55 protein-coding genes and 2 pseudogenes (1 of these 57 running past the window's edge) are annotated in these 56,269 nt (G+C 59.7%); 28 read left to right on the plus strand and 29 right to left on the minus strand.

Annotated features, from left to right (window positions below):
* Nucleotides 1-353: 353 nt before the first annotated feature.
* Together QMK51_RS26875 and QMK51_RS26880 are read right to left on the minus strand one after the other, a co-directional pair.
* Complete coding sequence (locus QMK51_RS26875) at nucleotides 354-1,031, minus strand: RES family NAD+ phosphorylase (protein WP_320392551.1); 678 nt, start codon at nucleotides 1,029-1,031, stop codon at nucleotides 354-356.
* Nucleotides 1,031-1,441, minus strand: coding sequence for an MbcA/ParS/Xre antitoxin family protein (locus QMK51_RS26880; protein WP_320392552.1), 411 nt, complete (start codon nucleotides 1,439-1,441; stop codon nucleotides 1,031-1,033). The genes QMK51_RS26875 and QMK51_RS26880 overlap by 1 nt, the downstream gene beginning before the upstream one ends.
* 636 nt (nucleotides 1,442-2,077) lie before the next feature.
* Between QMK51_RS26880 and QMK51_RS26885 the strand changes: the two genes are divergently transcribed.
* Entirely contained in the window at nucleotides 2,078-3,004 is a 927-nt protein-coding gene (locus QMK51_RS26885) for a LysR family transcriptional regulator (RefSeq protein ID WP_320392553.1), read from the plus strand.
* Here QMK51_RS26885 and QMK51_RS26890 read toward each other — a convergent pair.
* From QMK51_RS26890 to QMK51_RS26935, 10 genes are all read right to left on the minus strand, one after another.
* Entirely contained in the window at nucleotides 2,921-3,238 is a 318-nt protein-coding gene (locus tag QMK51_RS26890) for an AzlD domain-containing protein (RefSeq protein ID WP_258698020.1), read from the minus strand. The genes QMK51_RS26885 and QMK51_RS26890 overlap by 84 nt on opposite strands.
* Entirely contained in the window at nucleotides 3,217-3,933 is a 717-nt protein-coding gene (locus QMK51_RS26895) for an AzlC family ABC transporter permease (protein ID WP_258698021.1), read from the minus strand. The genes QMK51_RS26890 and QMK51_RS26895 overlap by 22 nt, the downstream gene beginning before the upstream one ends.
* Complete coding sequence (locus QMK51_RS26900; RefSeq protein ID WP_258700806.1) at nucleotides 3,930-4,343, minus strand: GNAT family N-acetyltransferase; 414 nt, start codon at nucleotides 4,341-4,343, stop codon at nucleotides 3,930-3,932. Before QMK51_RS26900 ends, QMK51_RS26895 begins: the two co-directional genes overlap by 4 nt.
* 46 nt (nucleotides 4,344-4,389) lie before the next feature.
* Nucleotides 4,390-5,136, minus strand: a complete 747-nt coding sequence (locus QMK51_RS26905) for a 2OG-Fe dioxygenase family protein (protein WP_258698022.1) — start codon at nucleotides 5,134-5,136, stop codon at nucleotides 4,390-4,392.
* A 302-nt stretch (nucleotides 5,137-5,438) separates the two neighbouring features.
* Nucleotides 5,439-5,834, minus strand: coding sequence for a nuclear transport factor 2 family protein (locus QMK51_RS26910; RefSeq protein WP_258698023.1), 396 nt, complete (start codon nucleotides 5,832-5,834; stop codon nucleotides 5,439-5,441).
* Between the two features lie 17 nt (nucleotides 5,835-5,851).
* Nucleotides 5,852-6,523 carry a DsbA family protein gene (locus QMK51_RS26915; RefSeq protein ID WP_258698024.1) on the minus strand — a complete coding sequence of 224 codons (672 nt, stop codon included), beginning with the start codon at nucleotides 6,521-6,523 and terminating at the stop codon, nucleotides 5,852-5,854.
* A 359-nt stretch (nucleotides 6,524-6,882) separates the two neighbouring features.
* Complete coding sequence (locus tag QMK51_RS26920; RefSeq protein ID WP_030129326.1) at nucleotides 6,883-7,095, minus strand: hypothetical protein; 213 nt, start codon at nucleotides 7,093-7,095, stop codon at nucleotides 6,883-6,885.
* Nucleotides 7,096-7,340: 245 nt separating this feature from the next.
* Nucleotides 7,341-8,447 carry an agmatine deiminase gene (gene aguA, locus QMK51_RS26925; RefSeq protein ID WP_320392554.1) on the minus strand — a complete coding sequence of 369 codons (1,107 nt, stop codon included), beginning with the start codon at nucleotides 8,445-8,447 and terminating at the stop codon, nucleotides 7,341-7,343.
* Nucleotides 8,448-8,450: 3 nt separating this feature from the next.
* Nucleotides 8,451-9,329, minus strand: coding sequence for an N-carbamoylputrescine amidase (gene aguB / locus QMK51_RS26930; RefSeq protein WP_320392555.1), 879 nt, complete (start codon nucleotides 9,327-9,329; stop codon nucleotides 8,451-8,453).
* Nucleotides 9,330-9,571: 242 nt separating this feature from the next.
* A complete protein-coding gene (locus tag QMK51_RS26935) occupies nucleotides 9,572-12,484 on the minus strand; it encodes an aminotransferase (RefSeq protein ID WP_320392556.1) in 2,913 nt (970 codons plus the stop codon).
* A 221-nt stretch (nucleotides 12,485-12,705) separates the two neighbouring features.
* On the opposite strand from QMK51_RS26935, the gene QMK51_RS26940 reads away from it, so the two are divergent.
* The 5 genes from QMK51_RS26940 (at nucleotide 12,706) to QMK51_RS26960 (ending at nucleotide 17,718) form a co-directional block, all read left to right on the plus strand.
* Nucleotides 12,706-13,230, plus strand: coding sequence for a DUF3916 domain-containing protein (locus QMK51_RS26940; RefSeq protein ID WP_320392557.1), 525 nt, complete (start codon nucleotides 12,706-12,708; stop codon nucleotides 13,228-13,230).
* Between the two features lie 140 nt (nucleotides 13,231-13,370).
* A complete protein-coding gene (rfbC, locus tag QMK51_RS26945; RefSeq protein WP_320392558.1) occupies nucleotides 13,371-13,916 on the plus strand; it encodes a dTDP-4-dehydrorhamnose 3,5-epimerase in 546 nt (181 codons plus the stop codon).
* A 106-nt stretch (nucleotides 13,917-14,022) separates the two neighbouring features.
* A complete protein-coding gene (locus QMK51_RS26950; RefSeq protein WP_320392559.1) occupies nucleotides 14,023-15,831 on the plus strand; it encodes a sensor histidine kinase in 1,809 nt (602 codons plus the stop codon).
* Nucleotides 15,828-17,222, plus strand: a complete 1,395-nt coding sequence (locus QMK51_RS26955) for a sigma-54 dependent transcriptional regulator (protein ID WP_320392560.1) — start codon at nucleotides 15,828-15,830, stop codon at nucleotides 17,220-17,222. The genes QMK51_RS26950 and QMK51_RS26955 overlap by 4 nt, the downstream gene beginning before the upstream one ends.
* A 40-nt stretch (nucleotides 17,223-17,262) precedes the next feature.
* Nucleotides 17,263-17,718 (plus strand): thioesterase domain-containing protein, encoded by a 456-nt coding sequence (locus tag QMK51_RS26960; protein WP_320392561.1) that lies wholly within the window; start codon nucleotides 17,263-17,265, stop codon nucleotides 17,716-17,718.
* Between the two features lie 104 nt (nucleotides 17,719-17,822).
* Here QMK51_RS26960 and cysQ read toward each other — a convergent pair whose 3' ends face one another.
* Together cysQ and nudE are read right to left on the minus strand one after the other, a co-directional pair.
* Nucleotides 17,823-18,656: a 3'(2'),5'-bisphosphate nucleotidase CysQ gene (gene cysQ / locus QMK51_RS26965; protein ID WP_320392562.1), complete on the minus strand. Its 834-nt coding sequence runs from the start codon at nucleotides 18,654-18,656 to the stop codon at nucleotides 17,823-17,825.
* Nucleotides 18,653-19,219 (minus strand): ADP compounds hydrolase NudE, encoded by a 567-nt coding sequence (gene nudE, locus QMK51_RS26970; protein ID WP_258698033.1) that lies wholly within the window; start codon nucleotides 19,217-19,219, stop codon nucleotides 18,653-18,655. The genes cysQ and nudE overlap by 4 nt, the downstream gene beginning before the upstream one ends.
* 211 nt (nucleotides 19,220-19,430) lie before the next feature.
* Between nudE and yrfG the strand changes: the two genes are divergently transcribed.
* On the plus strand, nucleotides 19,431-20,093 hold the full coding sequence (gene yrfG / locus QMK51_RS26975; RefSeq protein WP_320392563.1) for a GMP/IMP nucleotidase: 663 nt from the start codon (nucleotides 19,431-19,433) through the stop codon (nucleotides 20,091-20,093).
* A 119-nt stretch (nucleotides 20,094-20,212) separates the two neighbouring features.
* Here yrfG and lysM read toward each other — a convergent pair whose 3' ends face one another.
* Nucleotides 20,213-20,653, minus strand: coding sequence for a peptidoglycan-binding protein LysM (lysM, locus tag QMK51_RS26980; protein ID WP_320392564.1), 441 nt, complete (start codon nucleotides 20,651-20,653; stop codon nucleotides 20,213-20,215).
* Nucleotides 20,654-20,790: 137 nt separating this feature from the next.
* Here lysM and QMK51_RS26985 point away from each other — a divergent pair, with 137 nt between their 5' ends.
* The 4 genes from QMK51_RS26985 to QMK51_RS27000 all read left to right on the plus strand — a co-directional run bounded on the left by QMK51_RS26985 (nucleotide 20,791) and on the right by QMK51_RS27000 (nucleotide 25,711).
* Nucleotides 20,791-21,678 carry a LysR family transcriptional regulator gene (locus QMK51_RS26985; protein WP_258698036.1) on the plus strand — a complete coding sequence of 296 codons (888 nt, stop codon included), beginning with the start codon at nucleotides 20,791-20,793 and terminating at the stop codon, nucleotides 21,676-21,678.
* 94 nt (nucleotides 21,679-21,772) lie between these two features.
* Nucleotides 21,773-22,612: a formate dehydrogenase accessory sulfurtransferase FdhD gene (gene fdhD / locus QMK51_RS26990; protein WP_320392565.1), complete on the plus strand. Its 840-nt coding sequence runs from the start codon at nucleotides 21,773-21,775 to the stop codon at nucleotides 22,610-22,612.
* Nucleotides 22,609-24,957: an FdhF/YdeP family oxidoreductase gene (locus QMK51_RS26995; RefSeq protein ID WP_320392566.1), complete on the plus strand. Its 2,349-nt coding sequence runs from the start codon at nucleotides 22,609-22,611 to the stop codon at nucleotides 24,955-24,957. Before fdhD ends, QMK51_RS26995 begins: the two co-directional genes overlap by 4 nt.
* A 265-nt stretch (nucleotides 24,958-25,222) precedes the next feature.
* Nucleotides 25,223-25,711, plus strand: a complete 489-nt coding sequence (locus tag QMK51_RS27000; RefSeq protein WP_258698039.1) for a glycine zipper domain-containing protein — start codon at nucleotides 25,223-25,225, stop codon at nucleotides 25,709-25,711.
* 68 nt (nucleotides 25,712-25,779) lie between these two features.
* Here the strand turns inward: QMK51_RS27000 and QMK51_RS27005 are convergent, their stop codons facing one another.
* The 4 genes from QMK51_RS27005 to QMK51_RS27020 form a co-directional block, all read right to left on the minus strand.
* Nucleotides 25,780-26,211: a thioesterase family protein gene (locus tag QMK51_RS27005; protein ID WP_320392567.1), complete on the minus strand. Its 432-nt coding sequence runs from the start codon at nucleotides 26,209-26,211 to the stop codon at nucleotides 25,780-25,782.
* 175 nt (nucleotides 26,212-26,386) lie between these two features.
* Nucleotides 26,387-27,613 (minus strand): 3-hydroxyacyl-CoA dehydrogenase, encoded by a 1,227-nt coding sequence (locus QMK51_RS27010; protein ID WP_320392568.1) that lies wholly within the window; start codon nucleotides 27,611-27,613, stop codon nucleotides 26,387-26,389.
* Between the two features lie 144 nt (nucleotides 27,614-27,757).
* Nucleotides 27,758-29,692 carry an ATP-dependent DNA helicase RecQ gene (locus QMK51_RS27015; protein ID WP_320392569.1) on the minus strand — a complete coding sequence of 645 codons (1,935 nt, stop codon included), beginning with the start codon at nucleotides 29,690-29,692 and terminating at the stop codon, nucleotides 27,758-27,760.
* A gap of 191 nt (nucleotides 29,693-29,883) precedes the next feature.
* Nucleotides 29,884-30,387: a polysaccharide deacetylase gene (locus tag QMK51_RS27020; protein ID WP_320392570.1), complete on the minus strand. Its 504-nt coding sequence runs from the start codon at nucleotides 30,385-30,387 to the stop codon at nucleotides 29,884-29,886.
* A 307-nt stretch (nucleotides 30,388-30,694) separates the two neighbouring features.
* Here QMK51_RS27020 and QMK51_RS27025 point away from each other — a divergent pair, with 307 nt between their 5' ends.
* On the plus strand, nucleotides 30,695-30,988 hold the full coding sequence (locus QMK51_RS27025; protein ID WP_320392571.1) for a hypothetical protein: 294 nt from the start codon (nucleotides 30,695-30,697) through the stop codon (nucleotides 30,986-30,988).
* A 66-nt stretch (nucleotides 30,989-31,054) separates the two neighbouring features.
* Here QMK51_RS27025 and QMK51_RS27030 read toward each other — a convergent pair whose 3' ends face one another.
* The gene (locus QMK51_RS27030; RefSeq protein ID WP_320390752.1) at nucleotides 31,055-32,002 is read right to left on the minus strand and encodes an IS110 family transposase; all 948 of its coding nucleotides are present in this window, start codon (nucleotides 32,000-32,002) and stop codon (nucleotides 31,055-31,057) included.
* Between the two features lie 244 nt (nucleotides 32,003-32,246).
* Here QMK51_RS27030 and QMK51_RS27035 point away from each other — a divergent pair, with 244 nt between their 5' ends.
* From QMK51_RS27035 to QMK51_RS27045, 3 genes are all read left to right on the plus strand, one after another.
* A complete protein-coding gene (locus QMK51_RS27035; RefSeq protein WP_320392572.1) occupies nucleotides 32,247-32,414 on the plus strand; it encodes a hypothetical protein in 168 nt (55 codons plus the stop codon).
* 333 nt (nucleotides 32,415-32,747) lie between these two features.
* On the plus strand, nucleotides 32,748-33,047 hold the full coding sequence (locus QMK51_RS27040; RefSeq protein ID WP_258698045.1) for a hypothetical protein: 300 nt from the start codon (nucleotides 32,748-32,750) through the stop codon (nucleotides 33,045-33,047).
* Nucleotides 33,048-33,116: 69 nt separating this feature from the next.
* Complete coding sequence (locus tag QMK51_RS27045) at nucleotides 33,117-33,470, plus strand: DUF1493 family protein (RefSeq protein WP_320392573.1); 354 nt, start codon at nucleotides 33,117-33,119, stop codon at nucleotides 33,468-33,470.
* Between the two features lie 147 nt (nucleotides 33,471-33,617).
* On the opposite strand, the gene QMK51_RS27050 is transcribed toward QMK51_RS27045, so the two are convergent.
* Both QMK51_RS27050 and hslO read right to left on the minus strand, forming a co-directional pair.
* Nucleotides 33,618-35,159 carry a phosphoenolpyruvate carboxykinase gene (locus QMK51_RS27050; protein ID WP_258698048.1) on the minus strand — a complete coding sequence of 514 codons (1,542 nt, stop codon included), beginning with the start codon at nucleotides 35,157-35,159 and terminating at the stop codon, nucleotides 33,618-33,620.
* Nucleotides 35,160-35,338: 179 nt separating this feature from the next.
* The gene (hslO, locus tag QMK51_RS27055) at nucleotides 35,339-36,241 is read right to left on the minus strand and encodes an Hsp33 family molecular chaperone HslO (RefSeq protein ID WP_258698049.1); all 903 of its coding nucleotides are present in this window, start codon (nucleotides 36,239-36,241) and stop codon (nucleotides 35,339-35,341) included.
* 102 nt (nucleotides 36,242-36,343) lie between these two features.
* On the opposite strand from hslO, the pseudogene QMK51_RS27060 reads away from it, so the two are divergent.
* Nucleotides 36,344-36,476, plus strand: a pseudogene (locus tag QMK51_RS27060) (phosphoesterase); the annotation flags it as partial.
* A gap of 10 nt (nucleotides 36,477-36,486) precedes the next feature.
* Here the strand turns inward: QMK51_RS27060 and QMK51_RS27065 are convergent.
* Nucleotides 36,487-36,894: an RNA-binding S4 domain-containing protein gene (locus QMK51_RS27065; RefSeq protein WP_258698050.1), complete on the minus strand. Its 408-nt coding sequence runs from the start codon at nucleotides 36,892-36,894 to the stop codon at nucleotides 36,487-36,489.
* A 231-nt stretch (nucleotides 36,895-37,125) separates the two neighbouring features.
* Here QMK51_RS27065 and QMK51_RS27070 point away from each other — a divergent pair, with 231 nt between their 5' ends.
* A complete protein-coding gene (locus QMK51_RS27070; protein ID WP_172901254.1) occupies nucleotides 37,126-37,587 on the plus strand; it encodes an ATP-dependent zinc protease in 462 nt (153 codons plus the stop codon).
* A complete protein-coding gene (gene rimK, locus QMK51_RS27075; protein ID WP_008005189.1) occupies nucleotides 37,584-38,489 on the plus strand; it encodes a 30S ribosomal protein S6--L-glutamate ligase in 906 nt (301 codons plus the stop codon). Before QMK51_RS27070 ends, rimK begins: the two co-directional genes overlap by 4 nt.
* Nucleotides 38,490-38,654: 165 nt before the next feature.
* Here rimK and QMK51_RS27080 read toward each other — a convergent pair whose 3' ends face one another.
* Nucleotides 38,655-39,968, minus strand: coding sequence for an ATP-binding protein (locus QMK51_RS27080; RefSeq protein ID WP_258698051.1), 1,314 nt, complete (start codon nucleotides 39,966-39,968; stop codon nucleotides 38,655-38,657).
* 115 nt (nucleotides 39,969-40,083) lie between these two features.
* Entirely contained in the window at nucleotides 40,084-40,824 is a 741-nt protein-coding gene (ompR, locus tag QMK51_RS27085) for a two-component system response regulator OmpR (protein ID WP_258698052.1), read from the minus strand.
* A 359-nt stretch (nucleotides 40,825-41,183) separates the two neighbouring features.
* Between ompR and QMK51_RS27090 the strand changes: the two genes are divergently transcribed.
* From QMK51_RS27090 to tauD, 7 genes are all read left to right on the plus strand, one after another.
* Entirely contained in the window at nucleotides 41,184-43,508 is a 2,325-nt protein-coding gene (locus QMK51_RS27090; RefSeq protein WP_258698053.1) for a Tex family protein, read from the plus strand.
* Entirely contained in the window at nucleotides 43,508-43,891 is a 384-nt protein-coding gene (locus QMK51_RS27095) for a PaaI family thioesterase (RefSeq protein WP_258698054.1), read from the plus strand. The genes QMK51_RS27090 and QMK51_RS27095 overlap by 1 nt, the downstream gene beginning before the upstream one ends.
* Nucleotides 43,892-44,147: 256 nt before the next feature.
* The gene (gene gshA / locus QMK51_RS27100) at nucleotides 44,148-45,731 is read left to right on the plus strand and encodes a glutamate--cysteine ligase (RefSeq protein ID WP_320392574.1); all 1,584 of its coding nucleotides are present in this window, start codon (nucleotides 44,148-44,150) and stop codon (nucleotides 45,729-45,731) included.
* 277 nt (nucleotides 45,732-46,008) lie between these two features.
* Entirely contained in the window at nucleotides 46,009-46,986 is a 978-nt protein-coding gene (tauA, locus tag QMK51_RS27105) for a taurine ABC transporter substrate-binding protein (protein WP_320392575.1), read from the plus strand.
* Nucleotides 46,987-47,002: 16 nt separating this feature from the next.
* Nucleotides 47,003-47,797, plus strand: a complete 795-nt coding sequence (gene tauB, locus QMK51_RS27110; protein ID WP_320392576.1) for a taurine ABC transporter ATP-binding subunit — start codon at nucleotides 47,003-47,005, stop codon at nucleotides 47,795-47,797.
* Complete coding sequence (tauC, locus tag QMK51_RS27115) at nucleotides 47,794-48,642, plus strand: taurine ABC transporter permease TauC (protein ID WP_258698058.1); 849 nt, start codon at nucleotides 47,794-47,796, stop codon at nucleotides 48,640-48,642. The genes tauB and tauC overlap by 4 nt, the downstream gene beginning before the upstream one ends.
* Nucleotides 48,643-48,786: 144 nt before the next feature.
* Nucleotides 48,787-49,629, plus strand: coding sequence for a taurine dioxygenase (tauD, locus tag QMK51_RS27120; RefSeq protein WP_320392577.1), 843 nt, complete (start codon nucleotides 48,787-48,789; stop codon nucleotides 49,627-49,629).
* A 123-nt stretch (nucleotides 49,630-49,752) separates the two neighbouring features.
* Here tauD and mgrA read toward each other — a convergent pair whose 3' ends face one another.
* Together mgrA and QMK51_RS27130 are read right to left on the minus strand one after the other, a co-directional pair.
* Nucleotides 49,753-50,790 carry an L-glyceraldehyde 3-phosphate reductase gene (mgrA, locus tag QMK51_RS27125; RefSeq protein ID WP_320392578.1) on the minus strand — a complete coding sequence of 346 codons (1,038 nt, stop codon included), beginning with the start codon at nucleotides 50,788-50,790 and terminating at the stop codon, nucleotides 49,753-49,755.
* 165 nt (nucleotides 50,791-50,955) lie between these two features.
* Nucleotides 50,956-51,132, minus strand: a pseudogene (locus QMK51_RS27130) (type II toxin-antitoxin system HicB family antitoxin); the annotation flags it as partial.
* A gap of 17 nt (nucleotides 51,133-51,149) precedes the next feature.
* Here QMK51_RS27130 and QMK51_RS27135 point away from each other — a divergent pair.
* Nucleotides 51,150-51,302 (plus strand): hypothetical protein, encoded by a 153-nt coding sequence (locus QMK51_RS27135; RefSeq protein WP_320392579.1) that lies wholly within the window; start codon nucleotides 51,150-51,152, stop codon nucleotides 51,300-51,302.
* A gap of 27 nt (nucleotides 51,303-51,329) precedes the next feature.
* Here QMK51_RS27135 and betT read toward each other — a convergent pair whose 3' ends face one another.
* The gene (gene betT / locus QMK51_RS27140; RefSeq protein WP_320394570.1) at nucleotides 51,330-53,285 is read right to left on the minus strand and encodes a choline transporter BetT; all 1,956 of its coding nucleotides are present in this window, start codon (nucleotides 53,283-53,285) and stop codon (nucleotides 51,330-51,332) included.
* 424 nt (nucleotides 53,286-53,709) lie between these two features.
* Nucleotides 53,710-54,636, minus strand: coding sequence for a serine O-acetyltransferase EpsC (gene epsC, locus QMK51_RS27145; RefSeq protein WP_320392580.1), 927 nt, complete (start codon nucleotides 54,634-54,636; stop codon nucleotides 53,710-53,712).
* A gap of 191 nt (nucleotides 54,637-54,827) precedes the next feature.
* Between epsC and QMK51_RS27150 the strand changes: the two genes are divergently transcribed.
* Both QMK51_RS27150 and tcyJ read left to right on the plus strand, forming a co-directional pair.
* Entirely contained in the window at nucleotides 54,828-55,820 is a 993-nt protein-coding gene (locus QMK51_RS27150; protein ID WP_320392581.1) for a D-cysteine desulfhydrase, read from the plus strand.
* Between the two features lie 314 nt (nucleotides 55,821-56,134).
* Nucleotides 56,135-56,269: the 5' portion of a cystine ABC transporter substrate-binding protein gene (gene tcyJ / locus QMK51_RS27155; RefSeq protein ID WP_258698064.1), read on the plus strand. The gene runs 660 nt beyond the window's last position; only the first 135 of its 795 coding nucleotides appear in the window; it begins with the start codon at nucleotides 56,135-56,137; its stop codon lies off the right edge, out of view.

A 56,269-nucleotide genomic window follows, 5' to 3' on the forward strand; every position in this document is an offset into this window, starting at 1 on the left:
AAAGGTGGGGGCGGGAACATCATTAGTTACTTGGTGTAATGACTACGTCGATATTGATTGGAGACGCCACCGGAAAATATGGCCTAACCGTAAGGTTCATCACCAGCGATCAAAACGGCTTCAATCCGTGCTGACAAACCTCATCGTATTTTCGAGGAACTTGTGGCGAGGGAGCTTGCTCCCGCTTGAGTGCGTAGCACTCACAAATATCGGCAATGGTTGTCAGATTTTTGGGGCCGCTACGCAGCCCAGCGCGAGCAAGCTCGCTCGCCACAAAGGTAAGCATGACTGAAGAGTCTCGCCTAAATGAACAGCATTACGAGTCAATCGGGGCTTCTTGTACTTCGTTGAGCTCACATCTCGCTGACTTCAAACACAAACGAAATCTTCCGGCTGCTCGCACTCCACACGTACCGAATGTGCTTCCCTTGCCTCGGAATGGACACGGCCGGCGGTCGAAACGCGGCAACACATTCATGACCAGGCAGACGAACGCTGTTGTAGAGCAATCCCCATGAGAGGGTTTCGCGCAGTTGTCGGGCAAAGGCCTGGGCCGGACCGTAGGCGTTGGGATCCGGGTCGTGCAGGTGCGGGTAGTCGCCTCGGATGTCGTGCAAGGGTTTGACCACCCGGTTGACGTAGGTACGCATGGTCAACTCAAGATCCGGTTCGTTGGTCGCGGCGAGGAAGCGTTCCTGGTGATAGCTCGTCTCGGCGATGGCGGCGGCCTGGCTGCTGGCGGCGTAGTAGACGCCGAAGGTGCCATCGGTGAAGCGGCTGGTTTTGCCGATGTGGGTGAACGCGGCCATCACCGGTGTGGAGCCCGGGCCGGAGATGCGGTCTTCGGGGCGCACGCGGGAGAGTACACCGGCTTCTTCCATCAACCGATCATTGGTCAGGGCTTCCAGGGCGTAGGCGGTGGACAGGTCTTCGGGGTCGAGCACGTCTTCGAACAACGAGATCGGCGGGAAGCAGCTGTTGACGATCCGGTAGGCCCGCGGCCATTGCGGGTCGGCCAGCTCCGGCGCCATCAACCGCGCACTCCGTCGAGGTAGCGGCGCACGTCAGCGATGTCGACCACGCGGCCGGCCAGCATGTAGGACAGCGCCGACTGGCCATTGAACGGCGCGGCGGTGTTGGGGCTGCTGACCCAGGTGTAGGCTCGCTCGCGGCTGTTGCTGAAGATGATGCTCAGGGCTTTGTGGATGCCCATCAAATACGAGATGCGCTCCAGGGTGTCGTGGGGCAGGCGCACGTTGGGCGGCAGGTGTTTGTACTTGTAGAAGGTGGTATTGCCGACTTTGCCCAGGAGCGTGCGTTGCTGCTCGGCAGTGCAGCCCCAACGCTCCATGAGGTTGAAGAAAAACTTCAGCGCGACTCGACCGGCTTCGGGGGTATCGAGTTGTTGCTGTGGGCTTAAGGCAGTGGATGAGGCAGGCATGGGGATGGCCTCCTTGGGTTTACGATGTCGTGATTTCAGACTAGTACAGATACGAACAATAATGAAATTTTAATTCGCATACGTATTTATCTGTCCCCTCTTCGAAAAGAGCTTTCACGCCGGATTTTCCGCAGCCTGAAAAGATGCCGACACACGGTCCAACACGCACGTTGACACCCCCACAATAGGGGCAGAGAATTAAATCGAGAGCGCGAAACCGACTGCCTCCAAGTGGCAATAGTCGGCGTAGGAACCTCGTTGATGACTTGGAAATCGGCGCCTGGTGAGACCTCTTCTCCCCTGCTTGAGGGAGCACAATATCAAGCACCTTTTCATGAAAGCAGCCTGATCCAGGCTGCTTTTTTTTGCCTTGGGAAAAGGTTTCTTGATCAACCAACACTCAAAAAACGCCCACACCTCCCCCATCCGGGCCGTTTTTTTGACCCCGATCAGCCGCCCCCCCCGCCAAAAAACCCGATCCTGTGTAAGCCTCCAGCCATCGGACGCGGAGTCATTTCGCTACTAAACTCGGGACAAGCATGCTCAGCTGCAGGATCATAGCCAGCACGCGACCGACGCCCACCGGGCGGCAAGGTACACAACAATAGCCAGCCCACTTTAGAGGGCATTACCCAAATGGATAGCAGAACCTTACGCAACCTCATGCGCATCGTGCAGACCGGCTCATTGTCGGCGGCGGCAGAGCATTCCTGTTTGAGCGTGCAGGCATTGGCTGCGCAGTTGAACAAGGTCGAAGAGCAGTTCGGTTTTCGGTTGTTTCGTCGCTCCAACAAGGGGCTGACTCTAACAACGCAGGGCACGGAGCTCACGCCCTACATGGACAAGGTATTGGTCGCCACACGGCAACTGGAAGAGAAAGTCGCCACGCTCAAAGTGCCTGGGCAGCGCACGCTCAAAGTTGCACTTAACACCACGCTCTCGGCCGACTTCAACCGGCGCATGATCGGACGCCTCATTGAGGTGTTTCCCGACTATCAACTGGAGTTCAGCTACGCCGAGTCGATGGAAAACCTCAGCAAGTTGAAGAATGAGGACTTCGACCTGGCCGTGCTGATCGGGCCGCAACAACCGGGGTTACCCAGCATCGCCCTGCCCTATGTGCAGGTGCAGGTGGTCGGCGCTCATTGCGGTCAGGAAAACGACCCGCTGGTGCTGCTCGGCAACAAGTTTCAGGTTCGGCCGGCCGACGATTGTCCGTATTCCCACAGTTTCTTGCGCTTTCTCGACGCGGGCCTTGGCAATTACGAGTCAGGCAAACGGATGATCTATTCCTGCAGCGAGACCCTGACCCTGTCATTGATCACGCAAATGGACGGCCTGGGCATGGTTTCCCGTGAGGCGGCCCTGCGTAACGGCTTGACCATTTTCCCGGGTTTCGAGGACTCCCTCGAAGTGCGGCTCGCGATCAATAACCCAGAGTTGTCGGGCCAGGCCTTGAATGACGTGGTAGCTCTGCCGCTACATGAACGATCCGAGCGCGATGTACGCAACCGTTCCCACCGCTACGCTGAGAAAGAGGTTTTTGCTGAAATACGCACATAACAACGTCGGAATGGCTGCATAGAATTCCGGGCGATCGAGCTGCACATGCTGATCCTTGATCAACAGGGGCGTAAGGCTGATTGCAGCGACGATCGCCACCGGCAGAAACTCCAGCGCCCGGGCGACCAGGGGTGGCCAATGATCAGTGTTCACCTGCAGTGGCAACGCACGCGGCAGGAAGGTCACGGCCATCATCAGTGCGACGACCAGGATCAGGAACGTTTGGTCAGGCATACACCCACCCCGCAGCCCACGAATGTGGCGATGAAGACGTTGAAGGGTGAGTTGCCGATCAGGCTCAGAACGCCCATGCAGGCGACCGCTGCCAGTGCGGCGATCAATTTTTTACGGGTGTTGCAGAGCGATACCAACACGTAGAGCATCATCGCCGTCAGCGCATAATCGAGCTGGTACTTGATCAGGTGCGCCGCGTACTGGGCGCAAATCGCCCCCAGCAAACCGCCGATCACCCACGACGTATGGCAATACAGATTGAAGCCGATCAGGTAACGCACATTGACCGGTGCACCCTTGCCCAGTTTGACGCTGTGGAAAGCGAACGATTCATCGGTCAGCCCGCCGGCATAACACCAGCGCTCAAGGCGACTGAGCCCCAGCGCTTGCAGGGCCTTGGCCATGTAGACCGACATCAGCATATGCCGCGCATTGATCAGAAACGTGGTGAGGATGATGGTGGTCAGCGACGCACCACTGGAGATCAGCGCCAGGGCGGCGAACTGCGAGGCACCGGCGTAGACGAACAGGCACATCGCGACCGGCAGCCACACGGGCAACCCGGCATTGACGGCCATCAAACCAAACACAAACGACACCGTGAAGTAACCCGCCACTACCGGGCTGGCTTCAGCAAAGGTGCGCGAGGGCAGGGGCTCGACCATCAGCGGCTGGCTGCTGGACGTCTCATTCATAGGTCCCTCTCAAAGGTAGTTTCGCCGCGCGGCTCACAAAAGCCCTGGGCACTCCAAAAGCGTTTGCCGGCCAGATTAGCATCGTCGACGAACAGGAACATCCGCAGTACACCCACCCGTTTCATGTCTGCCGATGCCGCTTCCACCAGGCGTTGACCGACGCCCTGGCTGCGATACAACGGGCTCACCGCCAGGTGATTGATGGTGCCACGGCTGCCGAGCATGCCGCCCAACACCGCGCCGACCACTTCGCCACGGACATCGAGCGCGAGGAACGCGGTGGTGGTTTGCTGCACCAACACACCGCGCAGGCATTTGGCGTCCTGCCATTCACAGAACGACACTTCTTCGAATTGCCGAAAGAAGCGCTCCAGGCGTTGGGCGTCCTTGGCCGTCGCGCGCTGCAGCATCACCGGTGCAGAACACTCGGCGATGTTCATCATCGGGTCTAGCTGTTCAGCGAACAATGTCGAAAGCGGTCCCGGGCCGCGAGAAGGAAATGGCCAGAATCTGCCGATAGGCCATTTCGTGGGCATGGGTGTTGCGTGCCGGTGTCACGTAGTGACGCATGTCGCGATCGAGGAAGTAGGTGGTGTCGAGGATGTCCAGATAGGTCGTCGCCGCCAGCTGTTCCTCTTGGGCCGAATACAAACGGCTCTCCGCCCCCTCCACGTTGTTACGGCCCCAGAAATGCACACCACTGAACGGATAACCGTCGCAATGAATCCCTTCCGGGGTGATTTCCAGTTGCTTGCCCGGCTTGATCTCGATGCGGATCTGATGGATCTGGCATTGCCAGATTTCGTCGTGCAACTCCGGCGGCAATACGTGTTTGTACACCTCGAAATCCGCATCGATGAGGCTGCGCATCACCGGCGAATTAATGACCTCATTGGAGAAGTCCTGAAAGTGCCGCTCCAGTCCGCCGACGTAGCTGTTGTTGGCCTTCGATTGTACGTAGGCGCGGTGCTCCAACTGCTTCAAATCGCGGGTGACCGGGTTGTATTCGAAATCGCTGTAACGACGGAAACGCATGCCTGCATCGGCCTGGCCGTAATAACTGTCCGGCTCCATGCTTTCCCAACTTTTGGTCAATCTGACGAAGTCGGAAAAATGACCGAAGAGATTGAAGTCGGCTCCCTGGACATTGACATACTTGTCGCGTCGTAGCGATTCGCCAACTTCTCTATTCAAAACGATCATTACTAGGTCTCCGCTGCATTTAGCGGCCTAATCTAGTAGGCGCAGGATTGGCGGCCCATGAGAAAGAATTTCAGGCATATCAAGCGTCGCTTGAAACGCAGTATAAAATTGCTTCAATTCGACTTTTTACGATCGAAAACAGCCCTTTTCAGTGTTTTTCTACGGTCATGAGGCGAAAAAAAACCGAGCCTGTCGGTTTTTTTATCGAGTCTGAACAACTCAGCCGATCTTCAGAAGATGTTGATCGGGCCACTTTGCACGACGTACTTGAACGGGTAAACAGGCGAAAAACGTCTAAGAAATCACCTGTCAGCGATAGCCAATTGCACAGTGTGGCTGTCGACGAATTGTTCAAAATGCGTGACTTTTCCGTTGGCCAGAGTCCACAAATGAGCGACTCGGGCGTTCATCGCGCGGCCAGTGGTTTTGTAGACGCCGCTGTAATTGCCGTAGGCAAATACCTTGTCGCCCTGTGCAACGTAATTCTCGACCTTGAACTGAAAACCTTCCCACTCGGTGGCCAAACGCTTGAAGACGTTTTCGACGATAGCGTCGAAACCGACGTAGGTCCCGGCGTACGGAAATCCCGCCGCTTCGGTCCACTGGGCCTCATCGGCCAGCGCCGCGGCAGTGTTGCGCGCGTTCTCCTGGGAGTTGGCGCCTTCGTAGGTGCTTTTGATCAGGCTCAGGTTATCCATGGTGACTCCAGGTGAGTTCAATGGGCGCAGCCGTCGAGGCCACAGACTTGAAACGCGGATGAAGACTCTTTTACCGCAAGCGACTGGCTCAACCATTGGACGAAGGCTTGCGGCTTGCCGAGCCAGGGACCGATATCGATCAGGGTGAACTGGCCATCCTGTTCCAGTGCAAAGGTCGGGAAACCCTGACCGCCGACGTTGGCCAAGAGTGTACGGCTGTCCTTGATATGGCGATCCGTGTCGGCTTTATTGAACGCCTGTTGGAAGGCCTCAAGTTCAAGACCTGTTTGTATGGCGAGTTCCAGCAGAACGGCTTCGTCAGCGATGCGTCGACCCTCCATGTAATGAGCCGTCTGCAAACGCCCCAGCAACTCCAGGCCGCGTCCAGCGATCTGCTCGGCCGCCAGCACGGCGGCAATCGGCGGCGTGGAATCGAACACCGCCGTCGAATCACGCAGCAACCCCTCAAAATACGCCTCGCCAAACGGCTGGCCGGTGTACTCGGCGATCCGTCGGTCATGGGGCATCACGTAGTTACGCAGCTGTGGCGAAACGCTCTGGCGGTTGGCACCGGTCATCATGCCGCCACCGTGGGCGATTACCGGCAACACGGCTTGGGCAGCCTGCACCAATGGTTTGGCGCCGTAGCACCAGCCGCACAACGGGTCGTAAATGTAGTGAAGGATCATAGGAAGGCTCCGGCAAAAAGGTAGGAAAACTCAATGCCAGCAGATTAATCCCCAGACTGTTTCGGAAAAACGCTGGAATGGCTTTCAGTCTGTTTCATGAATCGGTCGAATACTTTTGGTTTTCCTCCAGGTTATGGCCGACATGACCGGAACCTATATCTTCTAAACAATGCAAAACCTTGTGGGAGCGAGCCTGCTCGCGATGAGGCCATTACATTCAACATATTCGTTGATTGTAAGATCGCCATCGCGAGCAGGCTCGCTCCCACAGTTGATTTTCAGTGATTACAAAAAATCCTTCGCCCATAAAAAAGCGCCGCCTTCCCGGCAGCGCTTTTATCAATCCGTTGTTTTTCTTCTTATCCTTCCATCACATCCCACAATGCTTCCAGTTCCGCCTCGCTGAATAAACCAGCGGGGTAGCGCTCGATCATCATCCGGCGCGGATCAGGTTCTCTGATCTGACGCGTTCCATTGGACTTCAACCACTGCGCCAGGACCTGGAGCGATTCGCTGTTAACTGCCAGGGGATGCAGTGCCCGCTCGCTCACGACATTCATTTCGGCGTTCATCTCAGCGCTCTCTCCTGGTTTGTGAGCGGCTAACTTATCCAAGGTTTATGACAGAACATCGAAGTTCTCTCCCTCCCCGTGTTGCGCCATCGAAGATACAAGAGCTGTGCCAATGTTTTCGAAGTGTCGACAAGTGGATACAAAAAAGCCCGCAGTCCTGATGGGCTGCGGGCTTCGCGCGAAACGACGAGGCAAAATCGTTGCTAAATCGATTTTTCAATCAACTCAAGCTGTTACGACCTCACTCACTCCTTGTGCGGAGCGGGCTGTTGTTGGGTAAGACAATGGATGTTACCGCCCCCAAGTAACAGTTCGCGACCTGGCACCATGACCACTTCGTGCTGCGGGAACAAGCTCTGCAAAATCTCTTTGGCCGGGCCGTCCAACGGGTCGTCGAAGCTCGGCGCGATGATGCCGCCGTTGACGATCAGGAAGTTCACATAAGAGCCGGCCAGACGAACGGTTGGATTGCGCTCCTGAGTGCCGTCTACCGGATCCACGCCAGCGCACTCGTCTTCGGTCGCGTACAGCGGCCCCGGAATCGGCATTTTGTGCACCGTGAATGGGCGCCCCTTGGCATCGGTGCTGTTTTGCAGCACGTTCATTGCCGCCTGGCAGCGCGGGTAGTTCGGGTCCTGCGGGTCATCGGTCCAGGCCAAGAGCACTTCACCGGGACGCACATAGCAGCAGAAGTTATCCACATGGCCGTCGGTTTCGTCGTTGAACAAACCGTCCGGCAGCCAGATGATTTTATCCACAGCCAGATTTGCGCTGAGCACCGCTTCGATTTGCGCACGGTTCATGTGCGGGTTGCGATTGCGGTTGAGCAGGCATTCTTCGGTAGTGATCAGGGTGCCTTCGCCGTCGACGTGGATCGAACCGCCCTCAAGCACGAAGCCCTCGGTGCGGTAGCGCGGGCTGCGCTCGATTTCGAGGATCTTGCCCGCCACCTGCGAGTCACGGTTCCACGGCGAATACAGACCACCGTCGAAACCGCCCCAGGCATTGAAGTCCCAATCCACGCCACGGACTTCGCCGCGGTTGTTGATGACGAACGTCGGGCCGGTATCCCGAACCCAGGCGTCATCGCTGGACATCTCAACCACACGAATATTCGGCACATCCAGACGGGCACGGGCGTTTTCGTACTGGCCAGCGGAAACCGCCACGGTCACCGGTTCGAATCGGGCGATGGCCTTGGCCACCGCCACGTGGGCGGCCTGCGCCGGCTTGCCGCCCAGGCGCCAGTTGTCCGGACGCTCGGGCCAGACCATCCAGGTCTGGGTCTGTGGTGCCCATTCGGCTGGCATGTAAAAGCCGTCGGTGCGAGGGGTGCTGTTCAAAGTGGTCATGGTTCAGGACTCCAGGGAACCGTCGAGGGTTTTGATCGCGCCATACAGGTTCGGACGACGGTCACGGAACGAGCCCCATGCGCTGCGGATGTGTTCCAGCTCATCGAGGTCGAAACTGTGAACCAGAATGCCTTCTTCGGTTTCGTTCAGCTCTTGGACTTTCTCGCCAAACTGGTTGGCGATGAACGACGAGCCGTAGAAGGTAATGTCGTAGCCGTCCTGCTCTTCGTTACCGATGCGGTTGCTGGCGATCAGCGGCATCAGGTTGGCGCCGGCATGGCCTTGTTGCACGCGCTGCCAGTGGTCGCGGGACGAAATGGTCTTGTCGTGTGGCTCGCTGCCGATGGCGGTCGGGTAGAACAGGATTTCCGCGCCTTGCAGCGCCATGCTGCGGGCGCACTCAGGGAACCACTGATCCCAGCAGATGCCCACGCCGATTTTCGCGTAACGGGTGTTCCAGACTTTAAAGCCGGTATCGCCCGGGTTGAAGTAATACTTTTCGTGGTAGCCAGGGCCATCCGGGATGTGGCTTTTACGATAAATCCCGAGGTTGCTGCCGTCGGCATCGATGATCGCAATGCTGTTGAAACGCGCGCGGCCGGCCAGTTCGTAGAAGCTGATCGGCAAAACGACCTGCAGTTCTTTGGCGACTTTCTGGAAGTGCTTGATGGCGACGTTGTCTTCGACCGACGTGGCCAGTTGCAGGTAATCCGGGTTCGGCTTCTGGCAGAAGTACGGAGCTTCGAACAGTTCCTGAATCAGGATGATTTGTGCGCCTTTCGCCGCGGCCTCACGGACCAGCTTCTCAGCGGTTTCAATGTTGGCCTCAAGGTCCCAGGAACAGGCCATCTGGGTAGCGGCGACGGTAACGGTACGGCTCATGAATCGGCTCCTGGGCGAGCGCTTGAGGGTCGAGGGTGGCATCGACCGGTGACAGAAAGAGGCAGCACCAGGCGCGGTTCATCCACACCGTGGGCAGTGGCGACTTTATAGCCGATAAAAATCGGCTTTTAAAGCGATAAATACTAAATTCATCAAATACAACTCACTTAACACGGATAATAATCGAATTTAAATGCAATCCCTGTGGGAGCGAGCTTGCTCGCTCCCACAGGGGTATGTGTTTACAGACCTTCCTCGAGAACCTTCGATAGCATGTCGACAAAGAAATCCACGCTCTGACGCGACGTAACCATCGGCGGTTTGATCTTGAGGATGTTCAGGTAGTCGCCCGTCGGCTGCATGAAGATCCCCAACTCACGAAGGCGATCGCACAGCGCCGTGGTTTCTTCAGTCGCCGGTTCAAGGGTTTCTCGATTGCGGATCAACTCCACGCCCAGATAGAAGCCGGAACCATGCACCGCCCCCACCAACGGATGCCGGTCGATCAACGCTTCAAGACGCTCCTTGAAATACCCGCCAACGACCTGGGCGTTTTCCCAGAGCTTTTCTTCTTCCATCACATCCAGCACCGCCATGCCGATCCGGCAACTGACCGGGCTGCCGCCAGCGGACGAGAAGAAATAACCCTCGGCCTCCAGCGCTTCGGCGATTTCCCGGCGAGTGATCACCGCGCCCAACGGTTGGCCATTACCCATGCCTTTAGCCATGGTGATGATGTCCGGTACCACGCCCTGCTCTTCGAAGCCCCAGAAAAATTTGCCCATGCGGCCGTAACCGACCTGAACCTCGTCGGCGATGCACACCCCGCCCTGCGCGCGAACCAATGCATAGACGTGCTTCAGATAGCCCGGCGGCAGCGAGATACCGCCCGCATTGCCGTACACCGGCTCACAGATAAAGCCCGCCAGCTGGCGTTTCTGCCCGGCGATTTTCGCCAGGTTGTGTTCGACACTGCGCACGTAGTCCGGCGCGCTGTCCGGGCCGCGGAATTCGCCGCGATAGGTGTTCGGCGCCGTCACCGGATGCACCCAGTCGGGACGGCTGCTCAAGGCTTGGGGGTTGTCGGCAATCGAGGTCGAGACCGCATCCGCTGCCACCGACCAGCCGTGATACGCCTCCAGCACGCTGAGCATGTCGCGACCGCCGCTGTAGGCCCAGGCCAGGCGGATCGCCAGGTCATTGGCCTCGGTGCCGCTGTTGACCAGAAATACCCGGTCCATGTTGTCCGGTGCCAGCTTCAGCAAGCGTTCGGAAAACTCGGCAATCGCCGCATAGTGAAAGCGCGAGTTGGTGTTGAGCAACGACCACTGCCGGCCAGCGACGGCGGCCATGCGTGGATGACCATGACCGAGCACCGCGACGTTGTTGAGCATGTCGAGGTAGGAGCGGCCCTGCATGTCGATCAGGTGATTGCGCCAGCCACGCTCGATACGCGGCGGGTCGACGTAATAATGTTTTTGGGAGCGAGCGAAACTCGCATCCCGGCGGGCCAGCAACGTCTGCGGGTCGAGTTCCTCTTGTGCATCGCAGGCCAGGCCGAGTAACGCGGCGGGTGAAGGACACAACGCCTGCCAGGCCGCGGCGCGCGTAGGCGTGCAAAACAACGGTGCGTCGAGCTGAGCGCTTCGACACAACTGCACGCTCAACGGCCCGCTGACCGAACCCAGCACCTGGCCTTTGACCAACGCCGCACCACTGCGCACCGAGGGGGTTACACCCCACAACCGAACGCTGAGCTCTGGGCCGTCCAGTTGCAGCAAGTTCTCCCCCTGTATATGGATGACCCCGGCAAACGGCGCTTCGACCGCTGTGCCGTCAGGCACTTGCAACGCAACGTGCAGCGGGAAAGTGTCCGGTTCGCTGGCGCTGTCCGGTCGGGTTTGGGACAGACGATACTGGCCATATCGACTGGCCGCCAGACCGTGAGCGGCGGCGGCTTCCGTCAACAGGCGCAGATCGATCCCTTGCTGCTCCCAGTTACCCGCCTCGAAATGCGGACTGAGCACGCCCAAATCGATCAACGCAAATTCACGCCCCACCAGGCTCGGCAGTAAGGGCGCGAAGCCTTCACTGTCGATGCCCGGCAGGCTTTGACCGACCGTGGAAAGAATCGCCGCCTCCATCAACGCCAACGGCACCGATGTGGCAACGCGGAAAATTTCCCACTCATGGGTCAGGTTGTCGCGACTGTACTCATTGCCCGGATCGATGCTGACCTGCTGTTCGCCACTGAGCACCAACACCGCCGAGCGCGCAACGATCAGCGGCCAGAGCGCCAGCAACTCTTCATGCTGCAACGGATTGACCGTGTGATAAGCCCGAACCGCCGGCAAAATGTAGAACGGATCGCCATCGGCATGGTGCAGCAGCGCGGCACAGGTCACCGACAGATCGGTGATCCGCCAGGTTCGGACCAGATCGCCGAAATCGATCACCCCCTGCAATTGCCATTGGCGTTGCGCATCACGCTGCCAGACCACGTTGTCGTCGGTGACGTCCATGTGAATTGCCTGCACCGGCAGCTTATTCACCAAAGGCTGCAAATGGCGCTCGGCCTGTTCAGCCTTCTCAGCCATCCGTTTTCGTTGCTGGTCGTCCTTGATCACCGGCAGCAAATGCGCAATCAACGCGTTGGCGTGGCGAGCGTCCCACTGAAGGGTGCGCTCAAGGCCCGGATGATCGAAACCGGTCAGCGCCAGGTCCATTTCGCCGCAAAGCCGACCGAAACCGGCAACCACTGAATGGCTTAGATGATCGAGATGCGTCAGGGATTGGCCGTCGATGTAATCGAGCAGGCGTACATGCACCGCCTGGCCACCGACGTCCAGAGAGAGAAGATCTGCACCGTTCCTGGCAGGGATCACTCGCGGCACCTGCACGCCGGGGTGCTCCGCCAAATGTTTAAGCCCAGCGTGCTGGGCTTGCAGCTCCAGCGCCGAATAATCGCCACGGCAGATTTTCAGGACAAAACGCCCCTGCTCACTGTCGACGCGGTAGTTGAGATCCTGCTGGCTCCCTAGAGCCTGCAACCGCCCGCTCAACCCGTAATGCTCTTCCAGCAGCTCAAGCGCTTGCGCCGCAGACACCTGCGGGCTGGGCAGACTGGCGCGGTGAATCAACGTGGCGAGCGGCATACAACGACCCCTGAAATGGTATTAGGCGCTTATATCGCCACCGCTTGGGGCTATACGCAACCCCCCTTATACCAGTGGGGACGGCGGTATTGGGGATGGTTTCCAGTCAGCGATTACTCAGATGAACTTTCCTACAGCAATCTCGGATTGCCTTTCACTGCTCCTGATTCCAACCTAAAGCCTAAAGGGATCCATCAACTGTCCAGGATAAAGTCGACACCATGACGATGCGCCGCCTTGCACTCTCAAGCAAAAAAGTCCGCAACATCCCACGTCGATTGAAAGCGCTTGCAGCTTGGGCCTCTCGCTTCGAGGGCTATTTCCCGGACGATCTGACTCTCGAACAGAAATACTGCAACTGGAAAATTCCGGTTCTCACAACACTGGTAGAGGGTAAACAAGCGACCACTGCCATACGCAAAGAATGCGCCCAACAAATGATCAATGCAGCGCATCACATACGCCAAGCCAGGTCTGAAAATGCTATCGACTGTCGAATAGTTACGGTCATCTGCCTACCGGATATGTTCACCAGCGAAATCTGCATTTACACCAATCTGGACTACCATCGAGGTCATATCCCGCCAATCGACAGTGAGCACTGCCGAACGGACAAAAGCCTCGCAACGGAATGGGGTCTCGTCCTTCCGGACGGGATGAAGGAAAGAGGATTGCGCTATACCGCTGAAGATTGCGACGGGCAACCCTATGAAGCCGAGCAGTGGTATTTCGGTGAGGTCGATTGACAGGTGAGAGATCACCAGTTTTTTACTGATGGAACACAGCGACTTCACGAACTTTATCGCCTGAACCACCGCACCACTCGCGCCAGCCGTCACTTTGCGTAAGAATGTCGGCCATTAACGCCTATTGCTGGAGAAACACTATGAATGTAGTCACCACCGACCTCCCCGGTGTTCTGATCATCGAACCCAAGGTATTTGGTGACGAGCGCGGCTTCTTCTATGAGAGCTTCAACGCCAAGGCTTTCGAAGAAGCAACCGGCCTGAACACCCAGTTCGTTCAGGACAACCATTCCCGCTCGCAAAAAGGCGTACTGCGCGGTTTGCACTACCAGCTGGAAAACACTCAGGGCAAACTGGTCCGCGTCACCGCCGGTGAAGTGCTGGACGTGGCCGTGGACATTCGCCGCAGCTCGCCGCATTTTGGCCAATGGGTCGCGGTGCGCCTGTCCGCCGACAACCATCGCCAACTCTGGGTGCCGGAAGGTTTTGCCCATGGTTTCGTGGTACTGAGTGATTTCGCCGAGTTCCTCTACAAAACCACCGACTACTACACCCCGTCGGCCGAGCGCAGCATTCGCTGGGACGACCCGGACCTGGGTATCGACTGGCAGCTGGACGAAGCACCGCAGTTGTCCGCCAAGGACCAGGCCGCCGCGTTCTTGAAGGACGCTGAAGTCTTTTCCTGAATTCCTGTCTGAATTTTCACCGCCAGCGCGCACTTGATCCAAGGTGCGCAGACTGCGCCCGCAAGCCTAGGCATAATGCGTCTATATCCATAGGCGCTTGATGCTCATGACTCCGACCCTCCCCCGCAGACCCCGCTGGCGCAGCCTGGCGCTACTCGCGCTGTGCCTGGCACCCTTGCTGTGGCCGCTGGAGCATCTGGCCGAACGTTACTACCGCAGCGAACTGGCCGGGCAGAACCGTCAGACCCTCGACCTCTACGTCGCCAACCTGCTGGGCACCCTGCACCGGTATGAAGTGCTGCCGCAGATTCTCATCGAGCTGCCGGCTCTGCGCGCGACATTGGCCGCTCCCGACGAAGGCGTGGTTCAAGGCAATGCCAATCGCCTGCTGAAAAACATCAGTGCCCAGACCGGTGCCGAGGTCATGTACCTGATGGACACGACAGGCAAGACGCTGGCGGCCTCCAACTGGGACAAACACGACAGTTTCGTCGGCCGCAATTTCGCCTTCCGTCCTTATTTCAGTGAAGCGATGGCCGGGCGCCTGGGGCGCTTCTTCGGCCTGGGTACCACCTCGGCCAAGCGCGGTTACTTCTTCGCGGCAGCGGTGCGTGATCGCGAAAAAATCATCGGCGTTCTGGTGATCAAAGTGGACCTTGATCACACCGAAAGCATTTGGGGCAAAACCCCGGAACAATTGTTGGTCACCGACCACAATGGCGTGGTCATCCTCACGTCACGACCTGAGTGGCGTTTCCGTTCGACCCGCCCGTTGAGCGACGCAGAGCGCGAGGCAATCACCGCGATTCAACCCTACCCGACTCGCGATCCCAAGCCATTGAATCTCGACCCCAATGCCTGGCTGACCCAAACCCGGCAGATCGAGGAAACCGGCTGGAGCGTCAGTATCCTTGCGCCACGCACCCTGATCGACCGCCCGGTACGCACGGTCGTGGCCATCGGCGGCGCAGCGCTACTGGTACTAATGCTGCTGCTCGGCCTGATGATGCAGCGCCGACGCCATTACCTGGACCGGATCGCCTTCGAAGGCAAGGCCCGCCAGGAACTGGAAGGTCGGGTCGCTGAACGGACCAGCGACCTCGAAGGCCTCAACCGTCGACTGAAACAGGAAGTGCTGGAACGCGAACACGCCCAACAAGAACTGGTACGCGCTCAGGATGACCTGGTGCAGGCCGGCAAGCTCTCGGCGCTGGGAACGATGTCGGCGAGCATCAGCCATGAACTCAACCAACCGCTGGCGGCAATCCGCAGCTACGCGGAAAACGCCGAAGTGCTGCTCGACCATCAGCGCACCGAGGATGCTCGCGGCAACCTCAAGCTGATCAGCGAGTTGACCGGGCGCATGGCCTCGATCATCGCCCACCTGCGCGCCTTTGCCCGGCGTGATCGCCACGCCCCGGAAAGCGTGGCCCTGCAACCGGCACTGGACGACGCGCTGGCGTTACTGGCCAAGCGTCGGCGCAGCATGGAAGTCGAACTGATCCGTGACCTGCCGGCCGCCACCCTGTGGGTCGAAGCCGGGGAAACCCGCTTGCGCCAGGTACTCGGCAATCTGCTGGCCAATGCCCTCGATGCCCTGACGGAAAAAGGCCCGCCGCGTAAACTCTGGTTGAGTGCCGAGTCCACCGCCAACGGCGTCAACCTGTACATTCGCGACAACGGCCCCGGGTTCTGCCTGGAAGCGCTGGGTCGTGCCGGCGAGCCCTTCTACACCACCAAGACCCGCACTCAGGGGCTTGGGCTGGGGCTGGCGATCTGCGACACCCTGATGCGCGCCTTCGGTGGTGAACTGTCGTTCTCCAACCACAAGGAAGGCGGCGCCCTGATTACCCTGAAGTTGCGCGCAGGCGCACCGGGTGTAAGCCTGCAACCGTCCGAGGACCGAAGTGCATGACCATCGACAACCGCATCCAGGTCGTGTTGATCGACGACGATCCCCATCTACGCCAAGCATTGAGCCAGACCCTGGACCTGGCCGGCCTGAAGATCCTGCCGCTCGCTGAAGCCAAGGGCCTGGCCGGGCAACTGGAACGCGACTGGCCGGGCGTGGTGGTCAGCGACATCCGCATGCCGGGCATGGACGGTATCGAACTGCTGACCGAACTCCACGCCCAGGACCCGGAACTGCCCGTGCTGCTGATCACCGGCCACGGCGACGTACCGCTGGCGGTACAAGCCATGCGCGCCGGGGCTTATGACTTTCTGGAAAAACCTTTCGCCAGCGACGCCTTGCTCGACAGCGTGCGCCGTGCCCTGGCCCTGCGCCGGCTAGTGCTGGACAACCGCAGCCTGCGCCTGGCCCTGAGCGATCGCAACGAGCTGAGCGCTCGACTGGTCGGGCAATCGGCGCCGATGCTGCGCCTGCGTGAGCAGATCGGTGCACTGGCGGCGACCAAGGCCGATGTGCTGATCCTCGGCGAAACCGGTGCGGGCAAAGAAGTGGTGGCCCGCGCGCTGCACGACCTGTCGAGTCGGCGTAACGGCCCGTTCGTGGCAATCAACGCCGGGGCCCTGGCCGAGTCGGTGGTGGAAAGCGAGCTGTTCGGTCACGAGCCAGGCGCCTTCACCGGCGCGCAGAAACGTCGTATCGGCAAGTTCGAATTCGCCAATGGCGGCACGTTGTTCCTCGATGAAATCGAAAGCATGAGCCTGGACGTGCAGGTGAAATTGCTGCGCTTGCTGCAAGAACGGGTCGTCGAGCGACTGGGCGGTAACCAACAGATCCCGCTGGATATCCGCATCATCGCCGCGACCAAGGAAGATCTGCGTCAATCCGCCGATCAGGGCCGCTTCCGCGCCGACTTGTATTACCGCCTGAACGTCGCGCCGCTACGCATTCCGCCGCTGCGCGAGCGCGGCGAAGATGCGCTGGTGCTGTTCCAGCATTTCGCCGATGAAGCCAGTGCCCGCCACGGCTTGCCGCCCCATGAATTGCAACCGGGACAACGGGCGCTGCTGCTGCGTCACACCTGGCCCGGCAATGTTCGAGAGTTGCAGAACGCTGCCGAACGCTTTGCCCTGGGCCTGGAGCTGGCCCTGGACAACAGCGCGCCGGAGGGTGGCGTCGGCAGCACGATTGAAGTGGTCAGCGGCGGTTTGAGCGAGCAAGTGGAGAACTTCGAAAAGAGCCTGATTGCCGCCGAACTGGCGCGCTCGCACAGCTCCGTGCGCAGCCTCGCCGAAGCACTGGGGATTCCGCGCAAAACCTTGCATGACAAACTGCGCAAGCATGGCCTGAACTTCGCCGACGGCGGCGCCGGTAACCCCACCGACGATGTCGATTGAGCTACCGTCAACTCATCATCTTCAAACAAGAGGCCTTTGAATGAACCGCGACTGTCGTCACCTGGAATCGATCCTCCACCACGACATCCCTCTCACGCGGGACATGGGCCTCAAGGTGCTCGACTGGCACGATCAACAACTGCGCCTGCACCTGCCGCTTGCGGCCAACGTCAATCACAAGAGCACCATGTTCGGCGGCAGCCTGTATTGCGGCGCGGTGCTGGCCGGCTGGGGCTGGTTGCATTTGCGTTTGCGCGAAGAAGGCATCGATGACGGGCATATCGTGATTCAGGAAGGGCAGATCAACTATCCGCTGCCAGTCACCTCTGACGCGACGGCGATTTGCCTGGCGCCAAGTGCGGCCGTGTGGAGGAAGTTTCTGGCGATGTATCGACGCTATGGGCGGGCGCGGTTGACACTGCATTCGCGGATCGTGAATACCGGGAGCGAAGAGGATGCGGTGAGGTTTACCGGGCAGTACGTCCTTCACCGATGACTGATCGTTCCCACGCTCTGCGTGGGAATGCAGCCCGTGACGCTCCGCGTCACTGGACGCGGAGCATCCCTAGAGGCATTCCCACGCGGAGCATGGGAACGATCTTAGTTGCGAGCCAAAGCCAACAACTTCTCCCGCCATACCGCCTTAGCCGGCAGCGCCAAAAAGAACTCATTCAACAACGACTCCCGCGCCGGATAACAGAACGGCTCACCATTCAAATCCAGTACCTCACCGCCCGCGCCTTCCAGCACACCTTGCGCCGCTGCGGTATCCCACTGCGAAGTCGGCGCCAACCGTGGATAACAATCCGCCGCCCCTTCCGCCAACAGGCAAAACTTCAGCGAGCTACCGATATTGGCCAGTTGCAACTCACCCAGGCTGTCGCTCAACCCCGCCAGCAAGCGCTCCTGCTCAGGGCTGGAATGCCGACGACTGGCGACCACCGTAAAAGCCTCGCCCGCCGCCGGAACGTCGCGAACCTGAATCGGCAACGGCTCGGCGCCTTGATCGCCACGCCAGGCACCCAACCCCGCGCCCCCCACATAAAAGCGCCCGTTGGTCGGCATCGACACCACACCGAACACCACACGCCCCTGCTCGATCAGCGCAATGTTGACGGTGAACTCTTCGCTGCCGGAAATGAACTCCTTGGTCCCGTCCAACGGGTCGACCAGCCACCAGCGCTGCCAGCCGGCGCGCACGCTCTGGGGAATGTTGGCGTCCTCTTCGGACAACACCGGGATGCTCGGATCCAGCGCCGTCAACCCGGCCAGAATCACATGGTGAGCGGCCATGTCGGCGGCCGTGACCGGGGAATCATCGGACTTTGCCGTCACGGCAACATTGACGCGCCAGAACGGCAGGATCGCCTCGCCTGCCTTTAAAGCCAGTTCAACGACCGGCGCCATCAACGGATGGGGAAAGTTCAACTTCATGGCAGGAATACCCCACGCTGAGTCAGCAGGTCACGGGCCAGATACAGCGCCGCCAAGGCACGGCCCTCAGTGAATCGCGGATTCTGCGCCAACGCCGACAATTCACGCAGGTTGATCTTGTCCACGCCCATCGGCTCGGGTTCGTCGCCCTCCAGGCGTTCTTCGTACAGATCGGTGGCCAACACCACCTGGATCTTCTGGCTCATGTAGCCGGGTGACAACGACAACTCGGTCAGATGCTCCAGCTGCCCCGCGCCATACCCGGCCTCTTCCTTGAGCTCCCGCTCGGCCGCCGCTAGCACGTCTTCGCCCGGTTCGATCAAGCCTTTGGGCAGGGACAGTTCGTAGGCATCGGTGCCGCCGCAGTATTCCTCCACCAACACCGCGTGGTCCGCGTCGAGCATCGCCACGATCATCACCGCGCCATAACCGGCGCCTTTGCCGACCAGGCGCTCGTAAGTACGTTCCACGCCGTTGGAAAAGCGCAACTTCAGCTCTTCGACACAGAATAATCGGCTGGTGGCGACAATCTCGCGGGCGAGTACGGTGGGTTTCTGGCGCATAAGAGGCTCCTTGGCGTAAGCGGGTTACTATACCCGGCCTATCCTTAATGCTGGTCAGTTAAGCGCAATTCATGTGGGAGCGGGCTTGCATGGTTGAGGGGAAGCCCTCAACCATAGAATCTCCCACAGGCTCCGCGCCTTGACTGACTGGCATCAGGCCTATCCTGATTGTTTATCTCGGATATCTTTTTTACCGCTGGAGAAGTTTTTTATGTCCCTGCTGCCCTGGCGCGACATCGATACCGTTCTGCTGGATATGGACGGCACGCTGCTGGACCTGCACTACGACAACCATTTCTGGATGGAGCATCTGCCAAAGCGTTATGCCGAGCTGCACGGAGTGAGCCTGGCCATGGCGGAGCTGGAATTGCAGCCGCTGTTCGAACGCCATGCCGGTCAGTTGCAGTGGTACTGCCTGGACTTCTGGAGCGCCGAGCTGAAGCTGTCGGTGCGCGAGCTGAAACTGGAAACCGCACACCTGATTGCCCTGCGTCCGGATGCGGACACTTTTCTGGCGGCGATCAAACAGGCCGGCAAGCGTGTGGTGCTGATCACCAACGCCCACCGCGACTCGCTGTCATTGAAGCTGGAAAAAATTGAACTGGCGCCCTATTTCGAGCGGTTGATCAGCTCCCACGATTACGGTTTCGCCAAGGAAGACCCGCAGTTCTGGGATGCCTTGCAGGCCGACATCGGCTTCGACCCGGCGCACAGTCTGTTTATCGACGATACGTTGCCGATTCTGCGCAGTGCTCGCAATTTTGGCGTGGCACACCTGTTGGCCGTGAGCGAGCCAGACAGCCGCAAAGGGCCGAAGGACACTGCCGAGTTTGCGGCGGTGGGGGATTATCGGGAGCTCATTGCAGGGCTTTAAACCGAGTCGCCTGCATCGCGGGCAAGCCACGCTCCCACAGGGTCTGTGTCGTTCGCATCCTTCGTTAACGACACAACTCCTGTGGGAGCGAGGCTTGCCCGCGAAAGCGATCTCAAGCCTTACTCAGGAATCCGCAACACCTGCCCCGGATAGATCTTGTCCGGGTGTGAAAGCATTGGTTTGTTGGCCTCGAAGATTTTGTTGTACTTGTTCGCGTCGCCGTATTGCGCCTTGGAAATCGCGCTGAGGGTGTCGCCCTTTTTGACGGTGACGAACCGCGCCGCCTGAGCAACCGGCCCTGTCACAGTAATCTGGTCATCCACACTACCGACACCGGCAATATTGCCCACGGCCAGCAGAATCTTTTCCTTCTCTTCCTGGCTTGCCACTTCGCCGGTGACAGTGACTTTGTCGCCATCAATGGTCGCCTGAACATTCGGGTTACCCAGGCCGACCTTGCTGATGTGCTCCTTCAACTGCTCGCTGGCGTTGGCATTGCCAGGCGTCAGCAGATCGATAAGTTTTTCGCCTGCTTCTTTCACAAAGCTAAAAATACTCATGGTGCACACTCCTTCGGATTCAGGTTCCAGACGCCCAAGACTAGACCAGTCTTCCGGAGCCCGGTTCCCGGCCGACCAATGACCCAACCCCGCGCAGGCGGTAGAATCGCGAACCTTGCCCGCGCCCTGGAGCGAAGATGGACATCAAGCAGCTCAAATTCCTCATCGCTCTCGACGAAACCCGGCACTTCGGCCAGGCCGCCGCGCGCTGTCACATCACCCAGCCGACCCTGTCCATGCGCCTGCGCAGCCTCGAAGAAGAGCTCGAACTGCCGCTGGTCAACCGCGGCCAACGCTTCGAAGGTTTCACCGCGCCGGGCGAGCGCGTGCTGGCGTGGGCACGTACGGTGCTGGCGGCTTACGACGGTTTGCAGGCCGAAGCGGCAGCCTGTCGTGGCAACCTCGTGGGTACGTTGCGTCTGGGCGTGGTGCCGCTGTCGAGCTTCGACCCGGTGCCACTGATGCAACGCCTGCATGCCGAGCATCCGAACCTGCGCTTCGAACTCTCGGCCCTGAGTTCCGAACAGATCCTCGAACAACTGGCGAACAACCGTCTCGACCTCGGTGTGTCGTACCTGGAGCGTCTGGATGGCGAGCGCTTCGATTCCCTGGCCTTCAACGAAACCCGCATGGGCCTGCTCTACGATCAACGCTTCTTCAGTTTCGGCGAGGCGCCACTGAGCTGGGAGTCGCTGATCGAACTGCCGATGGGCATGCTCACCAGCGGCATGCATTTTCGCCAGTCCATCGACCATAACTTCCACAGCCGTGGCCTGACCCCACAGCCGTTGCTGCAAACCGATGCGGTCCACCAATTGTTACAAGCGGTACACGGCGGGCTGTGTTGCGCGGTCATGCCGCTGAACGGCGGCCTTGAAAACCTCACCGATCACTTGCGTCTGCAACCTATCGAAAGCGCCCAGACCCTCGCCCGGCTGGGGCTGATCATGCGTCGCAGCGCCCCGCGTTCGGCCTTGGCAGAAGCCTGTTTTGCGATCTATCAGAAATCACTGACAGACACTTGATCGACGCCATCTATCGGTAGATCAGTAATAGCGATTAGACGCGACATGTTGACGCGCCTAGGCTTAAAGCTGACCAAACCGTCGGTGATGCCTAATGAACGCCAAGCGCCCCGGCTGCGCGGCGCCTGCTCTTGAAACGCCCGCGCCCACCGCAAGCCAGACATACAGTTACTGCAACCTTGAATACTCCGAATCGTCCAGCACCGCGCTGGCCGAGGAAGTTGCATTGGCGATCGCCTACAACGGCATCAGCCAGGCGGTCATGTTGGTGACGCCGACGGATCTTGAAGACTTCATCATCGGCTTCAGCCTCGGCAGCGGCATCATCGAAGACGCTTCAGACATCTACGACTTGCAACTCAGCGGTTCGGGGTCGGCGCAATACGCACAAGTGACCATCGCCAACCGCGCCTTCTGGAACCTCAAGCAGCAGCGTCGGCAACTGGCCGGCACCAGCGGTTGCGGGCTCTGCGGCGTGGAAGCGGTGGAGCAAGCATTGCCCGATCTCAAAGTACTGCCCGGCGCCCCGCTTCCCCCGGCCGAATGGCTGGACGGTTTGCGCCATCGCATCGCTGAATTCCAGCCTTTGGGCCAGTATTGCGGCGCGGTGCATGCGGCGGTGTTCATGAATGGCAAAGGCGAATTGCTGCTGGGCCGTGAAGACATCGGCCGGCACAACGCCCTCGACAAGCTGATCGGCGGGTTGATCCGCCAGAAAGTTCCGACCACCGATGGCCTGGCGATTGTCACCAGCCGTTGCAGCCTCGAATTGATCCAGAAAGTGTTACGCGCCGGCATCCAGACCCTGGTCAGCCTGTCGTCGCCCACGGGCCTGGCCGTGCAATGGGCCCGTCGACACAACCTCAACCTCATCCACCTGCCGCAGAAAAGTGTGCCGCGGGTCTACAGCCCCGCGACGGAGAATCAAGCGTGAACCAACACCAACAAGCCGACCAGAAACCCGCTCCACGTTACAAGCCCTATAAGGGAGCGGCCGGTGGCTGGGGCGCGCTGGCCAGCGTTGCCCGCGCCTGGTTGACCAGCGACAACGCGTTGAAAAATCTGCGCATGATGCTCAAGACCAACAAGAACGGCGGGTTCGACTGCCCCGGCTGCGCCTGGGGCGATTCTCAGGAAGGCGGCATGGTGATGTTCTGCGAGAACGGCGCCAAAGCAGTGAACTGGGAAGCAACCAAACGGCGTGTCGATGGCGCGTTTTTCGCCAAACACAGCGTTAGCTCGTTGCTGGAGCAAAGTGATTATTGGCTCGAGTACCAGGGCCGTCTGACCGAGCCGCTGAGCTACGACGCCGAAACCGATCGTTACAAACCGATCAGCTGGGAAGCGGCATTCTCCTTGATCGCCAAACATTTGCAGGGCCTGTCGAGCCCGAATCAGGCCGAGTTCTACACCTCGGGCCGCGCCAGCAACGAAGCGGCGTTCCTCTATCAACTGTTCGTGCGCACCTACGGCACCAACAATTTCCCCGACTGCTCGAACATGTGTCACGAAGCCAGCGGTGTGGCATTGGCCCAAAGCGTCGGCGTCGGCAAAGGCACCGTGACCTTCGACGACTTCGAACACGCCGATGCGATTTTTGTCTGGGGCCAGAACCCTGGCACCAACCACCCGCGGATGCTCGAGCCACTGCGCGAAGCGGTGAAACGCGGTGCGCAGGTGGTGTGCATCAACCCGCTGAAAGAGCGCGGCCTGGAACGCTTCCAGCACCCGCAACACCCGATCGAAATGCTCACCAACGGCGACAAGCCGACCAACACCGCGTACTTCCGTCCGGCATTGGGCGGCGACATGGCGATCATGCGTGGCATGGCCAAGTTCCTGCTGCAATGGGAGCGCGATGCGCAGAAGGCTGGTGAGCCTGCGGTGTTCGACCACGACTTCCTCAACGAACACAGCGCCAACGTTCTGGAATACCTCGGCACCGTCGACGACACCCCATGGGAGCAGATCGTCGAGCAGTCCGGACTGACCCTGGTGGAGATCGAGCAAGCGGCGCGCATGTATGCCAAAGGCAAGAACGTGATCATGTGCTGGGCCATGGGCATCACCCAGCATCGCCATTCAGTGGCGACCATCCAGGAAATCGCCAACCTGATGCTGTTGCGCGGCAACATCGGCCGGCCGGGTGCCGGTCTGTGCCCGGTGCGTGGCCACAGTAACGTGCAGGGCGACCGGACGATGGGCATCAACGAACGTCCGCCGGTGGCGTTCCTCGACGCCCTGGAGCGGCGCTTCCAGTTCAAGGTACCCCGTGAAAACGGCCACAACGTGGTCGAGGCGATTCACGCCATGGCCGAAGGCCGTTCGAAAGTCTTCATCGGCCTGGGCGGCAACTTCGCCCAAGCCACCCCGGACAGCCCACGGACCTTCCAGGCCCTGCGCAACTGCGACCTGACCGTGCAGATCAGCACCAAGCTCAACCGCAGCCATCTGACCCACGGTAAAGACGCGCTGATCCTGCCGTGCCTGGGCCGTACCGACATCGATATCCAGACCGAAGGCGCCCAAGCGGTGACCGTGGAAGACTCGTTCAGCATGGTCCACGCCTCCAACGGTCAGTTGCAGCCGCTGTCGAACCAGATGCGCTCGGAACCTGCGATCATCGCCGGTATCGCCGCCGCGACCCTGGGCAGCAAACCGGTGGACTGGAACTGGCTGATAGCGGATTACAGCCGCATCCGCGACCTGATCGCCGACACCATCCCGGGCTTTCGGGACTTCAACGAGAAGATCCAGAACCCGGGCGGTTTCTACCTGGGCAACAGCGCCGGCGCTCGCCGCTGGAACACCCTGTCGGGCCGGGCCAACTTCCGTCCGAACATCCTGCCCAAAGACCTGGTGCACGAACGCACCCGCGCCACCGGCGTATTGCCGGACCTGATCATGCAGTCGATGCGCTCCCATGATCAGTACAACACCACCATTTATGGTCTTGATGATCGTTATCGTGGGGTGAAAGGTCAGCGGGATGTGTTGTTCGTCAATGAAGCCGACATCATTCGCCTGGGGTTCAAACCGGGGCAGAAAGCTGACATCGTTTCGCTCTGGGATGATGGCCGTGTGCGGCGGGTGGAGGGCTTTACGCTGCTGGCGTTTGATATCCCTGCCGGGCAAGCGGCCGCTTACTACCCGGAAGTGAACCCGTTGGTGCCGCTGGAAAGCACTGGGGATGGCAGCCATACGCCGACGTCGAAGTTTGTGGCGATCCGCTTGGAAGCGGCGAGTGAAACGGGGTTGATCATGGCCAAGTCGGCTTGACGCGACAGCGGGCTTGCTCGCGAAAGCGGTGGATCATTCAAACAGCTTTTCCGATCCAGCACTTTCCAATCGCCCACAAAAAAGGCCATTTTTATATGAAAACGGCCTTTGCGAAGTAGCTAAAGACCGGCGAAAAATACTTAAGTTCCGCCCAAAAAACAGCAACTTATAGAATTGTGCTCAAGTCGTGTTATTCGTCGGATTTCTATTGTCACAACCCCGACACAGCCTCAGGATCGCGCCGTCATCCCCTTGAGGTTCCTCTATGAAGTTCTCCTCGATTCTCTTGTTGTCCCTTGGCCTGGTCAGTGGCTTCGCGTCTGCTGGCGGCACCACCGAAGCAGGTGTGGGCGGCGCATTGGGCGGGGTTCTGGGCTCGGTCGTCGGTCAATCGCTAGGCGGCAGTACAGGTTCAACCATTGGCGCGGCCCTGGGCGGCGCGGGTGGTAGCGCAGTGGGCGCAGACAGACGCAGCCGTGGCGAAGCCGCCATTGGCGGTGCCTTGGGCGCAGCTGGCGGTAACGTGGTCGGCCGCAGCATGGGCGGCACCACCGGTAGCCTGATCGGCTCCGCAGCAGGCGGCGGCGCCGGTGGCGCGCTGGGTAACTACATGGGCAACAAGAGCGATGACGACGATCGTCGCTCCTACCGTCGTGGTTATGACGATGATGATCGTCGCTACTACCGTGACGGCCATCCGGGTCGCGGCCATGCCTACGGCCATCGCAAGCATCACCATCGCTATCGCGACTGAGGCTTGAATCGCCTCGTTTACCGGTAGATCAAAAAATCGCAGCCCTCGGGCTGCGATTTTTTTTGCCCTCAGCTCGCCAGTCGCTCCAACGCCCCGCGCAACCCGGCAGGAATCGCCACCGGCTGATTCGACGCTCGATCCACGAATACATGCACGAAACGCCCCGCCGCGCAGGCTTCGTCTTCGCCGGCCTTGAACACCGCCAATTCGTATTGCACCGAGCTGTTACCCAGCTTGCCCACCCGCAGGCCGATTTCGATCCGATCCGGGAAGGCGATAGAAGCAAAGTAATCGCAGGCCGAACTCACCACAAAACCCACCACCTCGCCGTCATGGATATCCAGGCCGCCGACTTCGATCAGGTAGGTGTTCACCGCCGTGTCGAAAAAACTGTAGTAGGTGACGTTGTTGACGTGACCGTAGGCGTCATTGTCGTGCCAGCGGGTGGTGATGGGCTGGAAGTGCGGGTAGTCGGTGCGTTGGGGCATCGGGTTGGACATCAGCGTTGGTTCCTGGGGTTGGGTGGCTAGTTTAAGGTGAAACCGCGTCGTACCCCTTCGCGAGCAGGCTCGCTCCCACACTGGATCTCAGTCATACACAAAATCTGTGTTCAATGAAGATCAACTGTGGGAGCGAGCCTGCTCGCGAAGGGGCCTTCACCGACGCCAAATAAAATCACATCTCGGCAAACCCTTTACCCTGCGCCGCCAACTCCCCAATCAACCGCGCCGGCGCCCAGTGATCACCCTGCTTGGTCTCAAGTTGCAACAATCGCAGATGAATATCCGCCAACCCTTGCCGATCCGCCCAAGCCATCGGCCCGCCCTTTTCCGCCGGGAAACCATAACCATTGAGGTACACCAGGTCGATGTCATGCGCCGACGCCGCGATGCCTTCCTGAAGAATCTTCGCCCCTTCGTTGACCAGCGCCAGCAAACAGCGCTCCAGAACCTCTTCAGGGTCAATGTCGCGACGCTGGAACCCCAACCCCTCGCTGACTTCCAGCACCAACGCATCGACTTCCAGATCGTGCTCAGCCTGACGACTGCCCGGTTCGTAGTGATAATACCCATCGCCACTCTTCTGCCCGAAGCGCCCCAGCTCGCACAGTCGGTTGTCCACCTGAACCTGCGGCGCATCCTGGCCTTTGCCAGCCAGTTCTCGAGCGCGCCATTCCAGGTCGATGCCGACCACGTCATACATGCGGAACGGCCCCATGGCGAAACCAAAACCTTGCAGCGCTGCATCCACCTGATAAGGCAAAGCACCCTCCAGCAGCATCTTGCGTGCTTCGAGCACATAGGGGTGCAGCATGCGGTTGCCGATGAAGCCGTGGCAATTGCCCGAGACCACGCTGACCTTGTCCATGCGTTTGCCCAGCGCCAGGGCAGAATCAAGCACCGCCGGCGCCGTCTGGGCACCACGCACGATCTCCAGCAATTTCATGATGTGCGCCGGGCTGAAAAAGTGCAGGCCCAGGACTTGCTGCGGACGGCGAGTGGCAGCAGCAATCGCGTCGATGTCCAGCGCCGAGGTATTGCTGGCCAGGATCGCTTCGGGTTTGAGCAGACCGTCGAGTTCGCGAAAGATGTTCTGCTTCAGCTCGAGATTTTCGTAGACCGCTTCGATAACCAGATCGACATCGCGAATCGCTGCGTAATCGGCAGCCGCCGTCACCCGTGCAATGCGCGCATCCGCCTCGGCCTGATCGATCCGCCCCTGACGCACGTTGTGCGCATAAGCCTCAGCCACGCTGGCGAGCGCCAGCTCAAGCATCTGCGGATTGTTATCGACCCACTGCACCGGTACCCCGGCGTTGGCCAGGCACATGACAATGCCACGGCCCATGGTGCCCGCCCCGATCACGGCGGCGCGCTGAATATCGAACAGTGTCTGGCTCATGATTGTTCTCTTGTTGGCGATCCAAAGACAGTCCTCACCATAGTCAGCCCATGGGTGTTTTTGAAGTTTATTCCTGTGATGGGCGACATTCAGCGGATGGATGTGATGGCCTCTTCGCGAGCAAGCCCGCACATTGACCGTCTTTCAACTTGGCAAATGCGCTTCGGCCCACGCCCGAACCTCGGCATACGGATAATCCTCCAACGCCGCAAACCCCGGAATCGATCGCGCCTTGAGCTTGGTAAACAGCGGCACGCTGATCCCGCACAGAAACCGCGTCACGCGCTCTGCCGATGGAACACTCCCCGTGTGCAGCTCATGCCTGTGGATAAAATCACCGCACAGCGCCTCGAAGCTTTTATCCACAAGCGCCGGCAATTCCGGCGGCTCGGGTAGCCGCGCTACGTGGCCGTGACACACCGAACAATGCCCACACCGCTGCGGTGCGTTTTCGTCGCCGAAGTACTCCGCCAGGCGATAGCCCAGACAGTGGTCGGTGGCGAAGAGATCCAGCATGGCGTGAATCCGTGCAATCTCGGTGCGCTCGTGCTGGGTGAAGCAGGCGTGCAGTTCGGCGCTCAGGGCTTGGGAATCAACGTCCGTTTTCAGCAGGCTGTAGACCTCGGTCATCTGCTTGCTTTCCAGCTCGACCCAGCCTTTTTCCTGAAAATAGTCCAGCGCCTTGACCACCCGACTGCGCTCGGCGGAATGCTGTTCATACAGTGCATCGAAATTCACCGTGGCCCAGGTCCGTGCGCGGCTGGAAGTCTTGATGATCGCCGAGACGAAGTCCCTGCGCTCACCTTCGAACCGGGCCAGCAACGCTTCGGGCTCCTGCAAATACTTGAAGCGGTATTCGGCGTAATAGGCATAGCGCGGAGCGATCAACCCCCGCAGCTCCAGCTGTACCAGCAAGGTCTTGAGCGGTAACTGGCGAATGTTGCTCTGATCGGCCAAAGGCCCCAGCAGAAACTCCCACTGCCCCTCGGGCGCGGCGGCTTGCAGCTCATCGAGCACGCAACGAATGCCGTCCAGCTCCGGCGTGTCGCCGTAGACGAAGTTTTCCAGCACGTTGAGGCTGTCACGGTTGGCCAATACAAGGCAGTCGGACGGCTGCCCGTCACGGCCGGCGCGGCCGATTTCCTGGCTGTAGTTTTCGATGGATTTGGGCAAGTCGAAATGCACCACATTGCGGATATCGCTTTTATCGATACCCATGCCGAAGGCGATGGTGGCGACGATGCAATTGGACTGCCCGCCCATGAACCGCTTCTGTATCCCTTCCCGTTGTTCGTGGGGCAAACCGGCGTGATAGGCCTCGGCCTGAATGCCATTCCTGCTCAAATGCTCGGCAATGTGCTCGGCGGTTTTCTGCAGGGTGACGTAGACGATGCTCGGCTGGTCGGGGCGCTGGCTCATCCATTCGACGAGACGACGGCGCTTGTCCTGACCGCGTACCGGCTCCACCAACAAATTGAGGTTGGGTCGGTAGAAACCGGTGGTCACCACATCTTCAGGGGCGATGGCGAATCTGGCTTCCATGTCGGCGATCACCTTGGGTGTCGCGGTGGCGGTCAACAGCAGAGCCTGGGGAATGTTGAACTGGCGCTGATAGTCCGGCAGCTTGAGGTAGTCGGGGCGGAAGTTGTGGCCCCACTCGGAGATGCAGTGGGCCTCGTCCACCACCAGCAGCGAGATCGGCACCTGCTGCAAAAAATGGCGGAAGCGCTCGTTCTTCAAGCGCTCCACGGAAATCATCAGAATCTTCAATTCCCCGGACTTCGCGCGGGCCATCACATCGCTGGCGTCATCGCGGCTCTGGGCCGAATCGATACTGCCCGCCGCAATCCCGTGGCGCTGCAAGAACGCCAACTGATCCTGCATCAACGCCAGCAAAGGCGACACAACCAATGTCAGGTGCGGCAGCAACAAGGCCGGTAATTGATAGCAAAGAGACTTGCCCGAGCCGGTAGGGAAAATCGCCGCCGCCGAGCGTCCGGCCAGCACCGCGCTGACCGCCGCCTCCTGGCCGGGCCGAAACTGTGGATAACCGAAAACCTGTTCCAGGGTGTTGTGCATAAGCTGTCACTCCGTTGACCGCTGCGAAGCCCAAAGCCTAGCCGGCGAACGCAGCGAGTCGAGAAAAGGTCGGGGGCAAAAACGATACCGGATGATACAGCGGATAGTTCGGGGAGACTGCAAGGCTTGGAGAATGGGGCGGCTGGCAGATCGCTTTCGCGAGCACAATCAGCGCCAAACCATCAGCGAACTCAAGGCATCAACACCGCCACCCGCAGTTGCTCATCCAGCGCCTGCTCATGAAACACCTGGCTCCTGCTCGCCCAAACGGCATGGGCCGGGCTGATTTCGCCGGTGAACGCCGCCGCCAGCTGACGCAAATCGGCAACGCTGCGTACACGCGGGCAGAAGGGTTCATCGTCGCAGTTCTGACTGGCGCTGCGGTAGGTGACCAGCAACCGATCCCACAACCCGTCACGCACTTGCCTGACCGACTTCAGCTTCACAGCCTGCACGCCCAGTCGCTGTTTCAGCCCCTGTTCATCCAGCGCTTCGCTGGCCAGCAGCGCCTTGCCCACCATCAGCACCTCGGCACGGGACGCGGTGTCGACGTCTGCCTGGCTAGTCAGCGCATCCGGCCAACCGGTGCGGGCCATGTTGGCAAGGAGCACCGAATGACCGACGTCGGCAGCGTCCGCCATCCGACAAACACCGGCCCATAGCAATAAAATCGAGGCCATACGGAGCCACTGCATACCTAATTCCCTTTAGCGTGTAACGGACGCTTAGAAACGTCCTATAGATTCTGGCGCGCACCATACAGAGGTTTGCTGAGAAGCGCCTGACAATCCCGTAGGAATATCGACCTCTAGGGGAAAAGCTTAAAAAATAGTCGGGGTGTGCGTAGGAAAAGGGCGATAACGCCGGTAATCCCCCTACAAAACCTGTCCATTTTCAGCACCTTGCGGCGCCTCGGCGCGTCCCTCTATAGTTTTCGACGCGGCTGAAACACTGTGTCGGCCTGCCGGCGAGACTGCCCGACTTTCCACAGGACTGACTTCGATGAACACGCGCCACTCATTAACAGACCGCTATCGCCCGCTCAAAACCAGCTACAGCGACACCCCGGTGTTGGTCATCGACACCGAAGCCAGCCCGCACGAAATCCTCGACGCCGCTCGCCAACGCATCCGCGCCGCCAGCGACCTGCTCGAAACGCTCTATTGCCTGTGCTTTAAACAGGCCGACGTGAAAGACATTCCCAACATCGTCAACGCGCTGTACCTGCTGACCCAAGACGGCAACGAACTGCTCGAAATCGCGCGACAACGCCTCCCGAAAACCACAGCGATTTGACGAAAAAACAACCCCCAACTCCACCACAATCCCCCTGTGGGAGATTCTATGGTTGAGGGGAAGCCCTCAACCGGCTTTTGGTTGGTATTCGCTCTGCCCTTTCAGCAGAGCGAATACGATCCGAGCAAGCTTGCGAGCCAGTATCACCAGCGCCTGAGTGGTGCTGAAGCCTCGAGCTCTTTGCTCTTCGTAAAAGCCTTTCCAGGCGGGCGTACGGCTGGCCGACATGGCTGCATTGTGCAAAAGCCGGCGGGCTTCCGGGTCACCTCGCTTGGTCAGACTCCGACGACCATCCTTTTGTCCTGACTTCGACACGCGCAGATCCATTCCCAGGAAGGCAATAAAGGCATCCGCGTTTCTGAAGTCGCCCCGCTGAAACGCCGTGAGCAAGCGGGCTCCGGTCAAAAAACCAATGCCTTCAACTTTCACGCAACGCTTCAACTGACTGAGCAAGCCGGCTTCCTTCAGATGATCATTAATCGTCTTTTCGACCAGCGCCTCAAGCTGCTGCATGGATTTCACTTGCTCGGCGAAAGCTGTCTTCAACAGCGGCTCATTCGCCCAGCTTTGCACCAGGCCGACCCGCGCCTGAACCAAGGCTGCGCGACGACGGAAGAGGCTCAGGAGCTGGCGGTACAGCGGTGATGGCGGGGTCCACGGATGAAGATCATCACCTTCGTTCTTCAGATAGCGAGCGAGCAGCCTGGCATCCAGCGCATCGGTTTTGGCACGGATATTCACCCCTTTGCGGTAATGGCTGAGTTCATAGCCACCCACCATGTAAATCGTGCAGCCGGCCTCATAGGCCAGATCAGCGAACTCCAAGTGATAGATATTGGTCGATTCAATAGCTACCGCGACTGTCCCTGGCAAGGCCTTCAACCACGTCTTGATGGCTGCTTTGTTGTTGGGAATCTCTTCAAGCAGGTCAAGTTCGGCGTGATAGATCACCAGTTCGTTCTTGGCGACATCCACACCTACGATCGGCTGTGTGACAGAAACCGGCATTGCCATTGTATTTCCTCCGGGATATGGTTTTGAACACTTGAAGGGCTCACCCAGAGGCGCAGGCTTGTTCCTATCGTCGGTCTAGCCAGATGCATTCTTTATCGGCGCTTGGGTGAAAGGAGGAGGGGCGAAATCTCCCACGGATCTGTACTGCGTCAACAGTCAGAATCGGGCTTTGTCCCTCCTCCTCCCTTCAAGTCCTACCATACAAGCGGGCTCGCTCGCGAAGAACGATAACGCGGTCCACCAGATGAAAAGCGAAACATCCGACACTCAACAACAACTCGAAAAAGTGGCCTGCGACGCATGGTTCAAAGCACAAGGACGAGCAAGCCTCGACGCCCCTCGCCCCAGCATTCCAGATGAAGAAGTCACACACCTGATGGCAATCAAACGAGACAAGTTGCTCAAGCGATGAGTCTGTAAGCAACGCCCTATCCAAGCTTCATCCCGGTCCTACAACCGAAGACACCTTGTCGCCTATCGCCACCCGGTGGCTCACACCTATAGTCGTGACTGTCGCTGCCAAATCAGCGGCTCGGGCTTGGTCACCCGATGGAATACATAAACGCGTCCGTTGTATGCTGCCGGCACTCAAGTGTCTGCACGCTATATGGTGGCTGTGTTTGGGACGCCTTAAGGCGTGCCGGCCTTTATGGATTCCACCGGTTGACCAACCCGAACACAGTCCGCCTCCATCGCTTGGTCACGATGGTGGTGGCTTCATCTGATGCATTTGAGAATACATAAAATGAATAAATGGAATCCGTCCACAAACAATCGCTACCTCCCGCTCCAAACCAATCTCACCGATTCGCCGCCCCTGATCATCGACACAGAGACCAACCCCCAAGACATCCTCGAAGCCGCCCTCCAACGCATCCGGGCCTCCAGTGATCTCCTCAAAACCCTGCACTGCACTTGCTTCAAAGACGGTGATGTCGAAGACATTCCCCACATCACCCACGCACTCTTCTTGCTAACCCAGGATGGCTGCGACCTGCTACAAGTCGCCCAACAACGCATGATGGGCTGGAAAGCGCCGGCCTGACGCTGAGTGAAGATCGTTCCCATGCTCCGCGTGAGAACGATCAAACATACCCCTTACGGACGATGCACCATGAACCTCGCTCCCAACTTCCCCGACGATCACACCATGCACCTGCTCATGCAGTTGCTGCACGAAGAACTCGGCCTGCCCGAACGCAAAACCATCAGTCTCACCACCTCGATCAACTTCGACCTAGGCTGCAACGGTGCTGATGCGCTGCATTTGATGGAAGCGTTGGAAGAACAGTTCGGGATCGATTTCGTGGACTACGATGCCTATCGCTACTTTCAGCCGGATGGTTTTGATGTGCATTTCAAGCGCAGGGCAAAGGGGCGCGGTGACAAAGTCCCCCTGACCATCGGCATGCTCTATAAAGCAATCAAGAAGCAACGGTGGGACACGCGGGAAGTGGAAGAGACCTAGTGGTTCAAGACAGCAGAAGTGGAATTATTCTGGCTGTTTAGCGTGTTTACTGCGGGAATATTGCCAGTTCTGCTTCAAGGGAAATGAATCAGCGCCCACAAAAAAGCCGCCCCAAAGGGCGGCTTTCTCATTACATCAAACCAGCTCTTACAACTTCGGCCCAGCAGCCTTGATCGCGTCGCTCACATCAAACTTCTTGAAGTTCTCAACAAACAACCCAGCCAGCGCCTTGGCAGCCTCATCATAAGCAGCCTTGTCAGCCCAGGTGTTACGTGGGTTCAACAGGCCAGTCTCAACGCCCGGCACAGCCAATGGCACGTCAAGGTTGATGGTGTCCAAGTGCTCAGTCTCAGCACCGATCAACGCGCCGCTCTGGATCGCTGCGATCACGCCGCGGGTGGTCGGGATGTTGAAGCGTTTGCCGACGCCGTAGCCGCCGCCGGTCCAGCCGGTGTTGACCAGGTAGACCTTGGAGCCGAAGCCGCGGATGCGCTTGATCAGCAGTTCGGCGTATTCGCCAGCCGGACGCGGGAAGAACGGTGCGCCGAAGCAGGTGGAGAAGGTCGACTTGATGCCGCTGCCAGAACCCATTTCGGTTGAGCCCACCAGTGCGGTGTAGCCGGACAGGAAGTGGTAAGCGGCTTGTTCTTCATTGAGGATCGACACTGGCGGCAGCACGCCGGTCAGGTCGCAGGTCAGGAAGATCACTGCGTTCGGCTCGCCACCGAGGTTCTTCTCGGAACGCTTGGCAACGTGCTCAAGCGGGTAAGCGGCGCGGCTGTTCTGGGTCAGGCTGACATCGGTGTAGTCGGCGTGCTTGGCGTCGTCGATAACGACGTTTTCCAAGACTGCGCCGTGCTTGATGGCTTTCCAGATGACTGGCTCGTTCTTCTCGGACAGGTCGATGCACTTGGCATAGCAACCGCCTTCGATGTTGAACACCACGCCCTCGCCCCAGCCGTGTTCGTCGTCACCGATCAGGTAACGGCTTTCGTCGGCGGACAGGGTGGTCTTGCCGGTGCCGGACAGACCGAAGAACAGGGTCACGTCGCCCTCTTCGCCTATGTTGGCGGCGCAGTGCATTGGCAACACATCGGCGGCCGGCAGCAGGAAGTTCTGCACCGAGAACATGGCTTTCTTCATTTCGCCGGCGTAACGCATGCCCGCCAGCAGCACTTTCTTCTGGGCGAAGTTGATGATCACGCAGCCGTCGGAGTTGGTGCCGTCACGCTCTGGCACGCACTCGAAGTTGGCGACGTTGAGGACTTGCCACTCTTCACGACCGGCCGGGTTGTACTGGGCCGGATTGATGAACAGGCAACGACCGAACAGGTTCTGCCAGGCAGTCTGGGTGGTCATTTTCACGGCCAGGTAATGCTCTTCAGCCGAACCTACGTGCACGTGGGAAACGAAATGCTCTTGCGCGTTGTTGAACGCCTCGACGCGAGCCCACAGGGCATCGAACTTGTCGGCCGGGAACTTGCGGTTGATCGGGCCCCAGGCAATGGCGTCCTGGGTGGTCGGCTCTTCAACGATGAAACGATCGACTGGCGAACGGCCGGTACGGTGACCGGTGCGAACAACCAGCGCGCCGGTATCGGCAAGCTCGCCTTCACCGCGATTCAGGGCTTGTTTAACCAGATCATCAACACTTAGATCGGTGTACACGGCGTTATTGGCTTGCGTCATGAGGTTCCCCGTCGGCCAGTGGCCGAGTGCTCCAAACGTTTTGTAGTAGAAAGTCGTGCACTACTACCGCGAAAAAAGTGGGCCGGATTATGCCAGAAAAGCCCAAAAAGTGTAGGGCCCTCCCGTCAGAACGGCGTTATTCCGGCGTTAAGCAGTGAATTTACCTGCGCTGAAGCGTTTTAGTGCCGGGTATATGACGGCGTATCAACCCCTGCACCGGCGAATAATTGGGTGATATCGGCCGCATCGAACAGGTAGCGCTCATTGCAAAACTGGCAATCGATCTCGATGCTGCCGCCATGTTCAACCACCAGTTTCTGAGCATCTTCCAGACCCAGACTGACCAGCGCATTGCCCGAGCGTTCCCGAGAGCAGCTGCAACGGAAGCGTAGTTTCTGCACATCGAACAGGCGCACTTGCTCTTCATGGTAGAGGCGATGGAGCACGGTTTCGTTGTCCAGGCTCAGCAATTCATCGGCGGTCAGGGTGCCACCCAGCGCGGTGATGTGCTGCCAGCTGGCAGCACGCTCTTCTTCGTCTTTCAGACGATCGGCAGGCAATTGCTGCAGCAACAGACCACGGGCACGACGGCCGTCGGCGTACAGCCAGAAACGCGTACCAACCTGCTGCGACATGACGAAATAGTTGGTGAAGCATTCCGACAGGGTCGCACCGTCGAGGTCGACGATACCCTGGTAACGCTGACCCTGGGTCGGGTCGACGGTCAGCGCCAACACGCCATTGGGCATCAGGTCGGCGAGGGTCGCATCCGGCGCGATCTGCTCGGCGTGATAACGGGCCAGGCCGCGAATTTCGCGCTCGCTGGAGCACTCGATCATCAGCAACGGCACCGGACCTTCGGAACGGGCCTGAAGAATCAGCAAGCCATCGAACTTCAAGGTGCCAACCAGCAACGCTGCCGCGGCCATCAGCTCGCCCAGCAGTTGCGCGACCGGCTCCGGATAGGCGTGTTTGGCGAGGACTTCGGCATAGCTACGCTCCAACGCCACCAGTTCGCCGCGGGTGTCGCTGTCATCGAAGATGAAGCGTTGGGTGTAGTCGGTATCCGGTAGATCGGTCATAGGTCTGGGTATCTGAATTGGTGACAAAAAAAGGTTACAAAAATGGAAGTCGCGCAATGGCAGCGCTTTTGAGTGCGCCAAGTTCAGCCATGGAGGCATTTTATGGACAATCCGGGGTTGTTCCAAGCAAGGCCAAACCTCGGTTTTCGACGAGCGGTATTTTCAACTGCTCAATGCGTCGCTGGCGAATACCCCCATATGGCTGCACAGGTGGGCGATTGCAAGTCTGCACCCGACGGCCGTCACTACTCGTCGTTGCTGCTGCCACGAAACTTGAACAGATCCCGGCGCTGCTTCTTGCTCGGCTTGCCGTCGGTGCTCACGCCCAACGCCCCGGCCTTGCGCATGGCCGCAGCCGCTTCGCGCTTGGCAACGCTGGCTTCGGTTTCGGCATACAGGGCCTGAGCCTGCGGCGCGCCACGGCGCACGATCGACAGCGCCTGGACCACCACCGTGCGCTCTTCGAAGCCCGTGCGGATCTGAAACTCGTCGCCGACCCTCGGCTCCTTGCCCGGCTTGCAGCGCTCGCCCCGGCAATGCACCTTGCCACTTTCAATCGCGGCCTTGGCCAAGGCACGTGTTTTATAAAAACGCGCGGCCCACAACCATTTATCGAGACGGACCTTGTCGTCCTCTTCGCTTTTTTGTGCCATGGAATGACCTCATTCTGAAATATCGATGAACTGTACTACCGTTTCTGTCGTGCCATGAATCACCACGCTGTGGATTAGAATGCAGGCATTCCCCCCCGTTTGAGGGATGAAAATCCGGGCAGTAGATATCTGTCGCCTTTTACCCATTATTCTGCGTGAATACCGCGAATTCGGCCGCACGCGGCCTGAGCGGTTTTTGCCGGTTGAGCACTTTTGAAGACATTTGACCATTTGACCGTTGTCGGTCTGCGCGAGTGGGTGGCGCTCCCGGATTTGGGAGTCGCGGGCCTTCGGGCAAAAATCGACACCGGCGCCAGCACCTCCAGCCTGCATGCCACCGACATCGAGCCGTTCGAGCGCGACGGCGAACAGTGGGTGCGCTTCACCGCGCACCTGGGCACGGTGGTGCAATTGCGGCACCGGCGCTGCGAAGCACCGCTGGTGACGATGAAAACCATTAAAAGCTCCAACGGCCACGCGCAGATGCGCTACGTGGTCAGCACCACCCTGGCCCTCGGTGATCGGGTCTGGCGGGTCGAGTTCACCCTCGCCTGCCGCAAGTCCATGCGTTATCGCCTGTTACTCGGCTCCAAAGCCCTGATCGACGGCCAGTTAGTGGTCAATCCGGGCATCAAATATGTACAAGACAAGCCGGTGTTCCCGGTATCTACCCTCTCCACAGGTGTTGCATGAAGATCGCTGTGCTGTCGCGGAACCCGCGTCTGTATTCCACCCGTCGTCTGGTCGAAGCCGGTATGGAGCGTGGCCATGAAATGGTGGTGATCGATACCCTGCGCGCCTACATGAACATTGCCAGTCACAAGCCGCAAATCCACTACCGCGGCAAACCGCTGGAAGGTTTCGATGCGGTGATCCCGCGGATCGGTGCATCGGTAACGTTTTATGGCTGCGCGGTGCTGCGCCAGTTCGAAATGATGGGGGTGTTTCCGCTCAACGAATCGGTGGCCATCGCCCGTTCGCGAGACAAACTGCGTTCGCTGCAATTGCTGTCGCGCCGAGGGATCGGTTTACCGGTCACCGGTTTTGCCCACTCCCCGGACGACATTCCCGACTTGATCGAGATGGTCAACGGCGCGCCGCTGGTGATCAAGGTGCTGGAAGGCACCCAGGGCATCGGCGTGGTGCTGTGTGAAACGGCGACGGCGGCAGAGTCAGTGATCGAGGCGTTCATGGGCCTGAAGCAGAACATCATGGTTCAGGAATACATCAAGGAAGCCGGCGGCGCGGACATTCGTTGTTTCGTGGTTGGCGACAAGGTGATTGCGGCGATGAAGCGCCAGGCCAAGCCGGGGGAGTTTCGCTCCAACCTGCATCGCGGTGGCAGTGCGAGCCTGATCAAGATCACCCCGGAGGAACGCATGACCGCATTGCGCGCGGCGAAGGTCATGGGTTTAGCTGTGGCGGGGGTGGATATCCTGCGCTCCAATCACGGGCCGCTGGTGATGGAAGTGAACTCGTCGCCGGGGCTGGAAGGGATTGAAACCACCACCGGGAAGAACGTGGCGGGGATCATCATTGAGCATCTGGAGAAGAATGGCGGGCCGAATATGACGCGGACCAAAGGGAAAGGTTGAAGCTTACTCGGTCCCTGTGGCGAGGGAGCTTGCTCCCGCGGGAGGCCGAAGGACTCCCGATTCCGGCAACCGTATTCTTTTATTGAAATACGGTTGCCGGGTTTTGCGGCTGCTGCGCAACCGAGCGGGAGCAAGCTCCCTCGCCACAGAGGTTGTGTACGGCGCTCAGACAGCATCCCGCGGCAACATCAACCCAAGCGGCAACCGCACCCGCGCTTCCAGCCCACCACCGGACCGGTTGCGCAACTCGACATTGCCGCCATGCATCGAAGCGATCCGCTTCACGATCGCCAACCCCAACCCGGTCCCCTTCCCACCCCGGGCACGATCACCACGGGTGAACGGGTTGAAGATCGCCTCCAGTTCCGACGGATCGATCCCCGCCCCACGGTCCATGACACTCAGCACCACATACGGTGCGCTGGTATCCCCGGACACATAAGCCGCCACTTCCACTCCACTGCCGGCGTGATGCAAGGCATTCCCGATCAGGTTGTTCAGCAGCCGCTTCATCGACACCCGACGCAGCGGGAACGGCTGGATCGGCTCCAGGCGCAAATGCACTTTCTCTTCGTTCTGGTTGTACGGCGCGGCGACTTCGCGAACCAGATCGCTCAGGTCCACTTCTTCCACCGACTCGTCACGTCCATCACGAATGAACGCCAGGAACTGGTCGAGAATCGCGTCCATGTCCTCGATGTCGCGGATCATGTCATCCGTCAGGTCGCTGTGGTCGCCCATCAGCTCCAGGGACAGCCGCAAACGGGTCAGAGGCGTGCGCAGGTCGTGGGACACCCCGGCCAGCATCAGCTCGCGCTCGCGACCAGCCTGTTCGACGTCTTCGGCCATCTGGTTGAAGGCGCGATAGACCTCGGTCATCTCGCTCGGTGTATCACTGATCGGCAGGCGCACGCTGCGGCCCTGACCGAGTTGCCTCGCGGCATAGACCAGACGTTTCAGCGGTTGATTGAGCTGGCTGACGAAAATCCACGCCGAGGCGGTGGACAGCAGACCAATGGCGAGGAACCAGCCCAGCACGTTCCAGATTTTCTGGCCACGCAACGGATGCGGGTACAGCGGCACTTTCAGCCAGCCATCGCCCAGGCTGGGCGCCCGGACCCACAGCGCCGGCGGGGAATGCATGCGTAATCGGACTTCGGTGTCGGCACCCAGCTCCGCCTGCATCTGCCGCTGATAGATCTCGCTGTACGGCCAGTGTTGTTCGCCTTCCGGCACACCGGCGCCGACGACCCGAATCAGGGTCGCAGCATCGGCAATCCTGGCGCGGTTTTCTTCATCGGCAGCCCAATAGGCACGCAGCGTCAGGGCGACGCCGTGGCTGTATTGGCGGTCCACCAGCACGTCTTCGTTCATCAACAGATAAACCAGGGTCAGCGCCTTGGAGAACAGGACGACGATCAGCACCAGCCACAGGGTGCGGGAGAAGAAGCTCTGGGGGAACCAAACAGGGGTTTTCATGGATAACCGCTACACACTTGCAGGAGCGAGCGATGCTCGCATATTGCGGATCGCGAGTCTGCGGGCAAGGTCCTCTGACCCGCTGCCCACAAGACCCGCTCCTACAAATCGCCGATCACTTGGTGGCGGCGCCATCCGGAACGAACACGTAGCCCACGCCCCAGACAGTCTGGATGTAGCGCGGTTTGGACGGATCGGGCTCGATCATCCGGCGCAGACGGGAGATCTGCACGTCGATGGAACGCTCCAGGGCATCCCACTCGCGGCCACGGGCCAGGTTCATCAGTTTGTCGCGGGTCAGCGGCTGACGGGCATTCATGACCAGGGCCTTGAGCACCGCGAACTCACCGGTGGTGAGCATGTGCACTTCGTCACCGCGCTTGAGTTCGCGGGTGGCCAGGGACAGCACGTAATCACCAAAGGTCACGTTTTCGTCTTCGCTGCCCGGCGCGCCCGGCACCGGTGCCGCCTGGCGCCGCAGCACCGCTTTGACCCGGGCCATCAGCTCGTCCGGGTTGAACGGCTTGGCCAGGTAATCGTCGGCGCCCAGTTCCAGGCCCTTGATGCGGCTCAGCTCGTCGCCCTTGGCGGTGAGCATGATGATCGGAATCTGATTGTTCGCCGTGCGCAGGCGGCGGCAGGCGGTCAGGCCGTCTTCGCCGGGCAGCATCAGGTCGAGGACGACCAGGTTGAACACTTCACGCGCCAGCAGGCGGTCCATCTGTTCGGTGTTCGGTACGGCGCGGGCACGGTAGCCCTTGCTGACGAAAAAACGTTCCAGCAGGCTGCTCAGCCCCGGATCGTCGTCAACGATAAGAATTTTTTCGCCTTCAGCAGTTTGTGCAGTGCTGCTCATTGGATGCTCCTTTGATCTCGGCGCGCATTATGGCCTAGCTGCCGTTATACGCACCGTGTGCATTGTTAGCAGATTTTTCCTTCACCGCCAGAAAGCCGGGCATTGTGCCTACAGCCAGTGATGCCCCCGAATGTCAGAACGCTGGTTATAATGCGCGGCCTTTTGTGTCAGGCAACGTCTGATCGTTACTGCTGGTAGCCGCTCTTTTTTCATGGCGCTGGCAGTAATTGTTCGATTTCACGGGTCAACGGGAAGCCTGTTGATCCAGGTAGCGGCGCACGCCAGGCCGCTCAACCAGACTCGCCGAGCCTTTATTTCTGCGCCTGCGAGCCTGCTTTCACAATTTGTCAGGTGGTTTTATGGACAGCATCAACAGCCGCATCGCCGAGGAACTCGGCGTACGCCCACAACAGGTCGAAGCGGCCGTCGCGCTACTCGATGAAGGCTCCACGGTGCCCTTCATCGCCCGCTACCGGAAAGAAGTGACCGGCAGCCTCGATGACACGCAATTGCGTCATCTGGAAGAGCGTCTGCGCTACCTGCGAGAACTCGATGAACGGCGTATCAGCATCCTTGCCAGCATCGAAGAGCAAGGCAAGCTGACCCCGCAACTTGAGCGCGACATCAAACTCGCCGACACCAAGACCCGCCTCGAAGACTTGTACCTGCCGTACAAGCAGAAGCGCCGCACCAAGGGCCAGATCGCCCTGGAAGCCGGCCTCGGCGAGCTGGCCGACGGTTTGTTCAACGATCCGACCCTGAGCCCGGAAACCGAAGCCGCGCGCTTCATCGACGCCGAAAAGGGCGTGGCCGATGTGAAAGCCGCCCTGGAAGGCGCCAAGTACATCCTCATGGAGCGCTTCGCCGAAGACGCTGGCCTGCTGGACAAGTTGCGCAACTACCTCAAGCAGGAAGCCACCCTCAGTGCCCGCGTGATCGCCGGCAAGGAAGAGGAAGGCGCCAAATTCCGCGACTACTTCGAGCACGACGAACCGCTGAAAAGCATGCCATCGCACCGCGCGCTGGCGATTTTCCGTGGCCGCAACGAAGGCATTTTGAGCTCCGCGCTGAAAGTCGGCGACGAGCTGCCGGGCACCATGCACCCGTGCGAAGGCATGATCGGTCAGCAATTCGGCATCCAGAACCAGAACCGCGCCGCCGACAAATGGCTGGGCGAAGTGGTGCGCTGGACCTGGAAGGTCAAGCTCTACACGCACCTGGAAACCGACCTGCTGGGTGAGTTGCGCGATGGCGCGGAAACCGAAGCGATCAACGTGTTCGCCCACAACCTGCACGACTTGCTGCTGGCCGCGCCGGCCGGCCCCCGCGCAACGCTGGGCCTCGACCCGGGCCTGCGCACCGGTTGCAAGGTCGCCGTGGTCGACTCCACCGGCAAGCTGCTGGACCACGCCACGGTTTACCCCCACGTGCCGCACAACAAGTGGGACCAGACCCTCGCCGTGCTCGCCGCCCTGTGCGCCAAGCATTCGGTAGACCTGATCGCCATCGGCAACGGCACCGCCAGCCGCGAAACCGACAAGCTCGCCGCTGAGCTGATCAAAAAATACCCAGCCATGAAGATGACCAAAGTCATGGTCTCCGAGGCCGGTGCATCGGTGTACTCGGCGTCGGAACTGGCCTCCAAGGAATTCCCGGACCTGGACGTGTCGATCCGTGGCGCGGTGTCGATTGCCCGTCGCTTGCAAGACCCTCTGGCCGAGCTGGTGAAGATCGACCCGAAATCCATCGGCGTCGGCCAATACCAGCACGACGTGTCGCAGCTGAAACTGGCGCGCGGCCTGGACGCAGTAGTCGAAGACTGCGTGAACGCCGTGGGTGTGGACGTCAACACCGCCTCCGTGGCGTTGCTGGCACGTATCTCCGGCCTCAACGCGACCCTGGCGCAGAACATTGTCAGCCACCGCGACGAGCACGGTGCGTTCAAAACCCGTGCGGCGTTGAAGAAAGTCGCCCGTCTGGGTGAAAAAACCTTCGAACAGGCCGCCGGTTTCCTGCGCGTGATGAACGGCGACAACCCGCTGGATTCATCCGCGGTTCACCCGGAAGCCTATCCGCTGGTGCAACGCATCGCCGCCGAAACCGACCGCGACATTCGCTCGCTGATCGGCGACGCCACGTTCCTCAAGCGTCTGGACCCGAAGAAGTACACCGACGAAACCTTCGGTCTGCCGACGGTCACCGACATTCTGCAAGAGCTGGAAAAACCCGGCCGCGACCCGCGTCCCGAGTTCAAGACCGCCGAGTTCCAGGAGGGCGTCGAAGACCTCAAGGACTTGCAACCGGGCATGATCCTCGAAGGCGTCGTCACCAACGTGACCAACTTCGGCGCGTTCGTCGACATCGGCGTGCATCAGGACGGTTTGGTGCATATCTCCGCGCTTTCGGAGAAGTTCATCAAGGATCCGCGCGAAGCGGTGAAGGCCGGTGACGTGGTCAAGGTGAAGGTCATGGAAGTCGACATCCCGCGCAAACGCGTTGGCTTGTCGATGCGCATGAGCGATACCCCGGGCGAGAAGATCGATGGCGCTCGCGGTGCACGTCCGGGTTCGGCACCGCGCCAATCCCAGAACAGCGCACCGCGCAAGGAAACCACCGCAGCGGCCCCGTCCAACAACGCCATGGCGTCGCTGTTCGCCAACGCCAAGCAGTTGAAGAAACGCTGATGGACATCCCGGCCGGCTTGACCGAAAGCGCGTTTTTCAAGCTGCTGGGCTGTCGCTTGCACAGCCTGGAAACCGGGGTGGCGCAAGTCGCCCTGGCGCTGGCACCGGAGCTGCGCAATCGCGGCGGCAAGCTGCACGGCGGGGCCTTGTTCAGTCTGGTGGACATTGCCATGGGGCTGGCCTGTTCCAGCACCCATGGCTTTGACCAGCAGAGCGCGACCATCGAGTGCAAGATCAACTACATCCGCGCCGTCGCTGACGGTGAAGTGATGTGCACGGCACGGGTAATCCACCCGGGCCGCCGCACGCTGGTGGTCGAAGCCGATGTGATGCAAGGCGACAAACTGGTCGCAAAAGCACAAGGCACGTTCGCAGTCCTGTAGCTCCCTGCCATCGATTTAGGTTAATTTCGGCGCTGTGACTGCAGCGCTGGAGTTTTCTGTGGGAGCGAGCCTGCTCGCGAAGGCGGTGTGCCAGGCGACTTTAATGTTGACCGACACTCCCTCTTCGCGAGCAGGCTCGCTCCCACAGGGATTGTGGCGTTCCAAAACCAGGCGAAAACGCCAGTTTCAACTTCACCCTTGTAGACCGTCTTGCCCACCCCCATATTGGGGCGAACGACGCGTGAAGGAATCCAACTTGAGCGAACTTCTCAACCGCCGCCTGGCTCTGCTCGGCGAGCGCGCTAACCTCTCTCTGCTCGAACAGTGCCTTCACGGCATCGAACGTGAATGCCTGCGCGTGACCGGCGATGGTCGCCTGGCACAAACGCCGCACCCTGAAGAACTGGGTTCCGCGCTGACCAACGAAAAAATCACCACCGACTATTCCGAGTCGCTGCTGGAGTTCATCACGCCCGCCCTGCCCGACCCGGCGGACACCCTGGCGAGCCTCGACAGCATTCACCGTTTTGCCTACAGCAAGCTTGGCAACGAGTACCTGTGGAGTCCATCGATGCCGTGCCCGTTGCCGGCCGAGGAAGACATCCCGATCGCCTATTACGGCACCTCCAACATCGGTCAGCTCAAGTACGTCTATCGCAAGGGCCTGGCCCTGCGTTACGGCAAGACCATGCAGTGCATCGCCGGGATTCACTACAACTTTTCCCTGCCGGAAAAGCTCTGGCCACTGCTCAAAGAGGCTGAAGGCTTTGACGGCACCGATCGCGATTACCAATCGTCGGCCTACATCGCGCTGATCCGCAACTTCCGCCGCTACAGCTGGCTGCTGATGTACCTGTTCGGCGCCTCGCCTGCGCTGGACGCCGGTTTCCTGCGCGGTCGTTCGCACCAGTTGGAACAACTGGACCCGGACACCTTGTACCTGCCGTACGCCACCAGCCTGCGCATGAGCGATCTGGGTTACCAGAGCAACGCCCAGGCCGGTTTGACGCCGTGCTACAACGACCTGTCAAGCTACACCGACAGCCTGCGCAAAGCGGTGGCCACGCCTTACCCGCCGTACGTCGAGGTCGGTACACACCAGGACGGCGAGTGGGTTCAGCTCAACACCAACATCCTGCAGATCGAAAACGAGTACTACTCCAACATCCGCCCGAAACGCGTGACCTACACCGGCGAACGGCCGATTCAGGCGCTGGTGGCCCGTGGCATCCAGTACGTCGAAGTACGTTGCCTGGACATCAACCCGTTCCTGCCGATGGGCATCGACCTCACCGAATCGCGGTTCCTCGACGCGTTCCTGCTGTACTGCGCGCTGAACGACAGCCCGCTGTTGACCAGTACCAGTTGCGGCAACGCGACCTCGAACTTCCTCAGCGTGGTCAAGGAAGGTCGTCGTCCGGGCCTGCAATTGCAACGCGACGGGCACCCGGTAGACCTGAAGGAATGGGCCGGCGAATTGCTGGAAAAGATTGCGCCATTGGCGGCGTTGCTGGATCAGAGCCATGGCGGCGATGCCCACAGCAAGGCGCTGGACGCACAACAGGCCAAGGTCAAGGACTCGTCCCTGACGCCTTCGGCTCAGGTGCTGGCAGCGATGGCCGAGCACAAGGAAAGCTTCGCCCAGTTCTCTTTGCGCCAGAGCCGGGTGCATGCAGAGTTTTTCCGCAGCGAACCGCTTTCAAGCGAAGACCAGGCTAAATTTGAAGAACTGGCGCGCTCGTCGCTGGCTCAACAAGTGACGCTTGAACAGAACGAAGTCGGCGATTTCGATGTGTTTGTCGGGTCGTATCAGGCGAGCATTCTGGCGATCAGTAATTAGACGCAAACCTCTGTGGCGAGGGAGCTTGCTCCCGTTCGGCTGCGCAGCAGCCGTAAAATCTGCGACCGTGTTCGATCAGACACATCTTCGCTGTTTTTGGGAGTCCTTCGGCCTCCAGCGGGAGCAAGCTCCCTCGCCACAAAAACGATATACAACTATTCTCTCTTAGAATTTTCCGCTCATAAGGTAATTCGAAAAAGTTATTTATTTTCGGATTCTTATATCATTTAGTCTCCTTTTCACGCCGACTCTCGGTCGCCTGACAAGGAGCTTTCCGATGAAACTGACTTCCCCTCTTCGCCTTCTGGCCGCCGCGTTTCTGGCTTCAGCGAGTCTCCTGGCTCAGGCGGCAGACGTGACCGTCGCCTACCAGACCACCGTCGACCCGGCGAAAGTCGCCCAGGCCGACGGCGCCTACGAAAAAGCCACCAAAGCCAACATCGACTGGCGCAAATTCGACAACGGTGCCGACATCATCGCCGCCATCGCTTCCGGCGACGTGCAGATCGGCTACCTCGGTTCCAGCCCCCTGACGGCTGCAATCACCCGCAAAGTCCCGGTGGAAACCTTCCTCATCGCCACCCAGATCGGCGCCGCTGAAGCACTGGTCGCCCGCGACGGTTCCGGGATCAAGACCCCGCAAGACCTGATCGGCAAAAAAGTCGCCGTACCGTTTGTATCCACCGGCCACTACAGCCTGCTGGCCGCGCTGAAACACTGGAACATTGATCCCTCGAAAGTCACCGTCCTCAACCTCGCGCCACCCGCGATCATTGCTGCATGGAAACGCGGTGATATCGACGCCACCTACGTGTGGGACCCGGCCCTCGGCGTGGCCAAGGAAAACGGCAAAGTGCTGATCACCTCGGGCGAGTTGGCCAAGTTCGGCGCACCGACTTTCGATGCCTGGATCGTGCGTAAGGATTTCGCCGAGAAGCACCCGGAAATCGTCACCGCGTTCGCCAAAGTGACCCTCGATGCCTACGCCGACTACCGCAAGGACCCGCAAGCCTGGCTGGCCAATCAAAGCAATGTCGACAAACTGGTGAAACTCTCCGGCGCCAAGGCCAGCGACATTCCGTTGCTGCTGCAAGGCAACGTTTTCCCGCTGGCGGCTGATCAGGTGATCACCCTTGGCGCGCCGACCACCAAGGCCATCACCGACACCGCTGTGTTCCTCAAGGAACAGGGCAAGGTCGAGGCCGTGCTGCCGGACTACGCGCCGTACGTCAGCGCCAAGTACATCACCAACTGATCGGGAGTTAACCGCGATGGCTTTGCTACAGCTGGAGCGCATCAGCGCACAGTACCCAGGCGCAGCGGAACCGGTGCTGGCGGATATTTCCCTGAGCCTTGGGCCCCAGCAGTTGCTGGTCGCCCTCGGCCCGTCCGGCAGTGGCAAGACCTCGCTGTTGAACCTGATTGCCGGTTTCGTCGAGCCCAGCGCCGGGCGCATCACCCTTGACGGCGTGCCGGTCAAAGGCCCGAGCGCCGAGCGCGGCGTGGTGTTCCAGGACGACGCTCTGCTGCCCTGGCAGGACGTGCTGGCCAACGTCGGTTTCGGTCTGGAACTGGCCGGCACTCCGCGGGAAAAACGTGAACAGCGCGCCCGGGAAATGCTCGCGCTGGTGGACCTCTCCGGTTTCGAGAATCGCCGAATCTGGCAGCTCTCGGGCGGGCAGAAGCAACGCGTCGGCCTTGCTCGCGCCCTCGCCGCCAACCCGCGCGTGCTGCTGATGGACGAACCCTTCGGTGCCCTCGACGCCTTCACCCGTGAACAGATGCAGGAGCTGTTGCTGCAAGTCTGGCAGCGCACCGCCAAACCGGTGTTCCTGATTACCCACGATATTGAAGAAGCGGTGTTCCTCGCCACCGACCTGATTCTGTTGGCGCCCAACCCCGGGCAAATCGTCGAGCGTCTGAGCCTGGATTTCGGTCAGCGTTACGCTACCGGCGAATCGGCGCGGGCGATCAAATCCGACCCGCGCTTTATCGAAACCCGCGAACACGTGCTCGCCAAAGTGTTCTCCCAACGCAGTGCCGTCCAGCGGCAGGAGCGCGCATGAGCACTTATGAAGTTCCCGCCGCCACGGTGAAACCAGGCTCAAAGGTGAAGAGCTCGGCGGTAATTGCGCTGCGTCGCAGTTTGAACACGCGCTGGATCAGCGTACTGACGTTGGTCGCCCTCGTTACCATTTGGTGGGCAGTCACGGCCACAGGTTTGATCGAACCGCTGTTCCTGCCGCCGCCGTCCGCCGTGCTGCAAAAAGGCTGGCTACTGATAACCACCGGCTACATGGATTCGACCTTGTGGCAGCACTTGGGCGCGAGCCTCAGCCGTATCGGCCTGGGCCTGGGCTTTGCGGTGCTGACCGCCGTGCCGGTCGGCATTGCCATCGGCCACAACCGCATCGCTCGCGGCATTCTCGATCCGCTGATCGAGTTCTATCGCCCGATTCCGCCCTTGGCTTATCTGCCGCTGATCGTGATCTGGTGCGGCATCGGTGAGCTGTCGAAAGTCTTGTTGATCTACCTGGCGATATTCGCGCCGATCGCGATTGCCACCGCCACTGGCGTGCGCACCGTCGACCCGGCCAAATTGCGCGCCGCGCAGTCGCTGGGCGCGACTCGGGCACAGTTGATTCGCCATGTGATTCTGCCCAGTGCCCTGCCGGACATTTTGACCGGCGTGCGCATTGGTCTGGGTGTGGGTTGGTCGACGCTGGTGGCTGCCGAGTTGATCGCCGCCACCAGCGGTTTGGGGTTCATGGTGCAGTCGGCCGCGCAGTTCCTGGTCACCGATGTGGTGGTGCTGGGGATTCTGGTGATCGCGCTGATCGCCTTCGCCATGGAAATGGGCCTGCGCGCGCTGCAACGCAAACTGGTGCCATGGCACGGCCAGGCTCACTGAATACTCATCATGTGAAAAGCCCTGTGGGAGCGAGCCTGCTCGCGATGGCGGTGTATCCGCCATAGCCATGTCGCCTGACACTCCGCTATCGCGAGCAGGCTCGCTCCCACAAAAGCTCAACACCCAGGATTGAAGAGAACCACCATGAGTAACCTGACGATCGTCCCTTTAAGCTGCGCCCTCGGCGCGCACATCAGCGGCGTCGATATCAGCCAGCCGCTGAACCTGGAACAACGCGACGCCATCGAGCAGGCACTGCTCCAGTACCAGGTGCTGTTCTTTCGTAACCAACTGATCGAGCCGCAACAGCAGGCGCGCTTCGCCGCCTATTTCGGCGACCTGCATATTCATCCGATCTACCCGAACGTGCCGGAACAACCGGAAGTGCTGATCCTCGACACCGCCGTCACCGACGTGCGGGACAATGCGATCTGGCACACCGACGTGACCTTCCTGCCGACCCCGGCGATGGGCGCAGTGCTCAGTGCCAAGTTGCTGCCGGCATTTGGCGGCGACACGCTGTGGGCCAGCGGTATGGCGGCGTATGACGCGCTATCGGCACCCATGAAAACCTTGCTCGAAGGGCTGACCGCCACTCACGACTTCACCCGTTCGTTTCCGCTGGAGCGCTATGGCAACACGCCGGAGGCGTTGGCCCAGTGGGAGGAAGCCCGGCGCAAGAACCCGCCGTTATCGCACCCGGTGATTCGCACGCACCCGGTAAGCGGGCGCCGGTCGCTGTTCGTCAATGAAGGGTTCACGTCGAAGATCAATGAGCTGTCGGAGACGGAAAGCGAGGCGGTTCTGAGGTTTTTGTTCGCCCACACCACTCGGCCTGAATTCACTATTCGCTGGCGCTGGCAGAAAGACGACATCGCGTTTTGGGACAACCGCGTGACCCAGCATTACGCGGTGGATGATTACCGCCCGGCTCGGCGGGTGATGCAGCGGGCGACGGTGTTGGGGGATGTGCCGTTTTTTCGCTGATCCGATCGTTCCCACGCTCCGCGTGGGAATGCCTCAACGGACGCTCTGCGTTCGGCTCTGGATGGGACGCGGAGCGTCCCGGGCTGCATTCCCACGCGGAGCGTGGGAACGATCAGTACGGAGTTACTCAGCCGTCGAAGGCTTCTCCCAAAGATTGATCCCACCCTCTTGGGCAAACCGATCAATCTCCGCCAACTCTTCCACGCTAAAACTCAGGTTCTTCAACGCCCCGACGTTTTCGATAATCTGCTCCGGCCGGCTCGCGCCGATCAGCGCCGAGGTCACTCGCGGATCGCGCAGGGTCCAGGCCAGCGCCAGTTGCGCCAGGCTCTGACCGCGGCGTTTGGCGATTTCATTAAGCGCGCGCACATGGGCGATGTTGGCTTCGGACAGGTGCGACGCCTGCAACGAACCACCGCCCGGACGATTGACCCGCGCGTCCGCTGGCACGCCATTGAGGTACTTGTCGGTCAACAGCCCCTGAGCCAAGGGCGTGAAGGCGATCACGCCGGTGCCGAGTTCATCGGTGGTGTCCAGCAGGTCTTTTTCCACCCAGCGATTGAGCAGGTTGTAGGCCGGTTGGTGGATCAACAGCGGGACTTTCCACTCTTTCAGCAACCCGGCGATTTCACGGGTTTTCACCCCGGAATAGGACGAGATACCGATATACAGCGCCTTACCCTGCTGCACGGCAGTGGCCAGTGCGCTGGCGGTTTCTTCCAGCGGCGTGTCCGGGTCGAAGCGGTGGGAATAGAAGATGTCTACGTAGTCGAGGCCCAGGCGTTGCAGGCTCTGATCGAGGCTGGCCAGCACGTATTTGCGCGAACCACCGCCCTGACCGTAAGGACCGGCCCACATATCCCAACCGGCCTTGCTGGAGATGATCAACTCATCGCGGTACTGCTTGAAGTCTTCACGCAACAAACGACCGAAGTTGATCTCGGCGCTGCCATACGGCGGGCCGTAGTTGTTGGCCAGGTCGAAATGGTTGATGCCCAGATCGAATGCCGTGCGCAGCAACGAGCGCTGGGTATCGATCGGCGTGCTGTCGCCGAAGTTGTGCCACAAGCCCAGGGACAGCGCCGGCAGCACCAACCCGCTGCGGCCTACACGGCGGTAAGGGATGGAATCGTAGCGGTTTTCGGCTGCGGTGTAGGTCATCGAATCCTCTCTTGTCTGTCTTGAATGTGGTATCGACTGCCTTGCAAGTTGCCCAGCATACGCCCGGACAAACGCCGATAAACCTCGGACTCGAGAAAATGCTGAAACGTTTAACAGATTATTAAATCTGACCCACCGCATAGAACCGATACCTACTCCCAACGTTTACGCCGACAACTCACGCAACGCGGCAGCCGCCAAAAAACCAGATCTTGAGCTGTATCGCTGATCTCGTCTGACCGTCTGGTCGATACGCTCAAGCAATTGCTCAGGGAGCGTGGCATTGAAGCGCACCGACTTGCCGAAGTACGGCGTGATATCGAAGTCGCCCCCCCCACACACTGGCCTACAGCTTTGTCGTGCTATGGCTGGCGTTGACCTTGATCAACGGCGCGGTCGGCATGGTCAACGCCGGCCAGCCGTTGAGCACGGAACTGGTGGTGGGTAGCGCGGTGTTCGGCGTGCCGGTGGCGGCGCTGGTGTTGTTCATGGTGTTGAGCCCTGACGCCTGACAAGACGTCAGCGCCAACCCTCCTCCATCAACGCACCAGATGCAAAAACTGCATGTGCCGTTCGTACTGGTCGAGGATGTCGTTGATGACCTGCTCCTTGGTGTAGCCCACCAGATCGTAATCCTGACTGCCCTCTCTCAAATGCACTTCGGCGCGGTGGTAACGGCGATTGTTGAGTTGCTTGGAACCCATGCCGCCACGGGCGAAGGACGGCGTGAAGTAACCGCGCATCTGCACTTGATAGATGAACGGATGCAGTTCGCCGTGACCGATCTCCAGGCTGACGTTGTCATTGGCCGGATCAGGCTTGGCGACCACGTGCAGACCCTTCTCGACGAATACTGCGGTCACGTCCTCAATGGCCGGGCGCACCGTGCTATCGAGGAAGCGATAGACCTCATCACGAGACGGGAAATGCACCGCCTGACTCAAACGTTGCCGCCAACCGCCGCGCCGTGATCCGGACACCGGCGCAAGGGAATGCAGTTGCGCGATCTGCTTCTGCGACTCCAGATAAAACGCCTTGTGCAGCCCCCACATCATCAGCAGCAAAATCATCGAAAACGGCAACGACGTCAGTACCACCGCTGACTTCAAGGCATCGATGCTGCCGGAGAACAACAGCGCGCTGGTCACCAGTGCCGTCATCGCGCCCCAGAACACCCGCAGCCATTTCGGTCCGTCTTCATCCGGGTTGCCACCCTTGGCAGACAAGGTCGACAGCACCACGGTGCCGGAGTCGGCGGAGGTCACGAAGAATACGAAGCTGATGAACACCGTGACCGCGATCACGGTTTTGCTCCATGGGTAGGTTTCCAGTAGCAGGTACAGGGTCATCGATGGGTTGTCGATGGCCGACATGCCGAGCGCGCTCATGCCGTGGTTGAGGACTTGGTCGATGGCGCTGTTGCCAAAGATCGACATCCACGCCAGGGTGAAACCGAGCGGGATCAGCAGCACGCCGAAGACGAATTCGCGAATGGTCCGGCCACGGGAAATCCGCGCGATGAACAGGCCCACGAACGGCGACCATGCAATCCACCAGGCCCAATAGAACACCGTCCAGCCGCCCAGCCAGTCGCTGGGTTTATCGTAGGCGTAGAGATCGAAACTCTTCATCGGCAAGGCGCCGAGGTAGTCGCCAAGGTTCTGGATCAGCGTATTGAGCAAGTGCTGGGTGGGGCCGGCGAACAACACGAACAGCAGCAGCGCACAGGCCAGCAGCATGTTGATGTCGGACATCACTCGCACGCCTTTATCGACCCCGGACACCGCCACAATGATCGCCGCGCCCATCATCAGCGTGATCAGGCCGACCTGAATCCACTGGGTATGGGCGATGCCGAACAGGTAGTCCAGGCCGGAGTTGAGGTGCAATACGCCAAAACCCATATCGGCGCCGAGGCCGAATACCGTGGCGATGATGCCGAAACCATCCACGGCGTAACCGATGGGGCCGTTGATGCGCTTGCCGATCAGCGGGTACAGCGCCGAACGCAGGGCCAGCGGCAGGTTATGCCGATAGGCGAAATAGGCCAGCGCCATGCCGACGAACGCGAACACGCCCCAGCCGTGCAGGCCCCAGTGCAAAAACAGAATCTGCATCGCCTGACGCGCCGCATCCGCCGTGCCGGCCTCGCCTTGCGGCGGTTGCGCCAGGTGCGTCAGCGGTTCGGACACGCAAAAGAAAAACAGCGTGATGCTGATCCCGGCGGCGAACAGCATGCCGGCCCAGGACAGGTAGCTGAATTCGGGCTCGTCGTGGTCGGCACCGAGCTTGATCTTGCCGTAGCCAGACAAGGCGGTGACCACCACGAAGACCAGATACAGCGTCATCGCGAGCATGTAGTACCAGCCGACCGTGTTGGCCGCCCAGTTTTGCGCTTGCAACAGCCAGGCACCGGCCTGCTCGGGCATCGCCATGACGACAACGGCGAACAACAGAATGAAAGTCGCCGCGAAATAAAAAACCGGCGGATTCATGCGGACCTGGCCGCTTGCGGGGGTGGACGATGCACTCATGAACGATGCATCTCGAGGGGGGAAAACGTGGCTGTAAAAATCGGACTCGGCAAAGGCAAGCCTCCTGTTGTGAGCGGGCAGCAAACCGGTGGTTTAACTTGAATGAGCGTTCAAGTTAAACATGGATAGGGGGCTAAGGACTAATCGCAGGGTTCGGCGGTGCGTTTTGTACGCTAGCTCAAGGGAGGGTATGACGCGGGGTTTGCGGGATTCGTTCGGCGGGAAATTTGCTAAATGCCATTATTTCGGCCTGATCTGAAATCATCGCGGGCAAGCCCGCTCCCACAGGTTTTGGGTTGTTCACGGAATTACCGTTCGACACAAAACCTGTGGGAGCGTGGCTTGCCCGCGATGGCGTCAGAAAGACCACTGGAAATTTTTGACCCTACTTCTGCGTCCCATCATCATGCTGCAGATTCGCCTGGGTCAGGTTGCACCCGGCCGGCACGCTACGGGTCAGCCAGACGTTGCCACCAATCGTCGAACCCTTGCCGATGGTGATGCGCCCCAGAATCGTCGCGCCGGCATAGATCACCACGTCGTCCTCGACGATCGGATGCCGCGGATGGCCCTTCTGCAGCTGGCCATCTTCGTCCGACGGGAAGCGCTTGGCACCCAGGGTCACTGCCTGATAAATCCGCACGCGCTCGCCAATGATCGCGGTCTCGCCGATCACCACGCCGGTCCCGTGATCGATGAAGAAACTGCGACCGATCTGCGCCCCCGGATGGATGTCGATGCCGGTGGCCGAGTGGGCGATTTCCGCGCTGATCCGCGCCAGCAGCGGCAGCCCGGCGCGATACAAGTGATGGGCCAGGCGATGGTGAATCACCGCCAGAATCCCCGGGTAGCAGAGCAACACTTCATCGACACTGCGGGCCGCCGGATCGCCGTGATAGGCCGCCAGCACATCGGTGTCCAGCAGAGTGCGCAGCCCCGGCAAAGCGAGGGCGAAATCCTGAATGATCTGAATGGTCTTGGCCTCGACTTCAGTGTCGGCCTGGGCACTGTGGCGCGCGGCATAACGCAGTTCGAGCCGCGCCTGAGCGAGCAACGCGTTCAGTGCCACGTCGAGCGTGTGGCCAACGTAGAAGTCTTCACTCTCCTCACGCAAATCCACCGGGCCCAATCGCATCGGGAACAGCGCACCGCACAAGGCTTCGAGAATGTCCGCCATGGCCGCTCGGGACGGCAGCTCGCGACCGCCCTGCTCGCCGCTGGCGCGGCCGTTTTGTGCACGCCACTGGTCGCGCGCCGTACGCAGTTGGCTAACGATGGTCTGCAATTGCCAATGGCTGGAACGCTCACTCACGGTAAAAACTCCTCATGGGCGGCCGGACTGTCTGGCCGCGTCAACGGCGATTACTTTACGGCAACGGCTTGCAAGCGAATTAAGAACCAATAGTGCTGTGGTCAACACTTTTGGCTATAAGCGATTGGCAGTTGCCCCGCTAAAATACCCGCGCCTATAGTCCGGACATCTTCCTCCGCCAGTACGGACCCATGATCAAACATCAGCTTGCCCGTTTTAACCGCCTCGATCTGCTCGGCCGCCCTACCCCCCTGGAAAAACTCGAGCGCCTGTCGACCTGGTTGGGCCGCGATGTGTATGTCAAACGCGATGACCTGACGCCATTGGCACTGGGTGGCAACAAGCTGCGCAAACTCGAATACCTGGCCGCCGATGCCCTGGCCCAGGGTGCCGATACATTGATCACTGCTGGCGCGATCCAGTCCAACCACGTGCGCCAGACCGCCGCCATTGCAGCCAAGCTTGGCCTGGGCTGCGTGGCGCTGCTGGAAAACCCTCTCGGCACCGACGACAGCAACTATGTCGGCAACGGCAATCGGCTGTTGCTGGACCTGTTCGATGCCAAGGTCGAGTTGGTGGAAAACCTCGACAATGCTGACGAGCAATTGCAAGCATTGGCCGCACGTCTGCGCAGCAACGGTAAAAAGCCGTATCTGGTGCCGATTGGTGGCTCCAATGCAGTGGGCGCTTTGGGTTATGTCCGTGCAGGCCTGGAACTGGCCGAACAGATCAAGGACACCGGGCTGCAATTCGCCGCGGTGGTCCTGGCGTCCGGCAGTGCCGGTACCCACAGCGGCCTGGCGCTGGCATTGAGCGAAGTACTGCCGGATTTGCCAGTCATCGGGGTGACCGTTTCCCGAAGCGATGAAGCTCAACGACCGAATGTCCAGGGCCTCGCCGAGCACACCGCAGAGCTGTTGGGCGTGAGCCTGCCGGCGAGTTTCAAAATTGAACTGTGGGACGAGTATTTCGGCCCGAGTTACGGCGAGCCGAATGCCGGGACACTGGCGGCGGTGAAGCTGTTGGCGAGTCAGGAAGGGTTGTTGCTGGATCCGGTGTATACCGGCAAGGCCATGGCCGGTTTGCTCGACGGTATCGGTCGCCAGCGCTTCGATGACGGCCCGATCATCTTCCTGCACACCGGCGGGGCACCGACGTTGTTTGCCTACACAAGCTTTTTGTAAGCATCAAAGATCAAAAGATCGCAGCCTGCGGCAGCTCCTACAGGGATCGGCGTTAACCCGAAATTCGCGGCGTGCATGATCCTTGGAGCTGCCGCAGGCTGCGATCTTTTCGAAGGCGCCACATATTTCAAAAAAGAATAACAAACATAATATTCAGTATTTTCAAATCTAAAGGTCACATCATATAGTCACGCCGCAGGCGAATTTGCAGCGAGACGCATAGGCTGCTTTAGGGCAGGATAATGCAGTCGTTCAAATCCCGAATTTGCCAACTTTCCTTAAGCGTCTTTCATAAGAAAACACAGGGGCTTGTCATGAATTTTTCCGCACTACGTCGAAATCTGCTGGTAGGTTCGCTGGGCCTGGCACTCGGCGCCGGCCTGTTGGGGCAAGCGGTTGCCGGTGAGCAACTGCAAAAAATCAAGGACGCGGGCGTGATCAACGTCGGT

Origin of the sequence: Pseudomonas sp. P9_31 (assembly GCF_034008235.1) — a bacterium.
In the GTDB taxonomy this organism is placed as follows: domain Bacteria; phylum Pseudomonadota; class Gammaproteobacteria; order Pseudomonadales; family Pseudomonadaceae; genus Aquipseudomonas.

Coding starts and splice junctions, on each gene's coding strand:
- QMK51_RS27025 (WP_320392571.1), top strand. CDS start 30,695: ATGAACACGCGCCACTCATTAACAGACCGCTATCGCCCGCTCAAAACC.
- QMK51_RS27080 (WP_258698051.1), bottom strand. CDS start 39,968: ATGAAAACCCCTGTTTGGTTCCCCCAGAGCTTCTTCTCCCGCACCCTG.
- aguA (WP_320392554.1), bottom strand. CDS start 8,447: ATGACCACTTTGAACAGCACCCCTCGCACCGACGGCTTTTACATGCCA.
- hslO (WP_258698049.1), bottom strand. CDS start 36,241: ATGACCGATCTACCGGATACCGACTACACCCAACGCTTCATCTTCGAT.
- tauD (WP_320392577.1), top strand. CDS start 48,787: ATGAGTAACCTGACGATCGTCCCTTTAAGCTGCGCCCTCGGCGCGCAC.
- QMK51_RS26875 (WP_320392551.1), bottom strand. CDS start 1,031: ATGGCGCCGGAGCTGGCCGACCCGCAATGGCCGCGGGCCTACCGGATC.
- QMK51_RS26900 (WP_258700806.1), bottom strand. CDS start 4,343: ATGCTGCAGCGCGCGACGGCCAAGGACGCCCAACGCCTGGAGCGCTTC.
- QMK51_RS27010 (WP_320392568.1), bottom strand. CDS start 27,613: ATGAGCCAGACACTGTTCGATATTCAGCGCGCCGCCGTGATCGGGGCG.
- QMK51_RS27000 (WP_258698039.1), top strand. CDS start 25,223: ATGAAGTTCTCCTCGATTCTCTTGTTGTCCCTTGGCCTGGTCAGTGGC.
- yrfG (WP_320392563.1), top strand. CDS start 19,431: ATGTCCCTGCTGCCCTGGCGCGACATCGATACCGTTCTGCTGGATATG.
- tauC (WP_258698058.1), top strand. CDS start 47,794: ATGAGCACTTATGAAGTTCCCGCCGCCACGGTGAAACCAGGCTCAAAG.
- QMK51_RS27035 (WP_320392572.1), top strand. CDS start 32,247: ATGAAAAGCGAAACATCCGACACTCAACAACAACTCGAAAAAGTGGCC.
- QMK51_RS26935 (WP_320392556.1), bottom strand. CDS start 12,484: ATGCCGCTCGCCACGTTGATTCACCGCGCCAGTCTGCCCAGCCCGCAG.
- QMK51_RS27050 (WP_258698048.1), bottom strand. CDS start 35,159: ATGACGCAAGCCAATAACGCCGTGTACACCGATCTAAGTGTTGATGAT.
- tauA (WP_320392575.1), top strand. CDS start 46,009: ATGAAACTGACTTCCCCTCTTCGCCTTCTGGCCGCCGCGTTTCTGGCT.
- QMK51_RS27015 (WP_320392569.1), bottom strand. CDS start 29,692: ATGCACAACACCCTGGAACAGGTTTTCGGTTATCCACAGTTTCGGCCC.
- rimK (WP_008005189.1), top strand. CDS start 37,584: ATGAAGATCGCTGTGCTGTCGCGGAACCCGCGTCTGTATTCCACCCGT.
- QMK51_RS27020 (WP_320392570.1), bottom strand. CDS start 30,387: ATGCAGTGGCTCCGTATGGCCTCGATTTTATTGCTATGGGCCGGTGTT.
- nudE (WP_258698033.1), bottom strand. CDS start 19,219: ATGCGCCAGAAACCCACCGTACTCGCCCGCGAGATTGTCGCCACCAGC.
- QMK51_RS26985 (WP_258698036.1), top strand. CDS start 20,791: ATGGACATCAAGCAGCTCAAATTCCTCATCGCTCTCGACGAAACCCGG.
- QMK51_RS27005 (WP_320392567.1), bottom strand. CDS start 26,211: ATGTCCAACCCGATGCCCCAACGCACCGACTACCCGCACTTCCAGCCC.
- ompR (WP_258698052.1), bottom strand. CDS start 40,824: ATGAGCAGCACTGCACAAACTGCTGAAGGCGAAAAAATTCTTATCGTT.
- QMK51_RS26885 (WP_320392553.1), top strand. CDS start 2,078: ATGGATAGCAGAACCTTACGCAACCTCATGCGCATCGTGCAGACCGGC.
- betT (WP_320394570.1), bottom strand. CDS start 53,285: ATGAATCCGCCGGTTTTTTATTTCGCGGCGACTTTCATTCTGTTGTTC.
- lysM (WP_320392564.1), bottom strand. CDS start 20,653: ATGAGTATTTTTAGCTTTGTGAAAGAAGCAGGCGAAAAACTTATCGAT.
- QMK51_RS26905 (WP_258698022.1), bottom strand. CDS start 5,136: ATGATCGTTTTGAATAGAGAAGTTGGCGAATCGCTACGACGCGACAAG.
- QMK51_RS26940 (WP_320392557.1), top strand. CDS start 12,706: ATGACGATGCGCCGCCTTGCACTCTCAAGCAAAAAAGTCCGCAACATC.
- QMK51_RS27065 (WP_258698050.1), bottom strand. CDS start 36,894: ATGGCACAAAAAAGCGAAGAGGACGACAAGGTCCGTCTCGATAAATGG.
- QMK51_RS26950 (WP_320392559.1), top strand. CDS start 14,023: ATGACTCCGACCCTCCCCCGCAGACCCCGCTGGCGCAGCCTGGCGCTA.
- QMK51_RS26890 (WP_258698020.1), bottom strand. CDS start 3,238: ATGCCTGACCAAACGTTCCTGATCCTGGTCGTCGCACTGATGATGGCC.
- QMK51_RS26915 (WP_258698024.1), bottom strand. CDS start 6,523: ATGATCCTTCACTACATTTACGACCCGTTGTGCGGCTGGTGCTACGGC.
- QMK51_RS27090 (WP_258698053.1), top strand. CDS start 41,184: ATGGACAGCATCAACAGCCGCATCGCCGAGGAACTCGGCGTACGCCCA.
- QMK51_RS26910 (WP_258698023.1), bottom strand. CDS start 5,834: ATGGATAACCTGAGCCTGATCAAAAGCACCTACGAAGGCGCCAACTCC.
- mgrA (WP_320392578.1), bottom strand. CDS start 50,790: ATGACCTACACCGCAGCCGAAAACCGCTACGATTCCATCCCTTACCGC.
- tauB (WP_320392576.1), top strand. CDS start 47,003: ATGGCTTTGCTACAGCTGGAGCGCATCAGCGCACAGTACCCAGGCGCA.
- QMK51_RS27040 (WP_258698045.1), top strand. CDS start 32,748: ATGAATAAATGGAATCCGTCCACAAACAATCGCTACCTCCCGCTCCAA.
- QMK51_RS27095 (WP_258698054.1), top strand. CDS start 43,508: ATGGACATCCCGGCCGGCTTGACCGAAAGCGCGTTTTTCAAGCTGCTG.
- cysQ (WP_320392562.1), bottom strand. CDS start 18,656: ATGAAGTTGAACTTTCCCCATCCGTTGATGGCGCCGGTCGTTGAACTG.
- QMK51_RS26920 (WP_030129326.1), bottom strand. CDS start 7,095: ATGAACGCCGAAATGAATGTCGTGAGCGAGCGGGCACTGCATCCCCTG.
- QMK51_RS27045 (WP_320392573.1), top strand. CDS start 33,117: ATGAACCTCGCTCCCAACTTCCCCGACGATCACACCATGCACCTGCTC.
- rfbC (WP_320392558.1), top strand. CDS start 13,371: ATGAATGTAGTCACCACCGACCTCCCCGGTGTTCTGATCATCGAACCC.
- QMK51_RS27030 (WP_320390752.1), bottom strand. CDS start 32,002: ATGGCAATGCCGGTTTCTGTCACACAGCCGATCGTAGGTGTGGATGTC.
- QMK51_RS27150 (WP_320392581.1), top strand. CDS start 54,828: ATGATCAAACATCAGCTTGCCCGTTTTAACCGCCTCGATCTGCTCGGC.
- QMK51_RS26960 (WP_320392561.1), top strand. CDS start 17,263: ATGAACCGCGACTGTCGTCACCTGGAATCGATCCTCCACCACGACATC.
- QMK51_RS26895 (WP_258698021.1), bottom strand. CDS start 3,933: ATGAATGAGACGTCCAGCAGCCAGCCGCTGATGGTCGAGCCCCTGCCC.
- fdhD (WP_320392565.1), top strand. CDS start 21,773: ATGAACGCCAAGCGCCCCGGCTGCGCGGCGCCTGCTCTTGAAACGCCC.
- aguB (WP_320392555.1), bottom strand. CDS start 9,329: ATGAGCCGTACCGTTACCGTCGCCGCTACCCAGATGGCCTGTTCCTGG.
- QMK51_RS26955 (WP_320392560.1), top strand. CDS start 15,828: ATGACCATCGACAACCGCATCCAGGTCGTGTTGATCGACGACGATCCC.
- QMK51_RS26880 (WP_320392552.1), bottom strand. CDS start 1,441: ATGCCTGCCTCATCCACTGCCTTAAGCCCACAGCAACAACTCGATACC.